This window comes from Arthrobacter sp. UYP6 (assembly GCF_040547315.1).
GTDB lineage: Bacteria > Actinomycetota > Actinomycetes > Actinomycetales > Micrococcaceae > Arthrobacter_B.
Genome location: NZ_JBEPPM010000006.1, coordinates 113,700 through 169,994, shown reverse-complemented (window position 1 = coordinate 169,994; position 56,295 = coordinate 113,700). Strand labels below are relative to the sequence as shown.

Sequence of the window (56,295 nt, the reverse complement as noted above, 5' to 3'; positions counted from 1 at the left end):
GAGACCGGATGGGCAGCGAGGAGCGCCTGTGGGCTGTCGCGTTCGGTGGTGCCGGACCGAAAGCGCCTCTGCTCTGATGACGTTTTCCCCCGACATAGTGTGATGTCTGTTACATCTAACTTACTGGTCGGTAACAAAGCAAGGATTTGCTGAAAAAAAGTTACCGGCCGGTAGGTTGCGGGTCGAAACTCTTACGGAGAACTATTTGCGGCGTGTCCCTGCAGCCGTCGCGCCGCTCATGGTGAATGCTGACTGCCACAGCAGTTACGCACGTGCTTCACCATCACGAGGAGTTATGGATGAGCTGGCTAGACCGTGAAAACATCATTGCGCCGCCGGGCTTCAACCGGTGGCTCATCCCTCCGGCGGCACTGGCCGTCCACCTGTGCATCGGCCAGGTTTATGCCACAAGTGTTTATAAGAACGCCTTGGTGGAGCACTTCAACGCCAGCCTGACGCAGATCGGGATCATCTTTTCGGTGGCGATCGTGATGCTGGGACTGTCCGCAGCGGTCATGGGCACCTGGGTGGACAGGAACGGGCCGCGCAAGGCGATGTTTGTCTCCGCGGTCTTCTGGTCCGGAGGGTTCCTCGTGGGCGCGGTGGGCATCTTTACCCACCAGCTGTGGCTGCTCTACATCGGCTACGGAGTCATTGGCGGCATCGGCCTGGGCATCGGCTACATCTCACCGGTCTCCACCCTCATCAAATGGTTCCCGGACCGCCCGGGGCTTGCTACCGGTATGGCCATCATGGGGTTCGGGGGCGGGGCGCTGATCGCCAGCCCGCTGTCCTCTGCCCTGCTGACCTTCTACGACCCCAACTTTGGCACCCCCGGCGCTGACGCGGGCGACGCCGTCGGCAAGCTCTTCCTCACTCTCGCCGCGGTGTATCTGGTGTATATGCTCTATGGCGCATGGACCATTCGGGTCCCCGCGGAAGGATGGCGGCCAGAAGGCTTCGACCCGGCAACGGTAACCTCCAAGGCTCTGGTCACCACGGCGCACGTGTCCGCTGCAAACGCCATCAAGACCCGGCAATTCTGGCTGGTCTGGATTGTCCTTTTCTGCAACGTCACGGCCGGGATCGGCATCCTGGAGCAGGCTTCGCCCATGATCCAGGACTTCTTCCGCCAGCCCGACGGCGTTTCCCTGGTGAGCGCCGCCGTTGCCGGCGGCTTCGTGGGGCTGCTCTCGATCGGCAACATGGGCGGGCGCTTTGTCTGGTCGGCTACTTCGGACATCATCGGCCGAAAACGCATCTATATGGTGTATCTGGGTGCGGGTGCGGTGCTCTATCTGATGCTCGCGTTATTCGGAAACACCTCCACCATCCTGTATGTCCTGCTGGCCTTTGTGATCCTGTCCTTCTATGGCGGCGGCTTTGCCACGGTTCCGGCCTATCTGCGGGACCTGTTCGGAACCTTCCAGGTGGGCGCCATCCACGGCCGGCTGCTGACGGCCTGGTCGGCTGCCGGCATTGCCGGTCCGCTGATTGTTAATTCGTTCCTGGACGCCCAGGGAACGCCCGGAGAGCTGGATGCCGGGGCGTACCAGCCCGCCTTGCTGACGATGGTTGGGCTGCTGGTCATCGGGTTCATCGCCAATCTGATGATCCGTCCGGTTGATACCAAACACCATGAACCGCGGGGTGCCGGCAGCGCCGGTGCCGCGAAAGATGCTGAGCTGGAGGAGGACTACACATGAGTGAATCCCTGGACCGTTCCGGATCAGGCGGCGCCGCTGCCCGGTCGGACAGCGCGCGCATCCGTATTATCGTGAGCTGGCTACTGGTGGGTGTGCCTTTGGCGTATGGGGTCTTCCAAACGCTCTCCAAGGCCTCGGCCCTGTTCGGCTGATGTGTCCTACCGCGTCTTTGCCGGCGATAGGTCGGCAAAGACACGGGCCTGCGCCAGCAGTTGCGGCACTCCTGCCTCCAGCGATGGCGCAAACCGGGTGTCGTGGGGCCGTTCGCCCTTCAGCCATCTGCTGTAGATCGCTTCGCAGAAGATGGAGGCCTTCCACAGCGCCAGAGTCTGGTACCAGGGCAGGGCGTCCAGGGAGAGGCTGGTCTGCTCCCGGTAACGGGCAATAAGCTGTGCGCGGCTCAGGTATCCCGGGTTGCGGGTGACGGCGGTCAGCTCCAGCGGGCTCGGTGGGCTGTCCGGCTCCGCATACGTTGCCGTGAGGTAGCCGAGGTCAGCCAGCGGATCGCCAACGGCCGCCATCTCCCAGTCCAGGACCGCAGTGACACGTGCCGGCGCGGCGGCTTGGAACATCAGGTTGCCGGGGCGGTAGTCGCCGTGGAGCACCGACGCCTGCTGGCTTTCGGGGCAATTATCGGCCAGCCAGGTGCCCAGCACGGCAACATCGGGCAGCGAGCGGGTGGTGTTGATATCCCAGAGCACGGAAAAGCGCTCCACCTGGCGGCGCAGATATCCGTCGGCATGCCCGAAGGACGCGAGTTCGCCGGCGGTCACGTCCACCTGATGCAGCTGCACCAGGGTGTCAACCACGGCATTGCCGGTTGCCAGCCGCTGTTCAGGCGCATCCAGAACCGCGGGAATGGTGTTGGTGATAACCAGCCCTTCGAGGAAGGTCATCACGTAGAAGGGCACACCCAGGACAGACTCGTCCTCGCACACGGCAAGGATGGTGGGGACCGGAATGCCGCGGCCCTGCAGGAGCTGTTGAATTCGCGCCTCGCGGACCATGTCGTGTGTCGAGCGGGGCAGCGGCGGCCGCGGGCCACGGCGGAGCACAAACACCTCGCTGCCGCGTTCAATACGGTAGGTGATATTGGACTGCCCGTCACCGATCTGGGCCCAGGATAAAGGGCCGGATCCAAGGTTGTGCTCATCCAGGAAGGCGGTGACGGCATCCAGGATCAGCAGCGGCGGGGAGGCGAGCGCGGCGGCGTCGGCTGCGGTTGCCACCACCTCGGATCCGTCGGGGACTGACTGCAGGGAAGGCTCGCCGGCTTTCATTCCTTACGCCTGCGCAGAGCTGTAGGAAGGAGCATTGTCAACCGACGCCTGGAACGGCGCACCCGCTTCCACCTCGCGCCGTCGGGCAGAGGAAGCCCGCCGCGCAATGGCCCACTTGTGCGTTTCGTTGGAGCCGTCGTAGATGCGGAAGGCCCGCACCTCATTGAGGTAGGACGCCAGCGGCAGGCGGTCGGAGACGCCGTCCCCGCCGCACAGCTGCAGCGAGCGGTCAATCACCCGGTACACGGCCTCGGAGGTGTGCGCCTTGGCCACCGAGGACAGTGCGGACCCTGCCTTGGCATCGGTGTGAAGCAGCGCGGCGGTCTTGGAAATGATCGCATCGGACGTTTCCAGATCCATCACGTTCAGCGCCAGCATGTCCTGGGCGATGCCGAGCTCGTGCATGGCGGAGCCAAAGATTTCCCGGGTATTGGTCCGGTCCAGGGCAATGTCCATGGCACGCCGCGCCAGTCCGAGCCACCGCATGCAGTGGGTCAGGCGGGCCGGGCCCAGACGGACCTGTGCATACCGGAATCCCTGTCCGGGGGAGCCCAGGACGGCAGAGTCGGGAACAAAGACGTTCTTAAAGTGCAGGTGGGGGTGTCCGCCGCCGATGGCGCGGTCCATGGTGGAAATCTGCTCACCTATCCGCACTCCCGGCGTGTCCATGTCCACCAGCAGCATGGTAGCGCCGGCTGGGGAGGTGGCGGGGGAGGTAGCGCCGGGGGCCGCATCCAGGGCCGGCGTGCGCACCATTGCAATGCAGAACGCTGCGTTGTTGGCACCGCTGCTGAAGCGCTTGTGCCCGTTGATCACCCAGCCGCCGTCCACCTTTGATGCCGATGATTGCAAGGCGGCGGGATCCGATCCGGCACCCGGGTGCGGCTCTGTCATCCCGAAGCAGGAGCGCGCAGCACCGGAGACGAGCGGACGCAGGTATTGGTCCTTCTGTGCCTGCGTGCCGATGAGCTCCAGCATGTGCATGTTGCCCTCATCCGGTGCCTGGCAGTTGAGCACAGTGGGCCCGATCAGAGAGTACCCCGCCTCCTGGAAGATGGGGGACCAGAACTGCAGCGGCACACCCTGCCCCCCGTATTCCACTGACACATGCGGCGCGAAGACCCCGGCGCTCTTGGCTGCGGCCTGCAGCCGGGTCCGTTCAGCCTCCGACAGCCGTTGGCCGGGGGAGGGCTCGGCCGGGATGACGACGGAACGGATAAAGTCCCGGGTGCGCAGGCGCAGGTCTTCGATCTCAGGGGGAAGGGTGTTCATGGGACTGTGTCCTTTGGGTACTTAAGCGTTGCCGCCGGCAGCCAGCAGGCCACCGTCGAGATTCAGGATCTGGCCGGTAATCCAGGCCGCGTCATCGGAGGCCAGGAAAGCGGCTGCAGCCGCCACATCTTCAGGGGTTCCCAGCCGGCCCAGGGGGTAGGCGGCAGCTACCTGCTCCTCCCGTCCCTCGTAGAGCGCCCGGGCAAACTGCGTCTTGACGACGGCGGGGGCCAGCGCGTTGACGCGGATGGCAGGGCCAAGCTCCACAGCCAGGGAACGGGTGAGCTGTTCGATCGCGGCCTTGCTGATCCCGTAAAAGCTGATGCCCGGGGATGGCGTTTGGGCGCTGACCGAAGACAGATTGATGACGGATCCGCCGCGGCCGGCGAAATCCAGCTTCTGGTGGTGGTACGCCGCCTGCACCCAGCCAAGAGTGCCGTAGAGATTGACCTCCATGATCTTGCGGGCCGCATCCGGCTCCAGATCCATCAGTGGGCCGTACACCGGATTGATGCCGGCGTTGTTCACCAGAATGTCCAGCCGGCCAAATTCCGCTGCCACCGTGTCCAAAACCTCGGCGCGGTGCTCGGCATCGTCCGACTTGCCCGCGATGCCCAGGACGGAGCCTTCCGGAAATGATGCCGCAGCCTCTGCCAGGGGTTCAGGTTTACGCGCCGTGATGCAGACGCGGGCACCTTCAGCCACCAGACGCTGGGCCACCGCCAGTCCAATGCCTCGGCTGGCACCGGTGACAATGGCCGTCTTTCCTTCCAGCCGGCGGGCATGGACGCTGTTCTGGGGCATGGAGCTCCTCGGGTAAAAAGTGGTCCGGATTGGCGTAAACCGAGCAACCGCTCGGTATGGTGCCCGGGTATGCTAAGTCTGATGTAGAGGTAAAAGTGTGTCAAGGGTCACTTTGGCCCGACCACGACTGGCGGGGATTGGGTTGGATGGGAGCGCAATGGCTGGGGAAAGAACCGTGCGGATAACCGAAGCGGCCACGGATTGGCGGATTTTCTCCGACCAAGAGCTGCCGCCGGTGCTGGCTGCCGCGCTGGAGTGCTTCGTGGAACAGGGTTTTCACGGCACCACCATCCGGGAAGTGGCGGGGCGCGCAGGGCTCTCCGTGCCCGGGGTCTATCACCACTACCCTTCCAAGTCCGCCCTGCTTGTGGACATTGCACAGCGTGCCATGGCAGACCTGTTCCGGCGCAGCCAGGCTGCCCTCGCCGAGGCCGGCCCATCGGCCGAGGACCGTTTCCGGCTGCTCATTGAATGCCTGGTTCTCTTCCACGCCCACCGCAGCGACCACGCCTTCATCGCTGCGTCTGAAATCCGCAGCCTGGCCGGCGAGGCCCGCACTGCCCACCTTGCGGCCCGCGACAGGCAGCAGCGGCTGCTGACGGAGGTAGTGGACGACGGCGTGGCCGCCGGCGTCTTCACCACACCCTTTCCGGTCGACTCGGCGCGGGCCGTGATCACCATGTGCACCGGCGTCGCACAGTGGTACCGCGCCGCCGGTGAGCTGTCCCCCGAAGACCTGGCCGCCCGTTACATAGTGATTGCGCGCGCAGCAGTAGGTCACTGACAGCGCGCAGGGAGCGCGGTCAGCGATACCTGCGGTGCAGGTTCTCGCCGGCCTCCGGGCCGTTGGCCGACGCGGAAATCCAGGGGCCGGTGCCCTCGGACTGGTCCAGCACCCCCTCCTCCAGCCAGGTGTAGCGGCCGGCCAGTACTCCCTTGGCGAGCTGGCGGTCCTCGGAGTCGGAGTTGCGCCAGAGATCGTCAAAGAGTGTGTCGGTCCGCACCCGTGACTGTGCGCAGAAAGCCGCGGCCAGCTCATAGGCCTGGGCGCCCTCCCGCGGATCCTTGAGGCGTATGTTCTCCGCGCGCATGCACACCGCGGACATGGCAAAGAGTTCCGCTCCGATGTCCACAATCCGGCCCAGGAACACCTGGTGGTGTTCCAGCCGCGCCTGCCACCGCGCTATCCCGTAGAACGTGGAACGGGCCAGCCGGCGCGAGGACCGGTCCGCGTAGCGCAGGTAACCGGAGAGCGGCCCGAATTCCGCATAGGCGGTGGGTACGGACCCTTTTCCGGCAGCGAGGGTAGGAAGCCAGCGGCCGTAGAACCCGCTGGCCTTCACGGCTGCCCGGGCTTTGTTTCCCAGCGGTGCATCGGCAACCGCCAAATCGCCGGCCGCCTTCAGATGGGCATCAACCGCTTCGCGGGCAATCAGCAGATGCATGATTTCGGTGCTGCCCTCAAAGACCCGATTGATCCTCAGGTCACGCAGCTGCTGTTCGGCGGCGACTGCACGTTCACCGCGGGCAGCCAGCGAAGCTGCTGTTTCAAACCCGCGCCCGCCGCGGATCTGCACCAGCTCATCACCGATCCGGTAGGCCATCTCCGAAGCCCACAGCTTAGCCAGCGCCGCTTCGATCCGGATGTCCTTGGTGCCGGCGTCGGCCATGGAGGCAGACAGTTCAAACACGCTCTCCAGGGCAAATGCGGTGCCGGCGATGAAAGCCACCTTCTTCGCCACGGCCTCATGGCGGCCAATGGGCTGGCCCCACTGCTCCCGCGTTCCCGTCCATCCACGGGCAATCTTCAGGGACCATTTTCCTGCCCCGGCGCACAGGGCGGGAATGGACAGGCGGCCGGTGTTCAACGTAGTCAGGGCGATCTTCAGGCCCTGGCCCTCCCGGCCCAGCCGGTTGGCAGCCGGCACGCGCACGCCGCGCAACCGGGTCACCCCATTCTCGATACCGCGCAGACCCATGAAGTTGTTTCGGTTCTCTACGGTGATCCCCGGGGTGTCCATTTCCACCACGAAGGCGCTGATTCCACCCTTTTCCGTGCCATGGGGCGGAACGGCGGCCATGACCACCACCAGCTCTGCGATTACCCCGTTGGTTGTCCACAGTTTCACTCCGTCGAGGACATATTCGCTGCCGTCGTGGGAGGGGACGGCTGTAGCCCGCATCCTGGCCGGGTCGGAGCCGACGTCGGGCTCCGTAAGCAGGAAAGCGGAGATAGCACCGGCCGCACACCGCGGCAGGTACTCCTCCTTCTGTGCTTCGGTACCAAACACTTTGACCGGCTCCGGAACTCCGATGGACAGATGTGCCGAGACCAGCGCGCCCAGGCTCGGGTGCACGGAGCCGAGCAGCATCAGGGCGCGGCCGTAGGCAAGCAGGGATAGCCCCAGACCGGAATACCGGCGGGGAATCTTCATTCCAAAGACCCCCAATTCCGTCAGTCCCCGCAAGTAGTCATCGGGAATCACGCCGCTGGTTTCGATCACCTGACCATCCAGTGTGGTGCAGAAGGCTGCCAGCCGGTCCAGGAAATCGCGTTCGCGGATGGCCTCTTCGGGGTCCGCCGGCTGGGGGCGGATGAGGTCCAGGTTGTAGCTGCCCATGTAAATGCCCTTGGCAAAGCTGGGGCGCCGGTCCTCCGCAATCCGGGACTCCTCGGCCAGAGCGCGGGCATCCTTGGCGGTGACCACCCGTTCCTTGACCTTCCGAGCGCCGTCGTCCCCGGTACTGCGGGCATCCTGCAGGTCCTTGGTGCTCATGGCACTTCCCCTCGCTCCGGGCTGCTCCAGGCAGCCTCCGTTGGCTGTGCGGCTCAGCCTACGCGCGGTCCGCACAGCCACAAAGGGTGCCTGGAAGATGACCCCGCCCAATCGCCCTGACATCTGAATTCTTGACAAGACCCCCCTTCTTAACGTTGGAATGGTAAGCACACTGATTATTTTGATGCTCACTGGAGACATGCACAGGGAAGCAGGCAAATGCAGAACGAGGGGGATTGGGAAGCGGTTCGGCTGCTTTCCACCGCAGCGCGGCTGGTGCGGAGGGAAGTGGACAACCGGCTACGGGACGTGGGCCTGACGCAGGAGCGGGTCACGGTGCTGCGGGTGCTGGCGGCGGAAGGGCCGATGAAGCGAGCGCAGCTGGCCCGCCGGCTGAGGGTCACGGCGCAGACGCTGGGAGCGTCCCTGGTCACCATGGCCCGCCAGGACCTGGTGGGTGAACTTCCCCCTGCAGTAGACGGGTCCGCCCGCAGGGTGGTGGATATTTCAGACTTTGGCCGGCAGATGCTGGAGCGGGCCGATCATATTGAGCGGGCGGGATTCAGTGCCGACATCCGCCCCGAGCTCCGCAACGAGCTCATTGAGCTGATCCGGGAACTTGAAGTTCACCGCGCCGGCGCCTCGGCTCGGCTCTAGTTTCCGTGCAGCAGGCGGCCAGTGCCGGGTAACGTGATTGATGAACAAAGAGGAACGTCGTCACGGCCGGGGGCCGGAAGAGGGTAAATGATGAGTGAAGGCATTCGAGTTGCTGCCGCTGATGAGATTGACGAAGGAACTGCGGTGAAGGTCGATGCCGAGGTGGCCGGCACTGCGGATGATATTGCCGTGTTCCACAGTGACAATGGAAGCTTCTATGCGTTGAACGACACCTGTACGCATGAGGAAGCGTCCTTGTCGGAAGGATGGATCGAAGACGCCGAGGTGGAGTGCCCCCTACACTCGGCACGTTTCTGCCTGCGCACCGGAGAGGCACTGTGCCTGCCCGCGCTGATTAACGCCAAGACCCACCGGGTGGAAGTGCGCGACGGCGAGGTGTACCTGTATCCCGGGGAGTCCCCTGTGTAAGGGCCTAATGAACGCCGGTGGCGTCCCGGGACTTCATGTCTGACTCTTGATTACGCAAGACTCACGTTGCGTAATTATGCTAAGGATAGGTTAGCCTTACTTTGTCCGGTTTTTCCGGGCGCTGGATTGCCTCAAGAATTCCGAACCCTTAGTCAAGGAGCCCCCATGGCCCTGTCCCGGATGCGCCGCGCTGCGGCCGTTGCCGCTGTTGCCGTTCTGTCCCTCTCTGCCTGCTCTACCGGCGCCACCGACGAAGCGGGCGACGCCGGTGCCTCGGCTGCGGCGACTGATACGTTTCCGGTCACCATTGAACATGTCTACGGTGAAACCACCATTGAGTCCGCCCCCGAGCGCGTAGCCACCGTCGCCTGGGCCAATGCAGAAACCGCGCTGGCCCTGGGTGTTGTTCCGGTGGGTATGCCGACCATCGTCTACGGCGGCAATGAGCAGGGCACTACGCCCTGGATCGATGACGCGCTGGAAGAACACGATGCCACAATCGGGTCCGAAAACGCTCCGGTGCAGTACTCCGAAGCTGACGGCATTGCCTTTGACGATGTTGCGGCCACCAACCCCGATGTGATCCTCGCGGCCTACTCCGGGCTGACGCAGGAGGACTATGACAAGCTCTCCAAAATAGCTCCCGTAGTCGCTTACCCCGATGCACCTTGGGGAACCTCATGGCAGGACACCGCCACCATGATCGGCAAGGCGCTGGGAATGAGCGACAAGGCTGACCAGCTGGTCGCCGACACCGAGCAGTCCATCAAGGACGCCGCGGCCCAGTATCCGGAGCTTGATGGTACGTCCTTTATTTACGGCAACCTCGCCAAGGGCGCTTCCTCCGTCTACACCTCCCTGGACAACCGTCCCAAGTTCCTGACTGAGCTGGGCATGGTCCAGGCTCCGGTGGTGGATGAAAACGCACCCGCAGACGCCTTCTACTTCCCGTGGGCGGATGAAGACGCCAATCAGCTGGACTCCGACATCTTTGTGACCTGGGTTGCGGATGACGCCGCTGCCGCGTCCCTTGCCTCCGATCCGCTGCTGGGACAGATCCCGGCGGTTAAGAACGGTGCTCTGGTTGCGGATTCCGACGCCGAGCGCGTCTTCTCCGTCTCTGCCATCAACGTCCTGAGCGTCCCGTACGCACTGGAGAACGTGGTGCCGATGATCGCAGAGGCAGCCGCTACGGCCGCCGCCAAGTAGGTCCCGCAGCCAAGCAAGCCCCGCAGCACTTAGGCTTTGCAGAAAAGAGCATCCCGGTTCATTCCGCCGGGATGCTTTTTTGCATGGCGGGCAGTTACAGATCTCACCACAAGTGTTCGGCTGCCGATTGGACAGGACCCCCGGGGGAGCTGACACGATCAAAGGTATGCAAGATGTGCTCTCTGCTCTCTCCAGTCTCAAGCCACTATTCGCGGTTCTTATTGCAGTGGGAGCGGCCCTGCTGCTGGCGCGGGTAGTACGTGAATCCACCGCCAAAATCTTCCGCCGCGTGCCGCGGATCCGTGAAGTGACGGCTTTGGGTCGCAATCCGCTCCGTCTGGTCCTGTCCTTGATTGGCATCCGGATTGCCATGGGTGCCACTGTGGCCGGCGCCGAGTGGTTCCCTGCGGCTAACTACGTCCTGACGCTGGGCCTCATCGCTTCGCTGGGCTGGCTGGCCGTGGTCACGCTGCTCATTATTGAGGCGATGCTCCTGTCCAAGTACAAGACGGACACCAGGGACAACCGCCGCATGCGGCGGCTCAAAACGCAGGTCATGCTGGGCCGGCGCGTAGGTGTGGCCGTCATCATCACGATTGCCGTGGCCTGCGTCCTGCTCACCATTCCCGAGGTGCGGGCGCTTGGTGCCGGTATCCTTGCCTCCGCAGGGCTGATCTCCATTGTTGCGGGTCTTGCTGTGCAGAGCACCCTGACCAACGTCTTCGCCGGGATGCAGCTGGCCTTCACTGACGCCATCCGGGTGGATGACGTGGTGGTGGTGGAATCCCAATGGGGGACCATCGAGGAAATCACCATGACCTATGTGGTGGTGCACCTGTGGGATGACCGGCGCCTGATCCTGCCCTCCGCTTACTTCACCAGCACACCGTTCGAGAACTGGACACGGAAGCAGTCCGCCATCCTGGGCACCGTGGAGCTGGACCTGGACTGGCGGGCGCCGGTGGGTGATCTGCGCACCCGCCTCAAGGAAACCCTCGCAGGCACCGAGCTGTGGGACGGCCGCACCGGCGTACTGCAGATTACTGATGCCGTCAACGGCCTGGTGCGGGTGCGCATCCTGGTCAGTGCCGCTGACAGCGGCGCCCTCTTTGACCTGCGCTGCTTGGTGCGCGAAGCCATGGTGACCTACCTGCAGGAATGGCATCCGGGCGCTCTTCCACGCCAGCGCTGGGAGGAAGTTCAGCCCGCGGCTCCGGAGGTGCACCGGGACCGGCGTTCGCGCCGCGGCGGGGACCCGTCGGACACCAGCACGTCCCAGTTCTTCACCGGTTCCCTTGAGGCCGTGGACCGCCGGCACTCCTTCGCGGGGCCGGGCAAAGAGGTCTTTGAAGAGCGTGAGGAAACCTCCGCTGAGGACTAGGCGCGCCCGTAGGATTCCCTCTGTTCCGGGTCCCATCGGTTGACAAGCCGGATGCCGTCTGGCTGGCTGGGCTTCTGTACAACTGTGTGACTGAACAACTGTGCGGCCGGTTCGATCCGCGTGCAGACCCAAGCCACGAACCCGCGCTGAGCGCGGCGCGGAAAGAGGAACTGTTATGGCAGATGAATTTGTGGTCCATGAGCTCCAGGGCTCCAACGTGTGGGCCAAGGATGGTGAGCGTCTGGGGCTGGTAGGTCAGGTGCACCTGGATCGGTCCACCGGAGCGCCGGAATGGATTACCGTTGCACTCGGGCTTTTCGAAACCCGCCAGCACTTTGTTCCGCTGGCCGGCGCCCGCCGGGATGAGGATGACATCTACGTGAACTACAGCCGGCAGGCCGTGGATGACTCGCCCCAGGTTGATCCCGACGGCGCACTCAGTCCCGAAGAAGAAACGCTGCTGACGGACTATTACAAGAAATTCTGACGATCTGAGGCAGGATAACACTGCGGCCCTGCCGGTTATCCTTTGGTAGTAAGCCCCCTTACCAATAGGATGAAAACCTGTAATTCTACGCACCAGGAGGCCGTGATGGCGGAGCAGAACAGTGGGGGAAGGGCTCAAACGGCTCCCAGCCCGGAGGACGCGAGCAAGCCGGACACCCCGGCGGAGGTGACAAAACCCAGCTGGAAGTACATCCTGCGGAAAACACTCCGGGAGTTCGGCAAGGATCAATGTACCGACCTTGCCGCCGCGCTGACGTACTACACCGTCCTGGCCCTCTTCCCGGCACTGCTGGCGCTCGTATCGATCCTGGGCCTGGTGGGTCAGGCCGAAAGCACCACCAAGGCCATGCTGGACCTCCTCGGGGAATTTGCCCCGGAGAGCGCCATGAATGTGCTGAAAGACCCCATCGAACAGCTGACGTCCTCGGGCAGCGCCGGTTTCGCCCTGATCGTCGGTATTGCCGGTGCCCTCTGGTCCGCCTCCGGCTATGTCAAAGCCTTCGGCCGGTCCATGAACCGCATCTACGAAGTGGATGAAGGCCGGCCGGCCTGGAAGCTGCTCCCGACGCAGCTCCTGGTCACACTGGTGCTCATCCTTCTTGTCGCCGCATTGCTGATGATGCTGGTGCTCAGCGGACCCATTGCCGAGACCATAGGCAACTTTATTGGACTTGGTGCGGAGGCGGTCCTGGTCTGGAACATCGCCAAATGGCCGGTGATGCTGATCTTCGCCGTCCTGCTCGTCGCGATCCTGTACTACGCCACCCCCAACGTGAAACAGCCAAAATTCCGCTGGATGAGCATGGGCGCTTTCATTGCGCTGATTATGCTGGGTGCTGCCACCTTTGGCTTTAGCTTCTACGTGTCCAAATTCGGCAGCTACAACGCTACCTACGGTGCTATTGGTGGCGTGATCGTGCTGCTGCTGTGGCTGTGGCTGGCTAACCTCTCACTGCTGTTCGGTGCCGAGTTCGACGCCGAGGTGGAACGCGGCCGCGAGCTGCAGGCCGGCATCCAGGCCGAGGAAACCGTCCAGCTGCCTCCGCGCGATACCCGCCAGAGTGAGAAGCGTCAGGAGCAGATCGAAGAAGACATTGAGCAGGGCCGCAAACTGCGCCAGCAGCACGCGGGCAAGGACTACGACGATGACCTGCACTAGCTGACAGCATCACAGCGACCTGACCGCACCACACCGACAGAAGAGGCCGGCACCCGCAAGGGGCCGGCCTCTTCTGTCCCAAATATCTTCGTGGTGCCGCAGAAGGCTGACCGCGGGGCTGCTTAGCGCCTGGGAGCCAGCAGCGGTGAGCCTTTGACGCCGTCGCCCTCCGTGAGGCCGTCCAGCACGAACTTCAGCGATTCCACGGAGGTGCGGCGCGGATTCCAGCCCAACAGCTCCCGCGCCCTGGTGGTGTCCATAAGCGGTGCTCCGGCCGCCATGTCGATCCATCCCGGATCGGTGCGCTGCAGGCGCGCGGCCCAGGTCAGGCCGACGACGGCGCGCACCAGTTTCAGGGGGATGTTCAGCAGGCGCCGGGCACCGAGCACTCCGGCCAGCAGCTCGGGTGTGATCACCGGGTCGGCGGCGATGTTGAAGGCGCCCTCGGCGCGCTGGTCCACAACCCGCCAGTACGCGTCCGCCATATCATCGGCGTGGACAATCTGGAAGGAGAACTCCTTGGGCAGCGGGATCAACGGCAGCCTCAGTTTGTTCAGGATGAACTTGGGCACCAGCGGGCCCAGGAAGTAGCTGCCGATTTCGGTCCCGGCGTCGGAGGAGAAGATCAGCCCGGGCCGCAGCCGGGCCACGGGAATTTCCGGATATTCGCGCTCAAACGCATCAAGCAGGGCTTCCTGCTCGCCCTTATGCCGGCTGTAGTGTGAGCTGGCGATCCCGCGCGCTGGCCAGGACTCATCGGTGAGCCGGTCCTTTGGTGCGGGGGAGTAGGCGCCCACCGAGGATGCGCAGACAAATTGGCGCACGCCCGCCGCGGCGGCGGCGGCCAGAGCGTTTTCAGTGCCGTGCACATTGATGCGGTGCAGCTCCGCCTCATCATGGTTGGGCTGGATGGCCCAGGCCAGATGGACGACGGCGTCGGCTCCGCGGAGCGCCTCCGTCAGCTTCTGCCGACCCTCACCGGTGGCAATGTCGATGCTGTGCCATTGAACGCCGTTGTACGGGTGGGCGCTGGTGTCAGGCAGCCGCCGGGCGATGCCCACAATTTCCAGGCCCTCCGGACGTTCGCTGCGGGCCTGGGCCAGCCGGCGCAACAAGGCTGTGCCAACATTTCCGGTTGCTCCGATAACAGCTACTCGCATCTGGCTGGGTCCTTCCCTGACGGAGGTTCCGGGCCGCGGATCCTCCTGCTGATGATGATCGTGGATAAGCAGGCGTTGTCCTTTGACTCTACCGGTGCCGGTGGGCAAGAGAGCAGAGCGGGCAGGGCCCGTTGGAAAGGAGATCCACGTTGTGAAGCGGATAGTGTGGAGAGCGAAGTTTTAAGTAAGACTCAAACGCACCAGAACGGGGAGCGCCATGGCTGAGGGTACTGCGACAGACCAGGACAACGGCTCGGATTTCAGCACACGCGGAGCGTATGTCACCGGCGGATCTGAATACACCCGGGACACCAACTACATTGAAACCCGCATCACGCGAGATGCCCGCGACGGCTATCCGGTGGAAGCCGGGCGGTACCGGCTCATCGCGGCCAGGGCGTGCCCCTGGGCCAATCGGACCATCATCGTGCGCCGGCTGCTGGGGTTGGAGGACGCCATTTCGCTGGGCATGCCCGGCCCCACCCATGACGCCCGCAGCTGGACCTTCGACCTGGACCCCGATGGGAAGGATCCGGTGCTGGGGATTGAGCGACTGCAGGAGGCCTTCTTTCGGCGCACGCCCGGCTACAGCCGCGGCATTACGGTTCCGGCCATCGTGGACGTCCCCAGCGGTGCCGTGGTGACAAACAATTTTCCACAGATCACCGAGGACTTCTCCACGGAGTGGAAGGACTTCCACCGTGACGGAGCTCCGGACCTGCTGCCGGCCGAGCACATGGACGAGATGCGCGCCGTGAACAAGCGCATCTTCACGGAGATCAACAACGGCGTCTACCGCTGCGGTTTCGCCGGCTCGCAGGAAGCCTACAACGCCGCGTACGACCGGCTGTGGGCGGCGATGGACTGGCTCGAGGACCGGCTGTCCCGCCAGCGCTATCTGATCGGCGACACCATCACCGAGGCTGATGTCCGGTTGTTCACCACCCTGGTGCGCTTTGACGCGGTCTATCACGGCCACTTCAAATGCAACCGGAACAAACTGACGGAGATGCCCAACCTCTGGGGCTACGCCCGGGATCTCTTCCAGACCCCCGGCTTCGGCGACACCGTTGATTTTGAGCAGATCAAGGCCCACTACTACATCGTTCACGAGGACATCAACCCCACCGGGATTGTGCCGAAGGGCCCGGATCTGTCGGGCTGGCTCACGGAGCACCATCGCGAGCAGCTCGGCGGCCGGCCCTTCGGCGACGGCACTGCGCCGGGCCCGGTCCGCGCCGGTGAAGAGGTGGCTGAAGGGCACGGAGCACGCTGATTTGTTCGGTGCGCCGGCGCACATCCGGTAAATAAGTCGGCGCACTGCTAATAGGGCACAGAAGTGTTTCTTAACCACCGGGACTGTAGGTTAGCCTTACTTAAGATCAGTCCGTCTTAAGGAGGTGCCGCCGTGGGCGTGAACATCAGCTCCCCCGCACCGGCACCGCGAAATATCCGTTTCGACGTGCCGGCGCGGCAGGCAGCGTCCGCGGCAGCGCCGTCCCGGAATGGGCGCCGCGCGGTCCTGCTGGCTGCCTCGCTGGCCGTGCTGGTCCTTGCCTGCCTGGCATCAGTCGCCTTCGGCGCCCGCGCGCTGTCCTTCGGAACCGTCTTTGAGGCCCTGACAGCCTACGATCCGGCCAACGGCGACCACGCGGTGGTCCTGTCGCGGATTCCCCGCACCGTGCTGGGCCTGCTGGCCGGCGGTGCACTGGGGCTGGCCGGCGCCGCCATGCAGGGTGTGGCACGCAATCCGCTGGCAGATCCCGGAATCCTCGGTATTAATGCCGGTGCCGCGTTCTTTGTGGTGCTTGGCATCTACGGCTTCGGTATTTCCACTTTCCTTGGCTACATCTGGTTTGCGCTGGCAGGCGCCGCACTGGCCGCCGTGCTGGTCTACACCGTGGCAAGCCTGGGCCGCGAAGGCGCCACCCCGGTCAAACTGGCCCTGGCCGGTGCCGCACTGTCCGCCGGGCTTGGCTCCCTCATGAGCGCAGTGCTGGTTTACAGCCAGCAAACCCTGGACATCTTCCGGTTCTGGCAGGCAGGCAGCCTCTCCGGGCGTGGCTGGGATGTGATTACCGCCGTCGTTCCCTTCCTGGTGGTGGGAGCCGCCATCACTCTGTGTGCCGGCCGGGCCCTGAACGGGCTGTCCCTCGGCGATGACCTGGCCCGCGGATTGGGGCAGCGGGTGGGCCTCAGCCGGGGCATCACCGCGCTGGGCGTGGTGCTGCTATGCGGCGCCGCCACGGCCGCCGTCGGCCCCATTGGATTTGTTGGCCTGGTCATCCCGCACATGGTCCGTTCGCTCACAGGCCCGGATTACCGGTGGATCCTCCCCTTTTCGCTGGTCCTGGCGCCGGTGCTGCTTATCGTGGCGGACATCATTGGGCGCCTGGTCCTGCCTCCGGGTGAAATTCCTGTGGGCGTCATGACCGCAATCATTGGTGCTCCCGTCTTCATCTGGCTGGTCCGGCGCCGGAAGCAGGCCCAGCTGTGAGGGCACTGCTGGACCGCGCAGCGGAGGCCTCGGGGGCGCGCACTCCCGCATCGCAGCGGAAGGACAACGGAGCCGGAGCTGCCCTGGTCCGGACCGCCCGCCGCCGGTCCGCCCGGCGCAGCCGTACTGTGGCCGCGGTGCTGGCCGCCGCCGTCGTCGTCCTCTTTGCCGTCAATATCCTGCTGGGCACATATACGGTGACCATTCCGGACTTCTTCCGGATCCTGGGCGGGGAACAGATCCCCGGGGCCACATTTATTGTGATGGAAAGCAAACTGCCCCGGGCCGTCATCGGCCTGATGGTGGGTGCCGCCTTCGGGATCTCCGGCAGCATCTTCCAGACCATGCTGCGAAACCCGCTGGCGAGCCCGGACATCATTGGCATCAGCTACGGCGCCAGCGCCAGCGCGGTAACGGCCATTGTGGTCTTCGGCGCCGCGGGATCAACCGTTTCGCTGGCTGCCCTGTGCGGAGCGCTGGTGGTGGCGCTGGCCATCTACCTTCTCTCCCGGGGCGGCGCCGCGGCAGGTTACCGGCTGATCCTGGTGGGCATTGGGTTTGCCGCCGTCATGCAGTCAGTGGTCACCTTCCTGATGACACGCAGCGATGTGCGGACGGCTTCCCAGGCCCTGGTTTGGCTGAACGGCTCCCTCAATTCCAGCAGCTGGGACCGCGCTATCCCGCTGGCTTTCTCACTGCTCGTTCTGCTCCCGGCTGCTGCGGTGCTCGCGCGGCACCTGCGCGGACTTGAACTCGGTGATGACACAGCCGCAGGCCTGGGCCTGCGGGTTGAGGCGTCCCGGCTGGGTCTGCTCGCAACCGGTGTGGCCCTGGCCGCCGTGGCCACGGCCGCCGCCGGCCCCGTATCCTTCATCGCGTTCCTCTCCGGCCCCATTGCCCGGCGCCTGCTGGGCGGGCGCAACTCATTGGCCGTGTCAGCCCTGGTAGGCGCTGTCATCGTCCTGGCCGCCGATTTTGCCGGAGCCAATCTGGTGCCGGGAATATCGCTGCCCGTGGGCGTAGTGACCGGCGTCCTTGGCGCTCCGTTCCTGCTGTGGCTGCTGGTCACTTCCAACCGTGTAGGCCGAGGAGGCTGAAATGGGCAAGACCCCCGATGCAAACACCCTGAGCGCGCAGGACCTGGTGCTTTCCTACGGCGAGCGGGTGGTGGTGGACGGACTCTCCGTCACACTGCCCGCCGGCCGGATCACGATCATTGTGGGCGCCAACGCCTGCGGCAAGTCCACGCTGCTGCGCGGGCTCTCGCGCCTGCTCAAGCCAGCCGGCGGAGTGGTGCTGCTGGGCGGGCAGGACATCCATTCCAGGCCGGCCCGCGAGGTTGCCCGTACCCTGGGGCTGTTGCCCCAGACACCCACTGCACCGGACGGCATCACCGTCGCGGACCTGGTGGGCCGCGGCCGTTACCCGCACCAGGGATGGTTCCGCCAGTGGACGCCCGACGACGACGACGCCGTTGCCGCCGCGCTGGAAGCAACCGGCACCCTGGACCTGGCGGAGCGGAACGTCGATGAGCTCTCCGGCGGCCAGCGCCAGCGGGTGTGGATTGCCATGGCCCTGGCCCAGGAGACGGATATCCTGCTGCTGGATGAGCCCACCACCTTCCTGGACGTCACCCACCAGATCGAGGTGCTGGACCTGGTTACTGACCTGAACCGGCGGGCCGGCACCACCGTGGCGATCGTGCTGCATGATCTGAACCTTGCCGCCCGCTACGCGGACCATCTGATTGCCATGAAGTCCGGTGCCATCTCCGCTCAGGGGCCACCGTCCGACGTCGTCACCGAGGACCTGGTTCGGAACGTTTTTGGTCTGGAATCCCGGGTTATTCCCGACCCGGTCTCCGGAACTCCTATGGTGGTGCCCCTGGGTCGCCATCATGCCCGGCCGCCGGCCAATGAGGACCCGGCCAAACCGGCGGGCTACCTGCCCAATCCGCACGACGTCCACACCGCACGCCAACCGAAAACCCGCCTGGAGGCCGCATCATGACGCAGGTCAGTACCCGCACCGGAGCAACAGCGGTACCACGCAAGGCACGCCGTGCCTCCAGTGCAGGGGCCGTCATGTGCTTCGATGTACAGGTACGCAGGGTCCAGCTCTTAAGCGGGAACTTCCAGCGCATCACGTTTGCCGGCTCCTGCCTGGCGGAGTTCGGCGTGCAGGGGCAGACCCACGACCTGCGGATCAAGGTGGTGGTGCCCTCGGTCAGCGACGACGGGCAGCAGATCCCGCTGCCCGAGTTCGACTGCAGCGACACCTCCTGGTACCGGAACTGGCTGCAGCTGGACGCGGCAGTGCGCGGTTCCATGCGGACCTACACCGTCAGGGCAGCCCGCTGCTCCGGCGCGGAACCTGAAATCGACGTCGATTTTGTTCTGCACTTCGACGAGGAGGGCAAGGGCGGTCCCGCCTCCAGCTGGGCCGCCGCAGCGCAGCCGGGCGACCGGGTCAGCATCATTGGCCCGAACGCCGCACACTGCGTCACGGCCGAGTCCTACGGCGGCATTGAATGGCGTCCGGGAATGGCCCGCCACATTCTGCTGGCCGGCGATGAAACCGCGGTTCCGGCCATCACCGCCATCCTGGAAAGCCTGCCCGCGGATATCACCGGCCACGCGCTCCTTGAGGTGCCCGCTGCAGCCGACGAGCTGCCGGTATCCACCGAATCCTCAGTGAAAGTGACCTGGCTGCCCCGCGGAGGCCGCCCCCACGGCGAACTGCTGGACGCTGCCGTCCGGAGCGCCGTCGTGCTTCCCGGCTGGGCCTCGGTGGAAGGCGCACCAGTGCCGCCCCGTCCCCAGATTGATGACGTCAACGTGGACGAGACCATTCTTTGGGACACACCTCAGCGGCTGACCGCTGCAGCTGTGCAGGCAACGCCCAACCCGCACACCCCTGCCGGCGCCCTCCCGTTCTACGCCTGGATAGCAGGCGAAGCCGCTGTGGTCCGCGGACTGCGCCGGTACCTGGTGACCGAGGCGGGAATTGACCGCAAACAGGTTGCCTTCATGGGGTACTGGCGCAGCGGCCGCGCCGAAGCCTAGGGCTCCGCGCCGGCTCCGCAAGGGTGCCAGCGGCAGTGTTATGCAGCGGCAGCGTTATCCAGCGGCAGTGTGATCCGGAGCCGAGAGGTGCCTGTCATTGGTCACATTTTGTTTCGGCGCCGGGTGCTTCGCCGGTAACGTTAAATCCCGGTGGGAGCAGGGCTCCCGCACCATGAGAGATCTTTGTGTTCACTACCCCTTTGCCGACAACTGCACAGAGGTGATGGATGAAAAAGCACTCAGCTCAGACTCTGCCCTATGTCTCCGGACTCCAGAAGCGGGCGAAGAACCTGTCCAAAAATCTGCCTCAGGCCGTGAAAGCCGGCCAGCTGAACCTGCGCCACTGGGCGCGGCAGCTGGACCCGCACCGGTTGTCCTCTCCGGCCCGCCGCACCTGCGCCGTGAGCGCAGGCGCAGTGCTGGTGCTGGGCTCGGCAGTAATGGGCACCGCCACCGCGTCGCAGGACTCGGTGTCCCTGGAACGCACCGCAGCAGTGGCCGAACTGGCTCCGGCGGAAGAGGGAGCCACCCCCGGCGAAGATGCCTCAGGGGAAAACGGGCAGGGCTCGACGGCGCCGGTGGAAGCTCCCGCGGAACCGGCCCCGGAACCGGCCGCTGAAGGCCCGGCTATGCCGCTGGATGAGCTGCGCGTGACGTCCCCGTTCGGATGGCGCGAGAATCCGCTGCTCGGCAACGGCGCACTGGAATGGCACACCGGAATCGACTTCGGTGCTCCTTTGGGCACCCCGGTGAAGTCCAGCGCTCCGGGCACCGTGGTTTACGCGGAGTATCACCAGTACGGCGGCCTGCGCATCGTGGTGGACCACGGAGACGGGGTCCAGACCACCTACAACCACCTGAATGACATCTTTGTGGAGGTGGGACAGGAAGTAGGCGCCAACGAGGTTATCGGCGCCATCGGAAGCACCGGGAACTCCACCGGACCGCACCTGCACTTTGAGGTGCTCCTGAACGGGGAGTACCAGGATCCAGCAGTCTGGCTGGGGCTCTAGAGTCCGGTTTCCCAGGCCCGGTTTCCCGGACCAGGCTTCCTGGACCAGGCTATCTAGACCCGGGGGTCGGTGAGGACGGCCGCGTCCTTGCGCCCGTGCGGCATCCGGACCCGCAGCGCGCTGGGATCCACACGGAAGGCCACATGGGAGACTTTGCCCAGGTGGTCGCCGTCAACCTCAAAGTCCTGCGGGGTTTCCGTAAAGATTTCAGCCTCCTTGCACTGGAAATACTCCACCGAGGTGCCTTTTCCCTTCCCGCGGCGCAGCAGGCCGGCCACAACGCCCAGCCAGCCCAGCCGTCCCCTGGGTGCCATGGTCATGATGTCCAGCAGCCCGTCGTCGATGCGGGCGCCGGGGAAAATCTCCAGTCCACCCATGATTTTTCCGCAGTTTCCGCCCATGACGCTGCGTGGGTGGCCCGGGATTTCCTTGCCGCCGTCGAGCCGGATGGTGCTCCTGACCGGTTTGCCGGGCAGGTTGCGGACGCCGGCATCAACATAGGCCAGCCAGCCCACACGGTCCTTGAGGGCGTCATTCGTGTCGCCCATGAGGGCCGCGTCGTACCCCAGACCGGCCATGACCAGGAACACGTCGCCTTTCAAGGCCCGGTCCAGCGTGACATGCACCACGTCGATCCTGCGGTCCGTGCCGGTGAGGGCGGCAACGACGGCGGCAGCCGGGTCATCGATGGCAATGTCCAGGTTGCGGGCCAGCAGGTTTCCGGTTCCCAGCGGCAGCAGCCCCAGCGGAGTGTCGGTGCCCGTCAGCTCGGCGGCGACGCAGCGCACCGTCCCGTCGCCGCCGGCGGCGATCACCAGGTCCACCCCGGCGTCCAGTGCCTGGCGGGCCATGCCGCGGCCCGGATCCTCCTTGGTGGTCTCCAGCCACAGGGGTTCCGCCCAGCCTTCATCGCGGCAAATCCCCTCAATCAGCACGCGGATATCCACGCCCGTTTTTTTGATGGGGTTCACAATGACGGCGACGCGCTGGCGCGTTCCGGCGGCTGAGCTGACCATGGGTTCCTTTGTTTGCGGCGTGAGAGCTTGTTCAGAGTCTAATCCGCCCAACCGCCCCGCAAAGTCGGCGGCGGAGGCCGATGCGGCAGGTGCGGAATGGGCTTGTACCCTGTGGGAGTGACTTTTACTTCTCGCTATGTGGCATTGGGTGATTCTTTCACTGAGGGCGTGGGCGACTGGGATGCTTCCCGGCCCAACGGTGTGCGGGGCTGGGCGGACCGCGTAGCGGAGCAGCTGGCCCTGGCTGACGAGTCCTGGGGGTACGCCAATCTGGCGATCCGCGGCAAAAAGCTCCACCAGGTCCTCGCGGAGCAGGTGGACGCCGCGCTGGCGCTGAAGCCAACCCTGATCACTCTTTACGCAGGCGGCAATGACATCCTGCGTCCCAAAGTGGATATCGATGCGCTGGTGGACAAGTACGACGCCGGTATCGCCGCCCTGCGTTCCTCCGGTGCTGCGGTACTCGTGTTTACCGGCTTTGACTCCGGCCGCTCCTCGGTGTTCGGAGCCACCCGGGGGCGGACGGCCCTGTACAACGAACTGGTGCGCGAAGCCGCCGACCGGCGCGGCGCGGTCCTGGTGGACTACTGGCGGATGAAGGAACTGCAGGACGAAAGGTACTGGGACGTCGACCGGCTGCACATGTCTGCTGCCGGGCATATGCTCACCGCCAAGAAAGTTCTGGAGGTCCTGCGCCGCACTGACGCCATCGATGTTCCGGAGCTGGATGAGCGGCCTGCCCGCACCCGGGCCGAACAGCTGCGCCGTGATGCGCAGTGGGCCAGGGAGCATCTGGGGCCCTGGGTTGGACGCCGGCTGCGGGGAGTTTCTTCGGGGGACAATCTCACGCCTAAGTACCCCGTTCCGGTCCGCCTCCAGACATCGGCCCGGCCCTGAAAGGGCTCTGGAACGGCCTCAAACGGCCATGGTGAGGTGTTTCACAGATTTTCCCCTGAGCCCAGTGATTACATAGCCGTTGTTGCGGCAACAGGGCGCGTGGAGGCTCCTCAGTGCACTGATAATTCGGTAACACCCGCTGTTTTTCCTAAACTTGATGGTCTGCCTGACGCCTAATGTGGCGTCCGGCCGGTTGCTTCCGATACACGCAGCTGACTTCTAGGAAAGAAAGCCAACATGCCTAAAGATGCACCGACTCTCCGCCGCCCGGTCCTCAGGCGCCGGCGCCTGAGGGTTGACGACGTGAATGTCGTCGATAAATCGATGATGAAAAAGGCCGTCGGCGGAACCGTCGTCGGCAACACCATGGAATGGTTCGACATCGGTGTCTACGGCTACCTTGCCGTCACCATGGGCGCCGTGTTCCTCTCCGAGGCTGATGCCTCCGCCCAGCTGATCTTCAGTCTGGGTGTCTTCGCCGCCACCTTCCTGGCCCGCCCGCTGGGTGGCATCGTCTTCGGCCGTCTCGGTGACCGTCTGGGCCGCCAGAAGACGCTCGCCACCACTCTGATGCTGATGGCAGGTTCAACCTTCGTGATCGGGCTCCTGCCCGGATACAACCAGATCGGCATGTGGGCTCCGGTTCTTCTGATCCTGATGAAGCTGCTGCAGGGCTTCTCCACCGGCGGCGAGTACGCCGGCGCCACCACCTTCGTGACGGAGTACGCCTCCGACAAGCGCCGCGGCTTCCTCTCCAGCATCCTGGATCTGGGCAGTTACATGGGCTTCGCCCTCGGTGCCGGCGTCGTGTCCATCATGCAGCTCACCCTCAGCGCCGAAACGATGCTCGACTGGGGCTGGCGCATTCCGTTCCTGATCGCCGGCCCGCTGGGGCTGATCGCCATCTACTTCCGGCTCAAAATCGAGGAATCCCCGGCTTTCCAGGCAACCCTGGATGCCCAGGAGGAAAATGCGGCCTCCGGGAACCCTGACGCCGAAACAGCACCTCCCGGCACTCTGGCCATGATCGGCCTCTACTGGCGTCCGATCATTGTTGCCATGGTGCTGGTGGCTGCGGCCAATACGGTCGGTTATACCCTGACGTCCTACATGCCTTCCTACCTCACGGATTCAATGGGCTATGACGCCCTCCACGGGACGCTGCTGACCATCCCCGTCCTGGTGCTGATGGCGCTGTGCATTCCGCTGTGCGGCAAGCTCTCGGACCGCATCGGCCGCCGTCCGGTGCTGCTAATGGGTGCCGGGTCCACCATTGTGCTGGCCGTTCCGGCGTTCCTGCTGATCGCCCACGGCCCCATCTGGTCAACCCTGCTGGGTCTGATCCTGCTGGCTGTACCCGTGACGCTCTACGTGTCCAATCTGGCCTCCGCGCTCCCGGCGCTGTTCACCACTGCCAGCCGGTACGGCGCCATGGGCATCTCCTATAACTTCGCCGTGGCGATCTTCGGCGGCACCGCTCCGCTGATCATGCAGGGTCTGATCAACCTGACCGACAATGACCTGATGCCGGCGTTCTGGCTGATGGCTACCTCCGTGGTTGGCGCCGTCGCGGTGTTCATCATGAAGGAGTCCGCCAACCGACCCATGCCCGGGTCGATGCCGAGCGTGGACACGCAGGCCGAAGCCCGGGAACTGGTGGCGACCCAGGATGAGAATCCCCGGCTGGACGTCGATTCCCTGCCGTTTGGCACTGAAGCATCAGAACCGGCCAAGTAATCCACCTGTAAGGGCCAACCCCGCCCGGTGTTCGTTGAAGGCTCAAGCAATCATGGGAGGATAGGGAAATGAGCGATACCGAGTTCTCTACCGTCCCGTGGCTGAGCTCCGATGAACGGCGGGCGTGGCTGGCGCTTTACGCTGTTGCCACCCGGCTGAACCCCACTCTGGACGCGGAGCTGTTCAAACAGGCACGGATCACCCTCTTCGATTACCACGTCCTGGCGATGACGTCCGAAGCGCCGGAGCGTGCGCTGCCGATGAGCGAACTGGCGGCGCGCTCCAACGCTTCGCTCTCCCGACTCTCGCATGTGGTGAAAAAGCTGGAGGCCCGCGGCTGGATGGTACGAACGCCGTCGCCCGATGATGCACGGGTGACCACCGCCGCGCTCACCGATGAAGGCATGGCCGCCCTGGAGGGCTTGGCTCCCGACCACGTCCGCTCTGTGCGGGATCTGGTCTTTGATGGACTCGACGCCCGGGACGTGAGCGACCTCGAACGCATCGGCCGCCGCATTCTGGGTCGGATCGAGCCCGGCAACAGCATCGTTGAGGACAACAGTCCGTAGTACGGCCTTTGTTAGCCTTGGGCAAAAGGTGAGCCGATACAACGCCCCCATCGAGAGGTAATCCCCATGCATGCCCCCCGGATCCTGACCCTCATTCTTGCCGGCGGCACCGGAGGTCGCCTCGGTGCCCTCACCGACCACCGTGCCAAGCCCGCCATGCCCGTGGCCGGGTCCTATCGGCTCATTGATATTCCGCTGTCCAATCTCCACAACAGTGGCCTGACCGATGTCTGGATTGTGGAGCAGTACAAGCCAAAATCCCTCAACGACCATCTCGTCAGCGGCCGCCCCTGGGACCTGGACAGAACCAACGGCGGGCTGCGGGTGCTGCCCCCCTATCAGGGCGGCGAGGGGGAGGGGTTTGCCCGGGGCAACGCCGACGCCCTCTACCGGCAGGCCGATTACATCAGGGACTACGATCCGGACCTGGTGCTGGTCCTGAGTGCCGATCACCTCTACCGGCTCGATTACCGGGATGTCCTCGCTACGCATGAGCGGACCGGGGCGGCGCTGACGGTGGTCACCACCAAGATCAGCAACAATCCTTCCGACCACGGAGTGGTGGAGGCTGAGGGCGGCATGGTCACCGGCTTCGAGTACAAGCCCGAGACCCCGAAGACTGACCTGGTGGCCGCTGAAATCTTCCTTTACGACGCCGCTGCGCTTCTGGATGCCATGGATGAGCTGATGGAGCGCGACGGTCAGCTGGAAGATTACGGTGACCAGCTCATTCCGCACTTCGTCACGACGCAAAAGGTGGCCGAGCATCGGCTGGACGGGTATTGGCGGGATATGGGCACCCCGCGCAGCTACCACCAGGGCCACCTGGACCTCATTGACGGCCGCGGCCTGGACTTCGATGACCCGAGCTGGCCGATCCTCAGTGCAGCTCCGCGGCGTCTGCCCGGTTTTGTGGGGGAAACGGCGCGGGTGTCCAGCACTCTGCTCGCACCGGGTTCGCGAGTGGAGGGCAGCGTCCGCCGCAGCGTGCTGGGCCCAGGGACACTGGTTGAAGCCGGGGCGGAAGTTGAGGGCTGCGTTCTTCTGGGAGATGTGCGGATCTGTTCCGGCGCCAAGCTCCGCAACGCCATTGTGGATGCCGGTGCAGTGATCGGTGGCGGGACCGAACTGGACGGCGCTGAACTGGAACCGGACGCTTCCGTGGTGGTTATCGGGGCGGACGGCGCAGTGGAAAAGCCGTCGTCGTCGTCCTAGCCGTGAGCTCAGGCACTTTTTCCGGGTACAGTATCCCTCCGGTTTGAATGAAAGCCGGGTTGCCCCTAGGATAGAGAGGCGTTAAGTTGCGCCTATGCCCAGAGGGCCCGCTTCCACAGAGGGACAATGGACATTTGCGCGGCCACCCGTATAAACCTAGAATTGAAGGCTGTCCCGGTAGATACTGCTTGGCATCCTGAACTTCACCGTCTTCCCCGCGGCGAGGCACTTCGGCTGGATCTCACCCCGCCAGGTTCACCTCCGGAAAGTCGCAGTAATAACGGTGTCAAAACTGGTGGCGGGACGCTCTTTATGGCAGGTGCTTAGGCAAACGCCCTGTGTCTGTTTTTTGAGGACCGTCATATTTACTACAACTGGAGGAGAGATCATGGCAGCTTATTGCCAGGTAACCGGAGCCATCCCCGGCTTTGGTCACAGCATTTCGCACTCGCACCGCCGCAACAAGCGCCGGTTCGACCCGAATATTCAGAAGAAGCGCTACTGGGTTCCGTCCCTGCGCCGCAACGTGACGCTGCAGGTTTCGGCCCGCGGCATCAAGACGATCGACGTGCGCGGAATCGACGCCGTCATCACTGACCTTATCGCGAAGGGTGTGAAGCTCTAGTGGCTAAGGACAAGGACGTACGTCCGATCATCAAGCTGAAGTCGACCGCCGGCACCGGGTACACCTACGTGACCCGCAAGAACCGTCGTAACGACCCGGACCGTATGGTCCTGAAGAAGTACGACCCGAAGATCCGCCAGCACGTCGAATTCCGTGAGGAGCGCTAAACATGGCAAAGAAGTCAAAGATTGCCCGCAATGAGCAGCGCAAGGTCATTGTTGAGCGCTACGCTGCAAAGCGCCTCGAGCTGAAGAAGGCTCTGGTGGACCCGAACTCCACCGACGAAGCCCGCGAAGCTGCACGCCTCGGCCTGCAGAAGCTTCCGCGCAACGCTTCCCCGGTTCGCCTTCGCAACCGCGACCAGATTGACGGCCGCCCCCGCGGTACCCTGCAGAAGTTCGGTATCTCGCGTGTGCGTTTCCGCAACATGGCCCACGCAGGCGAACTGCCGGGCGTCAAGAAGTCCAGCTGGTAAGCACTGCTTAACTAAGCTGTAAAAGGGCGGCAACCTTCGGGTTGCCGCCCTTTTTCGTGTCCGGACCCACCGGGGTGGCGATGGACGGCAAAATCCGCGCCGTTGCTGGGAAGCACCGTAAACGGCGGGCAGGGGCAAATGGCACTGTTTTCTGGGCTTAGAGCGGAAAAATCCGCGAAAAACAGCGGATTTCGCCGGATTTTGGGTGCCGGACTGGTAAGTTTTCCAACAGTGGCGGTTTCGCATCCGTGATCCGCTCGAGCTAACCCCTAGTCCAGGAGGACATAAATTGGCTATGAACCGCAGTGAACTCGTTGCAGCAGTGGCAGAGAAGTCCGGCAACAGCCAGACCGCAGTGAACGGCGTTCTTGACGCTGTCTTCGAAATCTTCGCAACCTCTGTTGCCAACGGCGAGAAGATCACCATCCCCGGATGGCTCGCAGTCGAGCGCACTGACCGCGCTGCCCGCACCGGCCGCAACCCGCAGACCGGCGAAACCATTCAGATCCCCGCCGGCCACAGCGTTAAGCTGACCGCCGGCTCCAAGCTGAAGGCTGCCGTCTCCACCAAGAAGTAACCTCCTTCGCAGGACTCCTTCGCAGGACAAGGGCCGGCGCCTCAGGGCGCCGGCCTTTTTGCGCAATTAGCCCAATTTTCTACCGTGGGTAGAGAATAGGTAACGTGCCTACAACTGCCAACACTGACACCTCCGGCGCCGACCGGGCGTCAGACGCCCGTACTCGTCCCCGCGCACCTCAGGCTGCTCCGGCAGTCCGCAGCGGCTGGTTGATCTCCGCCGCCGCGGTCATGATGCTGGCGCTGGTAGGGGCCCTGCTCTTCTCCGGTGCCGCCGCGGCGCAGCAGCTCTCCGATCCCGGCGCGCTGACCCGCTGGGCCCTGCCGGTTGCCAAAGCCGTGCAAAACGGCGCCATGGCGGCCGTCATCGGCGCACTGGTCTTCTCGGTGGTGATCCTGCCCAAATCCCTGAAGCTCTCACGTGCCCGCAAGGTTCAGGCGGGTGAACCGGAACATCCGGCCTTCAGCAGGGCGTTGTCGCTGGCCGGCGTCGCCTCGGCGGTGTGGACACTCGCCGCGGTTGCCGTGCTGCTCTTCACCTATTCGGACGTCTCCGGGCTCCCGCTGAGTGCCGACGCCGCCTACACGCAGGGCCTGGGGTCTTTCGTCACTGACTTTTCCACCGGCCGCGCCTGGCTGGCCGTGAGCATCATCGCGGCGGTGGTGACCACCCTGGCCTTCGGCGTCCGGTCCCTCAACGCGCTGGCTGCCACCACGGTGCTGGCCGCCGGGGCCATCGTCCCGATTGCCCTGGTGGGGCACTCGGCCGGTGGAGACGACCACAGCGCCGCCGTGAATTCCATCGGCCTGCACCTGGCCGGGGTGTGCCTGTGGATCGGCGGGATCATTGTGCTGGCCGTGATCTCCCGTCAGCTGGGCCCCATCACCGGGGTGGTGCTCCGACGCTATTCCGCCCTGGCCGGCTTCGCCTTTGCGCTGGTCTTTCTTTCCGGCGTCGTCAACGCCTCGCTGCGCATCACCTCGCTGTCCCAGCTGAACTCCGAGTGGGGGACCCTGGTGATCTTCAAGGCTGCGGCAACCCTGCTGCTGGGCGTGATCGGGTTCCTGCACCGCCGGTGGATCATCCCCCAGCTCCCGGCCAAGGTTCCCGGTTCCGCTGCCGGCGCCAGCGAACAGGGCGGCCCCCGGGCTAAAGGCGCCAACCGCATCCTCTGGCAGCTGATCGGCGTGGAACTGCTGATTATGGCTGCCGTCTCCGGGGTTGCTGTGGCCTTGGGCCGCACCGCCACGCCGCGGCCGGAGGAACTGCCGCCGAACGCCTCGCCGGCGCGCATCCTCACCGGCTATGACCTGCCGCCGGAGCTGACGAACGAACGCTATCTCACCGAATGGCGCTTCGACTGGCTGTGGGTCGCGATTGTCCTTGTCCTGGCCGTCTCCTACATTGCCGGCATGATCAAGGTCCGCCGGCGCGGCGACCAGTGGTCAGTGGTCCGTGCCATGTGCTGGCTGGTTGGCCTGGCCGGGCTCACCTACGTCACCTCGGGTGCTCCGGCGGTGTACGGCATGGTCCTGTTCAGCACCCACATGCTGGGCCACATGTCCCTGACCATGGTGATTCCCCTGTTCCTGGTCCTCGGAGCCCCGGTGACCCTGGCACTGAAGGCCCTGACACCGCGCGGGGACGGCACCCGCGGCATCCGGGAATGGATCCTCATCGGAGTGCATTCGCGCTTCTCCAAACTGGTCACCAACCCGGTCTTCGCCGCCGTGAACTTTGCCGGCTCCATTGTGATCTTCTACTACTCGGAGCTCTTCGGCTTCGCCCTGCGCCAGCACGTGGGCCACGAACTGATGGTGGTGCACTTTCTGCTGACCGGATACATCTTTGTCCTGACCATGATCGGCATCGATCCGCTGCCCTACCGGGCGCCCTATCCGCTGCGGCTGGTGATCCTGCTGGCCACGATGGCCTTCCACGCCTTCTTCGGTGTGGCGGTGATGGGCGGCACCTCGCTGATCCAGGCCTCCTACTTCGGAAACATGGGCAGGGACTGGGGGCTGTCCGCCCTCGCGGACCAGCAGCTGGGCGGCTCCATCATGTGGGGACTGGGTGAAATTCCCACCGTGATGGTGGCCATCGGTGTGGCGCTGCAGTGGTCGAAGACCGACGCACGTGAAACACGGCGTAAAGACCGGGCAGCCGAGAGGAATAATGAGGCTGAGCTGGCTGCTTATAACAACATGTTCGCCAACCTGGCCAAGCGGGATGCCAGCAGCTCTGAAGGAGACCGTTAATGACTGAAACCGTGCGCGCCGGATACCGGGTGCGAGCCTCCGCCTTGGAAGGCCGCAACTGGCTGAACACCGGCGGCCGCCAGCTGGGGCTGGAAGACCTGCGCGGGAAGATCGTGCTCCTGGACTTCTGGACGTTCTGCTGCATCAACTGCCTTCACGTCCTGGATGAGCTCCGCCCGTTGGAGGAGAAGTACTCCGACGTCCTGGTGACAGTAGGGGTCCATTCGCCCAAATTTGAGCATGAGGCTGATCCGGTGGCCCTCGCCGCGGCAGTGGAACGCTATGAAATCCACCACCCGGTCCTGGACGATCCGGAACTGCTGACCTGGCAGGCCTACGCTGCCCGCGCCTGGCCCACCCTGGTGGTCTTGGACCCGGAGGGCTACATCGTGGCCAACCTCTCCGGCGAGGGCCACGCCGCCGGCTTGGAATCACTGATCGGTGAGTTGATTGCCGAGCATGAGGCCAAGGGCACGCTGCATCGCGGCGACGGTCCGTATGTTCCGGCCGAACCCACCGCCGGCAACCTGCGTTTTCCGGGCAAGGCGGTTCCGCTGCCCGAGGGGACCTTCCTGGTCGCTGACACCGGCCACCACCGCCTGGTGGAGCTGGAAGCGGACCTGGCCACTGTGCGCACCGTGATCGGTGACGGCACCAAGGGCTTCCGTGACGGCACCCCGGACACCGCACGTTTCAACGAGCCCCAGGGTGTAGCCGTCCTGCCAGCCGCCGTGGCTGAGCAGATAGGGTACGACGTCGTCGTGGCGGACACCGTTAACCACCGCCTGCGCGCGGTGTCCCTGGCCTCCGGAACGGTGAGGACTGTGGCCGGAAACGGCGTTCAGCGGCTCCTGGACGCCGGAAACCAGACAAAGCGGACCCCGGGGGAGGTCCACCCCTCCGAAGCCCGTGCAGCCGCAGCCAGCCCCGGGGCCGACAGCCCGGCTGCTTCCGCTGCCAGTCTCCAGGGATCCGGGCACGTGCCCGCCCTGCTCGGCACCGACGCCCTGGAGATCTCCCTGTCCTCCCCATGGGACCTCACCTGGTCCACGGCGCTTGGACAACTGGTGGTGGCCATGGCCGGGACGCACCAGATTTTCACCTTTGATCCGCTGACCGGAGCGGTGGGCATCCTGGCCGGCACCGGGCTGGAAGGGCTGCTGGACGGCGACGGAGCCGAGGCCTGGTTTGCCCAGTCCTCCGGCCTGGCCGAAGACACCGCCGGCAACATTTGGGTTGCCGACTCGGAAACCTCCGCGGTGCGGCGGCTGAGCTTCACGGAAGCAGATGGCGGGACCCGGGTGTCCGTGGGCACCGCCGTCGGCGCCGGGCTCTTCGACTTTGGCTTCCGGGACGGCGACGCCGGCGACGCGCGGCTGCAGCACCCGCTCGGTGTTGCCGTGCTGCCGGACGGTTCGGTGGCGATCGCTGACACCTACAACGGAGCGGTCCGCCGGTATGACCCCGTGACGGAGACCGTGTCCACCCTGGCCCGCGGACTCTCCGAGCCCTCCGATGTCCTGGTGGATACCACCGGCGCAGAGCCGCTGCTGATTGTGGTCGAGGCCAATAAGCATGAGCTCGTGCGCCTGCCGATCCCGAAGGAAGCGCAATCAGTGGATGAGGGTGCCCGGCAGACGCAACGGCCCACCAGCCCTATGGCAGCGGGACCCGTGGCTCTGTCTGTACGGTTCGGTGCGCCGAAGGGACAGAAGCTTGATGACCGCTGGGGAGATCCCACGCAGCTGAAGATCTCCTCCTCCCCGGAGGGGCTGCTGGTCTCCGGCGGCGGCACTTCCACGGGACTGACCCGTGAGCTGGTGCTTTCGGACTCCGTTTCGGGCGGTGTCCTGCACATTACCGCCCGCGCGGCGGCCTGTGACGGCGAGCCCGGCGGCGAAATACCGGACCACGCGGCGTGCCACCTGTATCAGCAGGACTGGGGCATCCCGGTGACCGTGGACGCCGCCGGTGAGTCCGTGCTGACCCTGGACCTGCGCGGCCTGGATTAACCTCCGGCCACTCACCACCGAGATAGCAGAAGAGGGGCTTCCCAGCGCTGGGAAGCCCCCTTTCTGCTATCTCGCGGTGGTGGGTGGGGCTAGTCGATGAGGGGAGTGACGGATACTTCTGAAGAGCCCACTGACAACTGCGCCGCGAAGCTGAAGTCCTTTTCGACTTCCAGCGGACTCTTCACACCACTGAAGAGATCAGTTTGCGTGGCGGTGACGCGAGCCTTCCCGCTGAGCGGGGAGAGCACCCAGTTCCCCGACACCGGCCGGATATTGACCTCCGGGTACTCAGTGATTTCCCACACGATGGGTACCTGAACCCGGTTGTCGGTGAAGTGGAAGAACGGGCAGCCCGGGGGAGCGAGGCGGTCCTGGGCGCTGGTGCAGCCGGCCAGGAAATCGCGGACCTTCGCATCGACCGCGGTCCTTAGCGCCTCCGTGGCCTCGGTGGCCAGCACCAGATCCACAGTATCCTGCGGCGAGCTCAGGATTCCTGACTCGGCGGGCGCCGCAAAGAACTCCGAGGTGTAGGAGACCTCAACACGAGCTGGATAGAACGCGGCAAACGTTGTGGTTTCTTCGGGTAGGGCAACTCGGACCCCGTTGACCGTTGCTTCCTGCTGGTTTGCGGCGGTGACCCGCACTGTGGGCAGGGTGGACGGGACAAAAGACCACTGGTCGAAGAACAGCCACTGCTTCTCCGTGCGCTGCAGCCGGAAAGTACTCTGCGATTCTTCGCCGCCAAGGGTGTACCTGACCTGGATATCAACCCTGTCATCTCCGGCGCTGCGGGGCTCCCCGATCTCCAGGATTTCAAGGTCCGAGGCGGAGGATTTCAGGGCTTCGTCATCCAGAAGGGCGGCATTGGCTGCGGGCACTTTGGCAGCCAGCAAACCCAAAGCACGTTCCCCGTCACCGTCCTGCAGGGCATGGAAATAGCTGGTGACCTGATGCTCTGGTCCGTAGACCTTGGCGTTGACGAAGTAGACCACCACCACCGCTGCGGCGATGGTGAGCATGAGCGCGAGCAGCCACGTGGCCACTGCCTTAATTACTGAAGTTGTTCCCTGCACCGCTCAAACGATACCGGGTAGAACAGCGGAAGCCCGGACCGGCGGGGGATCTGCGGTCCGGGCTTCGGCCTGCTCTGCAAAGGGTGCTGTGGTCTAGGACCCGGATCCCGTGTTGACCTTGTCGTTCTCGCGGGCCATGGCGATTTCTTCGGCCCGTGCCGCGTTGGCTTCCTCGGTCAGCTCAGCGCCGGCCTCCGCATCACGGGTAAGGTTCTCGCCGGTCTCCGGATCGAACAGGTGCACCTTGCGGGTATCCAGCCAGAGGTCGGCGTCGCGTCCGCCACGGATTCGGGAAGCGGCATCGATCGTGACCACGATCTGCGGACGCAACTCGTCGGCATCCATGTCCCGTGCCAGATTGTCCAGAAGCTCCTTCACCTCGGGATCCGGATGGAAGGGAATGTAGCCGTACTGCTCGTTGCCCAGCCATTCGGTGTGGCTGATCGGCGCCGTGAACAGGGAGCCGTGCGGGCGTTTGGCATCATCCACAAATTTGGCGTCCTCGAAGAACTCCGGCCGCAGGCCCACCAGGACAATGTCCTTGCCCGCGGCCTTGTCCGCCTTTTCCTGCGGAATCGTGAGATCGCCCACCGCTGTCCGGAGCACGGTGCCGTCCAGAGTTGCCGGCAGGAAGTTCATCGACGGTGAACCGATAAAGCCCGCCACAAAGAGGTTGATGGGCTGCTCATACAACTCACGGGGGGAGGCCACCTGCTGAAGGATGCCCTTCTTGAGCACGGCCACGCGGTCACCGAGGGTCATGGCCTCGGTCTGGTCGTGCGTCACATAGACACTGGTAACGCCGAGCCGGCGCTGCATCTGCGAGATTTCAGAGCGCATCTGTCCGCGCAGCTTCGCGTCCAGGTTGGAGAGCGGCTCATCAAAGAGGAAGGCGTCCGCCTGGCGGACGATCGCCCGCCCCATGGCAACCCGCTGGCGCTGGCCACCGGAGAGATTGGCCGGTTTGCGGTCCAGATGCTCGGTCAGCTCCAACGTGGCGGCAGCATCATTGACCAGCTTGTTCACCTGCTCGTCGGTGTATTTGCCCTTGGCCAGGCGCAGCGGGAACGCAATGTTCTCGAAAACCGTCAGATGGGGGTAGAGGGCGTAGTTCTGGAACACCATCGCGAGATTGCGGTCGCGGGGTGCCTTGTCATTGACGCGTTCCCCGTTGATCAGCAGGTCCCCGGACGTGATGTCCTCCAGACCCACGATCATCCGCAGCAGGGTGGATTTTCCGCAGCCTGAAGGTCCAACCAGGATGATGAACTCGCCGTCCGCGATGTCCAGACTGACATCATTGACGGCGGGAAAACCGTCTCCATACTTCTTGACCAGGTGGTTGAGGGTGATCGATGCCATGAGAGTAAATCCTTTTCTTCGACCGGACGCAAGGGACTAGCCCTTGACGGCGCCCTGGGTTAGACCCGAGACGATCTGGCGCTGGAACGCCAGCACCAGGATGACAACGGGAATGGTGACTATGATTGCGGCCGCCGAGATGGCGCCCGTTGGCTCTTCGAACTGTGAGGCGCCGGTAAAGAAGGCCAAGGCTGCGGGCACGGGTCGGGCCGCATCGGTGGAAGTCAGCGAAATTCCGTACACGAAGTCGTTCCAGGCAATGAAGAACGCAATGATCGCCGTGGTGAACACTCCGGGTGCGGCAAGCGGAACGATGGCCTTGCGGAAGGCCTGCCACGTTGTGGCGCCGTCCACCTGCGCCGCCTGTTCCAGTTCCCAGGGGATCTGCCGGAAGAAGGCGGACAGGGTCCAGATGGAAATCGGCAGCGTCAGCGACAGATACGGAATGATCAACCCGAGCCAGGTGTCATACAGTCCAATGTTCCGCCACAGGTTGAACAGCGGGGTCACGATGGAGATCACCGGGAAGATTGAGACGCCGAGCGCAGTGGTGAGAATCAGCTTCTTACCGGGGAAGTCCAGCCGTGCAATCGCGTAGGCACAAAGTGTTGCCAGCACCACCGCAACAAAGGTGGCAATCAGTGAGATGCCGATGGAGTTGCGCAGAGCCGAAAGGAAGAGCTCCTGGGCATCTCCCACCAGGATCTCTTCATAGTTTGTGGTGGACCATGTACTGGGAAGGAAAGTTCCCGAGGTGAGGTCGCTGGGGATCTTGAAGGAGGTGGCGAAAATGGAAGCCACCGGGAACAGCGCGTAGACAACTACAACTATGGAAATGACAGTCCAGACGAGCCTTCGACGGACGGGTGAGGATTTCATTAGTTACCCCCTCGTGCACCGGTGAGGTCCACCTTGAACAGTTTGATGGCGATGAAACAGATAATGATGACGCAGAGGAACAATAGGACTGAAATAGCGGAGCCCATGCCTATCTCCAGCCGCGAAATAGAGGTGCGGTAGGCCAGCAGGGAAAGGACTTCCGTCCCGTAGGCGCCGTTGGTCATGATGTAGACGTTGTCGAAGATCCGGAAGGCGTCCAGTGCCCTGAACAGGACGGCAACCATGATGGCGGCCTTCATATTCGGCAGGATCACGCGTGACATCCGCTGCCACCAGGTGGCTCCGTCCACTTCCGCGGCCTCCGTCAGTTCTCCAGGGACCTGGGCCAGGCCGGCGAGCAGCAGCAGCGAAATGAAGGGCGTGGTCTTCCAGATTTCGGAGGCAATGATCACGAACAATGCGGTCCACGTGTCGGCGAACCAGTTCAGGTCCGGGCTGATGCCCGGCACCCAATCGAACCAGTGGTTGATATAGCCGGAGTTGATGTCGAAGGCGTAGAACCAGGCGAAGGCGGACACCACGGTGATGATGCCGTAGGGAACGAGGATGGCCGTTCGCAGCCAGCCGCGCACTGCCTTCAACGCGCTGTTCATGACCAGGGCCAGAGCGAAGCCCAGGACCAGTTCCACTGCAACCGTGATCACTGTGATCAGCAGGGTCACGCCGAGGTCGCGCCAGAACACGCTGTCGGTGAGAATGACACTGTAATTTCCCAGACCAATGAATTCCCTGTCCGCGGGTGCGGTCAGGCGGTACTTGAACAGCGAGTCCCACAGGGCCAGGAGAATGGGATAGGCGGTGACGGCCAGCATGATGACAAAGGCCGGGCCCGCCAGCCACAACCCGAGCCGCCGTTCGGACCGGGCCCGGTCACTCAGCCGGGGTTTGGCGGGCTTGGGCGCGGGCGGTGCTCCCCGCTGAGCTTCTACGGAAGTACTCACAACAGCTTCTCCCCTTTCAGGACCGCAAGAATGAACTCGGAGCTAGTTGCCGGAGTGGTTTCCGGATTGACGTCACTGGGCGGAGTCCAGGTCTGCTGGATACCGGTGGATACCTCGTTGTAGTACGGGGTTTGCGGCCGGGGCTTGGAGAGCTCCAGCGATTCACGGATCGTTTCGGCCATCGGGAAGGTTTCGGATACATCCGGTGCGTCATACGCCTCGGTGTTAGAGGGCGGATTGCCGTTGGTTGTGAAGTACAGGGACTGGTTCTCAGGGCTGACGATGCATTCGATGGCCTGATAGGCCAGATCATGATGCTTGCTCTCAGCGCCCACTCCGAGATCGATGCCGCCCAGCGGCGGAGCGGTGTCCTCGCCCTCGTTGACCTGCGGATACAGCGTCCAGCCAATGTCATCAATCAGGTCCGCCGGCAGCGTTCCTGCTTCCACGGCCGCGTTGGTGGCCGGCCAGACGAAGGGGTAGTTCACCATGAACGATCCCTTGTCGCCCTGGAACTGGATCATGGAAGTGTTCTCGGTTTGGGTCGGCAGGCCTGGCCCGCCGAGCCCTTCCTTGCCGATCGTGGACACGATTTCCGCGGCCTGGGTTCCGGCTTCGGAATCAATGCCCAGCCGAATCTCATCCGCCGGTGCATCGGGGTTCTCCACAATGGAACCGCCCGCCGATTCGATCAGTGCGTTGACCCACACCGTCATGGATTCGGCGCGGGCACCCTGTACGCCCAGGAATTTGTCTTGGCTCTTGGCCGCGTCGATGAGCTGCTGCCAGGTGACCGGCTGTGTCATGTCCAGGCCCGCTGCCTCGGCCACCGACTTTCGGTACCAGAGGATCTGAGTGTTGGCCCAGAACGGAACGGCCACCACTTTGTCCTTCCACGTTGCTCCGGTCAGCGCGCCTTCGACCACATTCTGAGTGGTGCGCTCGACGACGTCGTCCGGCACCGGCGCGAGATATCCGGGTTCGGCAAGCTCGGGAACGAACGGCGGGTCCAGGCTCATGATGTCCATGGTGTCGTCACCGGCCGCGAGACGGCGGGCGAGCTGTTCACGCTGAGACGCCGCATCGCTGGGAAGCAGCGAGGTTTCAATGGTGTATGCCCCGTTGGCTTGGTCGGTGCAGATCTGGGCGATGGTTGCCTGCCCGCCGTCATCGGGGTTGATATACCAGATAAGGGCGGGGGTGCCATCGTCCGCGGCGCAGCCGCTTAGCATCGTGGCTCCGACGGCGAGGGCTAGCCCCGCGGCTGCACGTGCCCTCTTGCGGGGCCGGCTGTAGTGTGTTGCGTCCATTGGCATCGGTGTTATGCCTCCACCTCGTCGTAGGCGCGGAATTCAGAGACCAAAAAATTGGGAAACGGAGGCTCTTTACTTCCACGGGACTGCCACCCTAAGCAGCCTTTCAAAAGACACTATGCCCTAGGTGTGAATTGCGCCACTGTCACAGCCGCTGCCAAAAACGAGTGGCGGCAGAGAAAGGTCAGGTCAGGAGCGCAGCTATGACCACGAGGACGGGCAGGGAGAGGATCGTGGTGAGCAGGACGGTGTCCTTGGCCACGAGTACGCCCTCCCCGTAGCGGCTGGCCGCGACAAAGACATTCTGGGCGGTGGGCAGCGCGGCTGTGACGACGACGGCGAACAGCAGGTGCCCGTCCAGACCCAGGACGAAGTGAGCCAGCCCAAATGCGAGGAGAGGCTGCAGGATCAATTTGAAGGCGGTAGCCAGGACGACGTCGGTGCGGCGCCCGCCGATGCGGGTCAGCGGCCGGGAGCCCACCAGCGAAATCCCGAAGGCCAGCAGCATGGCCGGCACCGCGGCTCCGCCGATGAGAGTGACCGGTTCCAGGATGATGACTGGCAGCGTGGTCCCGGTGGCGGCCAGGATCAGTCCGATCAGGGTGCCGATAATGATGGGATTGCGCACGATCTGAGCCAGGAACCGCAGCAGGGAGGTGCGCCGTCCGCTCGTCGTCGTGTCCATCACCATGAGGAAGAGCGGGGTGAAGATGGCCATCTGGAAGATCAGGACCGGGGCAATGTAGGCGGCGTCCCCCAAGACATATACGGCAATGGGAAGGCCAAGATTGGCGCCGTTGACCAGAGACGAGGACATCGTAGAGATGACTGCCTCCGGCAAGGGTCTGCGCAACCACCAGCGCGTGCACAAGAGGAAGGCTCCGGCGGTGAGGAACGCGCTGACGGCGGCGATGAGCAGCGGCAGCGAAAAAACGGTGTGCAGGTCCGCGTCGCTCAGCGTTACCAGCAGTAGGGCGGGAGAGGCCACAAAGAACGCCAGCCGGCTCAGCACAGGCTGGGCATTGTCGCCCAGGACGCCAAGCCGTCCGATCAGGTATCCGACCAAAATGATAATCCAGACAACGGCGAATCCGGTGAGGACCCCCAACACCTGGGTCTACAGACCGTCTGCGGTGCGCCGGGAGGGCATCCGCACGGTGGGCGGGAAGACCGGGGACCCGGGCGGACTGAGCTGTTTGGACACAGTGGAAGTGCATACTTCGGAAAGTGTCATTGTGCGGTTCATCGCGGCCCAGTATAGCGGCCGCCACATCTTCCCCGGACACAAGAAGACCCCGGAACCACAAGGAGTCCAGGGTCTTCTGCAGAGCGGGCGACGGGAATCGAACCCGCGTATCAAGCTTGGGAAGCTAGCGCTCTACCATTGAGCTACGCCCGCAGCGCCGGAGCAATCCGGCACAAAAAACCACTTTACATGGAACCGGGGCCGCACCAGAATTCGGCGTCACTGACTGCCTTCCCCGTGTTGCCCGTGCCCCTCCCCGATGTCCTCCACGCCGCCCTGCCGGGCACGTTCCACCAGGTCCCGCCATCTGCCCTGCACACAGTGTTCGGGCAGGGTAACGGCAGCCGGACCAACGGTGATCTCGTAGCTGAACCGGTCGGGTCCGCCGGGCGCCTCCGGCAAGGGCTCGTGCAGCAGCGGCAGCCACTCCTTCTCCGCCTCCTCGGTGCTGACCTGGGTACTCCACACCCGGGTGACTCCGGCGAAGCCTCCGGTGCGGACCACCACGATCCTCACGGCGAAATGCCCACTGCGTTCCAGGCATCGGACACAGCGCCGTACTCAGCGCCCGACGTTCCGTACCGCTTCTCGGCCGCGGAAAGGGTTCCGGCCGCGAACCGTGTGAAGGTGCAGTCCACCGGGAGGTTCTGTTCCGTGAGCGCGTCGTACCAGATTTGCCCGGCCCGTTCCCAGGCGTAATTTCCCATGGTGGTGGCCGCCAGATAGAACGCGTGATTGGGAATGCCTGAGTTGATATGGACGCCGCCGTTGTCCGCCGTGGTCTCCACGTAGCCAGCCATGGTGGCCGGCTGTGGATCCTGGCCCAGCACGTCGTCGTCGTAGGCCGTGCCGGGGGCCTTCAGGGAACGCAGTGCCGTCCCCGATACCTGCTCCGTAAACAATCCGGCCCCCACCAGCCATGTAGCCCGCGCCGCTTCCTGGTGCAGCAGCTTTTGCTCCACCAGGACCCCAAAAACGTCAGAGACCGATTCGTTGAGCGCTCCGGCCTGCCCCTGGTACTCGAACCGGGCGGTGTACTGCACGACCCCGTGGGTCAGTTCATGGCCGATCACGGTCAGGGACTTGGTGAACCGTTGAAAAATCTCGCCGTCGCCGTCGCCACAAACCATCCGTTCGCCGTTCCAGAACGCGTTGTCATAGTCGCGGCCGTAATGGACGGTGGCGGCCAGTGCACCGCCGACGCCATCCACGGACGCCCTGCCGTAAGCGTCACGGAAGAGCGCGTGGGCGGCGCCGAGCCCGTCGTAGGCCTCGTCCACCGCTTCGTCGCGGGTGGGACTGTCGCCCTCCGAACGCACCAGGGTGCCCGGGAGGATTTCGCGCGCCCCGGCGTCGCAGACTTCACGCCGGAGGGAGGGGGCCAACGCAGTGTCCCGGTGCGGAGAAGGAGAATTCCGGGCCTGGGCACGGGCCTGCTGAACGGGAGGGATTTCGGCCAGCGCACGACGGGCGGCTTCGGCCGCCCGTCCGAAGCCGTCCTGCTGCTGCTCCGCAATACGTGCCAGAAGATAAGGGGGAACGATCGAACAGGTCATGCTGCCCTCCGAGGGTCCGGATGCCACGGCGCGAGGTTCGGGGAACTGGTTCCCCGGTGCGCCTGTGGCCCCAGCCTAAAGCCCTCCTCCCACAGTGCAAGGGGAGGAGGGGTAAAAGGGTCGCTACTGGGGCTCGCCGCTGCCTGTTTCCCCGCTGCCTGTTTCCCCGCTGCCGGCCTGCTGAGCCGCAGCCTGGTCATAGGCGGCAACAATGGCTGCGACGCCCTCCGGGCCGAGCTCCAGGCCCAGGTTGCTGCCGGGGTTGATGGCCAGACCGTAACCGGCTCCGATGCTGCGCAGTGTGGCCTCGCCGCCGGCTTTGACCATGACCGGCGCTTTTTCGCGGATCTGTTCCGGTACGCGCTGCGCGCTGGTGAACGTTGCCGCGACGGCGGTGTCCCCCTCCGGAGACTTCAGCACCAGGGCCTGGAAAGAGGCAGGATCCTGCTCATCCAGGAGCCGGCCAACGCTCAGCAGTTCCGACTCGCAGATGCGTGCCACCAGTTCCTGGCTGCTGATCCGGCCTTCCTGACCGGCAACGATGGCCTCTTCAAGTGCCGCGGCACCTTCGGGATCCTGGTATTGCGCCTGTCCCGGCAAGGCATCCGCTCCCGAAGCGCCGCTGTCTGTACTGTCCGTGTTCTCCGCCATGGGGTGTCTCCTCAACTAGTGGTTATCTGCCAAAGGCCCAGCGGCAAGTTTGGCACAGCGGCAGGGGGGTGAATCAAGCTACCGTAGGAGCTGGCCAGCCACCCGAGCAGTACGGAGCACCCCGATGAGCGTCAGCAGGAACACCCGCAACCTGGAGCCAGGCATCGAGCGGGACTTCACCGACAAGATGAGCTACGGCTCGTATCTGGCGCTGGATCAGCTGCTGTCTGCCCAGCATCCGGTGAGCAGCCCGGAGCACCACGATGAAATGCTCTTCATCATCCAGCACCAGACCTCCGAGCTGTGGCTGAAGCTGGTGCTGCACGAGCTGCGGGCGGTGCGCTCCAAACTGGCGGCGGATGACCTGCGCGGTGCCATGAAAGGCATTGCCCGGATCAAGCACATCCAGCGCTCGCTGACGGAGCAATGGTCGGTGCTGGCCACCCTGACGCCGTCGGAGTACGCGGAGTTCCGCGGAGATTTGGGGGCTTCCAGCGGCTTCCAGTCCTACCAGTACCGGGCTGTGGAATTCCTGCTGGGCAATAAAAACGCGGCCATGATCAAGGTTTTTGCAGCGGACCCCGACGCGCAGGCGCTGCTCACCGAGCTGCTGGAACAGACCAGCATTTATGACGAGTTCATTTTCTTCCTGCACCGCCGCGGATACGCCGTGCCCGAGGAGCTGCTGAACCGCGATGTTCGGCAGGCCCACGTGGCCAACGATGCCCTGATGGGTGTTTACAAACACGTTTATGAGAACGCCGCGGACAACTGGGACGTCTACGAGGCGTGCGAAGAGCTGGTGGACCTGGAGGACAACTTCCAGCTGTGGCGTTTCCGGCACCTCAAGACCGTGGAGCGCACCATTGGATTCAAGCGGGGAACCGGTGGATCCTCAGGGGCGGCATTCCTCCAGCGGGCCCTGGAGCTGACCTTCTTCCCGGAGCTGTATGCGGTTCGGACGGAGATCGGCCGCTGACCGCCCCGGCGAAGAGCTACGTCGTCATGCGCTATTTTTAGAAGGTGCTGATTTCTGACCGCGACATCCGAACCGAAATTGCCGACCAGCGGATCGTCCTTGATCCCTACGATCCCTCGATGGTTCAGCCGTCCAGTGTGGACGTGCGCATTGACCGGTTCTTCCGGCTCTTCGACAACCACAAGTACGCGCACATCGACCCCTCGCTGGATCAGCCGGACCTGACCCGCCTGGTGGAGGTGGACGCGGACGAGCCCTTCATCCTGCATCCGGGTGAGTTTGTGCTTGGCTCCACGTACGAAACAGTCACCCTGCCTGATGACATTGCGGCCCGCCTTGAAGGCAAGTCCTCGCTGGGCAGACTGGGCCTGCTGACGCACTCCACCGCCGGTTTCATTGACCCGGGCTTCTCCGGGCATGTCACCCTGGAGCTTTCGAACATGGCCACGCTGCCGATCAAGCTCTGGCCCGGTTCCAAAATTGGCCAGCTGTGCTTCTTCCGTCTCACCTCCCCGGCGGAGTACGCCTACGGCTCCGGCCAGTACGGCAACCGCTACCAGGGTCAGCGCGGCCCGACGGCGTCGCGCAGCCACCTGAACTTCCACCGCTCGGCAGTCTAGAACTCCGGCACGACGGCGCGCTGCACCTTCCCGGGGGCCTTGACCGGCAGCAGGGCCAGGAGCCCAAGCAGCAGGACCAGCAGGATTCCGAGGATGCCGTACCGCTGGGCACCAAAAATGGTGATGAACGCCGCGAACAGGGTGGGCGCCAGGAAGCTCACAGCCCGGCCGGTTGTGGCGTAGAGGCCAAACAGTTCCGCCTCCTCGCCCTCCGGCGCAAGCCGGGCCAGGAAGGCGCGGGATGCAGACTGCGCGGGCCCCACGAATAGGCACAGCAGCAGCCCGAAGATCCAGAACGTGGTGTCGCCGCTCCACTGCATCCCCAGGAAGCTCTGCGGTTCGGCGCCCAGCACGGCAATCACGCCGCCGGAGATCAGCAGGCCGATCAGTGAGAAGACAATGACGTTCTTCGGTCCTGCCCGGTCATCGAGGAAGCCGCCGGCAACGGCGCCCACGGCCGCCACCACGTTGCCGAAGATCGCAAAGATGATGACCTCGGAAAGGGACCAGCCGAAGGTGCCGGCGGCAATGATCCCGCCGAAGGTAAAGACGGCTGCCAGGCCGTCGCGGAACACGGCGCTGGCCAGCAGGAACCAGATTGTATGCGGGCTGGTCTTGTAGATGGCCTTAATGCGGCGAAAGAGCAACCCGTAGGAGGCCAGGAAGCCGATGCCGGCGGCCCGTTCCTGACGGGGCATCTCGGGCACGGCAAACATCACCGGCAGTGCGAAGACCGCCAGCCAGACGGCGGAAAAGAGAGCGACGGCACGGATATTCAGGCCGTCCGCCGAGGTCACGCCGAACCAGCCCACATCCGGGTTGATAAAGCCCACCAGGACCATGGCCAGGGCAGCGATGCCGCCGACATAGCCCATGCCCCAGCCGAAGCCGCTTACCCGGCCCACCGTTGCCGGCGTCGAAATCTGGGACAGCATGGCGTTGTAATTCACGCCCGCAAATTCGCTGAAGACGTTGCCCAGGGCGATCAGCGCCACGCCCAGCAGCAGGAATTCCGGCCGGGGAAAAACAAAGAAACACAGAGCGGTGGCCAGACACACCAATGCCGTGTTGATGCCCAGCCACTTCCGGCGTCCGCCGCCGGCGTCCGCGCGCTGCCCAAGGACGGGCGCCAGCACCGCCACTGCCACTCCGGCCAATGCGATGCCGTAGCCCAGGACGGTGGAAGCATGGGCCTCGCCGCCGAAGCTCTCGGAGGTTAGATAGACCGTAAAGACAAAGGTAGTCATGACGGCGTTGAAGGCGGCGGTTCCCCAATCCCAGGACGCCCACGCAAGGACCTGCCGCTTTCGGGTGCGAGGGGACGGGGTGCCGGGGGATGCGCTGGACAAACTTGTGTACGAGACCATAGCCAGATGCTATAGCAGGTCACCGAATGCGGCTCCGGTGTATGCCATGGGTAGAATAGATATACGCCCTCTGACCACCACCTTGATAACTACAGCTGTGCTTGCGGCTGGCAGACTGTCAAAAAAGCTCGGGAGATCTAGTGCTAGTTGTGCTCACCGTTTTGTTTACGGTGGCATTGGTGGCGCCCTTATTGTTCCGCAGGATCGGCCGGTCGGCGTTCTACGTCCTGGCAGCCGTTCCCGCCGCAGCCTTCATCTGGCTGCTGGTCACGTTCCCCCGGTACACAGGTGCCGACCAGACGTTGGCCTCGGGCGCTCCCAACGCCCCGCCGTCCATTGTGATCCCCTGGATTCCCGACCTCCGCGTTGAGCTCGCGTTCCGGATGGATACCCTTGCAGCGGTCCTGTCCATCCTTATTCTCGGTGTCGGTTCCCTGGTGCTGTTCTATTGCGCCCGATACTTCCGGCCGGGCGACGCCCAGATGGGCGCCTTCGGTTCCCAGCTGCTGGCCTTCGCCGCAGCCATGTTTGGCCTTGTCACGGCGGATGATCTGATTCTGCTGTTCATTTTCTGGGAAATCACCACCGTCTTGTCCTATCTGCTGATCGGTTATTCGGCGCATCGGCTGTCGGCCCGCCGGGCGGCGCTGCAGGCCTTGATCGTCACGACCTTCGGCGGGCTGACCATGCTCGTGGGAATGGTGCTGATCGGTGACGCCGCTGGAACCCTGCGGATTTCCGAAATCCTGGCCATGGGCCCGCAGCTGCTGGAACGCGGCGCCGTCGTGGACATAGCCATTGTCCTGCTGCTCGTTGGCGCGGTTTCCAAATCCGCGCTGGTGCCCTTCCACTTCTGGCTGCCGGCCGCCATGGCTGCGCCAACTCCGGTCAGCGCGTACCTGCACGCTGCCGCCATGGTCAAGGCCGGCATCTACCTTGTTGCGCGGCTGGCCCCCGGTTTCTCGGAGTCCACCTACTGGCACGCCGTCGTGCTCGTTTTGGGGCTGTTCACCATGCTGCTGGGCGGCTGGCGGGCACTGCGCCAGCATGACCTGAAACTGATCCTGGCCTACGGAACGGTCAGCCAGCTGGGCTTCCTGACTCTGGTGGTGGGACTGGGCAACCGGGAAGCCGCCGTGGCCGGGCTGGGCCTGCTGCTGGCCCACGGCTTTTTCAAGGCAACGCTGTTTCTGGTGGTTGGAATTGTTGACCACCAGGCGGGTACCCGTGACATCCGGAAGCTTTCGGGCATTTACCGTTCCTCCCCGCAGCTCTTTGCGGTGGCGCTGATCGGTGCCGCTTCCATGGCCGGAGTTCCGCCCCTGTTGGGGTTTGTGGCCAAGGAATCTGTCTATGAGACCTTTGTCCACTTTGCGCAGACGCAGGGCACCATTGGTGCGGCGGTGCTGCTGGCCGGCGTTGTGGTTGGCTCCATCCTGACGTTTGCTTACTCCGCACGCTTTGTGTGGGGCGGGTTTGCCGCCAAACCGGGCTGCCAGAGTACTCCGTTCAAGCGGGTGCCGTGGGCGTTCCTGGCATCCCCCGCCATCCTGGCCGCCGTCACGGTGGTCTTTGGACTCTGGCCGGCGCCGCTGGACGCAGCGATCGCGTCCTACGCGGACCTGTTCCCGGCCGACGGCGACCCCACGCACCTGGCGCTGTGGCACGGCTTCACCCTCGCGCTGCTGCTGACGGCCATCACCATCGGCGCAGGGCTGCTGCTGTTCTGGCAGCGGCTGCGGGTCGAAAAGGTCCAGGCCCGGTTCGTCGCCCCGCTGGACGCCGAACGTTCCTACCGCGGCATTATTGGTGTGCTCGACGATGTTGCGGTCTGGGTCACCGGCCGCACGCAGCGCGGGTCGCTGATGTTCTATCTCTTCGTGATCCTGACAGTGGCCGTGGTGACCCCGCTGTCCGCCCTGGTATGGCGGGGTGCACCCCTTCCGGACCAGTTCCACTGGTGGGACTCTCCGCTGCAGGCGGTCATTGGCGTCGGCATCATCCTGGGAGCCGTTGCCGCTGCCCGCGCCAACAAGCGTTTCCTGGCTGTGCTCATGGTGAGCGTGACCGGTTATGGCATCGCCCTGATTTTTGCCCTGCAGGGCGCTCCGGACCTGGCCCTGACCCAGATGCTGGTGGAAACCATTGTCCTGGTCGCCTTTGTGCTGGCCCTGCGGTCGCTACCCGCCCGCCTCTGGAAGCGGGAGCCCGCCGGGCACCGCATGCTGCGGGCGCTGCTTGGCATCGCCTTCGGCGCCACCATGGTGTTCATCGCCATGACCGCGATGAACTCCCGTGTGGCCGAGCCGATTTCCCTGCTCTTCCCCGAACTCGCCTACCAGGTGGGCGGCGGCGCGAACATCGTCAACGTGACGCTCGTGGATATCCGTGCCTGGGACACCTTCGGTGAGATTTCCGTGCTGGCGATGGCTGCCACGGGTGTGGCCTCGCTGATCTTCGTCCGCGGACGGGGCGACAAGCGTCGTCGGGCCGAAGGTGTTGCCACCGGTTCCGTGGACCGGGGCCGTGAAAACTTTGCGTCGTCGGGCCGCCAGGAAGCCACTCTTGCCCTGGCCCGGAAGTTCTCCAGTGTGAGCCGGGATGCCTGGCTGGTTGCCGGACGGACCCTGGCCCCGGAACGGCGCTCCATTATCTTCGAAGTGATCACGCGCCTGCTGTTCCACTCGGTGATTCTGTTCTCGATCTACCTTCTGCTGGCCGGGCACAACATGCCCGGGGGCGGCTTCGCCGGCGGACTCATGGCAGGGCTTGCCCTGACCATCCGTTACCTGGCCGGCGGCCGGTTTGAACTGGCAGAGGCAAGCCCCGTGAGTGCGGGCCTGCTGCTGGGAGGCGGGCTGGGCATTGCCGGCCTGTCAGCCGCGGTGCCGCTGTTCTTCGGCGGGCAAATCCTGCAAAGCGCCATTATCAAGTTCACTTGGCCGATCTTTGGTGAGATCAAGTTTGTCACTTCCACCATTTTCGACATCGGCGTGTACCTGGTGGTCGTGGGCCTGGTGCTTGATGTGCTGCGCAGCCTGGGCTCGGAAATCGATGAACGCAGCGAAGGCGGTTCCTCCGACGACGAGGACCTGATTGAGTCCGAACCCGAAATAACCAGCCGAGAAGAGGAGGTGGCCCGATGAGCGTCAACATCACCTTCATGATCATCATGGGAGCGCTGTACGCCTGCGGCATCTACCTGCTCCTGGAACGCAGCCTGACCCGTGTGGTGCTGGGGCTGACCATGCTCACCAATGCCACGAACATCCTGCTGCTCTCCACCGGCGGATTCCAGGGCCTCGCCCCGCTGTTCAATGCGGAGATCGCAGCGGAGGATTACAACGATCCGCTGCCCCAGGCCTTCATCCTGACGTCCATCGTGATCTCCTTTTCCGTGACAGCGTTCATGCTGGGCATTATCTACCGCTCCTGGGTGCTGAGCCGCCAGGACGAGGTCCAGGACGACATCGAAGACCGCCGCGTGGCCAGCCAGAGCAGCTTCGACGCTGAAGACGACGCCGATGTCCCCGAGGACACCACCGAATTTACCCCGCCCGAAGAGGCTGAAGAGGCGCCGGGCTCCCTGCGCGCCACCGGTCAGAGCACCAGCCCGGAGGCCAAGGAATGAACACTATAAGCCTGGCCCCCCTGGCCGTGGTCCTGCCGTTCTTCGGCGCCGCCCTGGCCTTTATCCTGATCCGTCATGCGCGCGCCCAGCGCGTCATCAGCATCACCATCCTGTCGGTAACGCTGATCCTGGAAGTGGTCCTGCTGTTTTCGGTCTGGGAGACCGGCGCGCAGGCGGTGAACCTGGGCGGCTGGCTGCCGCCGGTGGGCATCACCATGGTGGTGGACCAGTTCTCCGCGCTGATGCTGGTGGTCTCCTCGGCTGTTAGCCTGGCGGTGCTCATTTACGCTGCCGGACAGGGCATGGCCGGTGGTGAGGAGGATGGTCCGATCTCGATCTTCCATCCGACCTATCTCATCCTGATGGCCGGGGTATCCAATGCCTTCCTGGCCGGGGACCTCTTCAACCTGTATGTGGGCTTCGAGATCCTCCTGACGGCCAGCTACGTGCTGATGACGCTGGGTGGAACCACGGCGCGCATCCGCGCCGGCGTCACATACGTGGTGGTCAGCGTGGTCTCCTCGCTGCTGTTCCTGATCACCATTGCCATGATTTATGCAGCCACCGGCACCGTGAACATGGCAGACCTGGCTGTGAAGCTCGGAGACTTGGATTCCGGCTCACAACTGATGCTGCACCTGATGCTTTTGGTGGCGTTCGGCATTAAAGCAGCTGTGTTCCCGCTCTCCTTCTGGCTCCCCGACTCCTATCCCACCGCCCCGGCGCCGGTGACTGCCGTGTTTGCCGGTCTGCTGACCAAGGTGGGCGTCTACGCCATGGTCCGCACCGAGACGCTGCTCTTCCCCGGCGACCGGATCAACACACTGCTGATGGTGGTTGCCGGGCTGACTATGGTGGTGGGCATCCTCGGCGCCCTGGCGCAGACCGACATCAAACGAATGCTCTCCTTCACCCTGGTCAGCCACATCGGCTACATGGTCTTCGGGCTGGCCGTGGGCTCCGTGATCGGCATCGGCTCCGCAGTGTTCTACGTGGTCCACCACATTACGATCCAGACCTCCCTGTTCCTGGTGACCGGCCTGATCGAGCGCCGCGGCGGCACGGCCAACATGGACCGACTCGGCGGGCTTGCGAAGCTGTCGCCTCTTTTGGCGGTGCTGTACTTCATTCCCGCTATCAACCTGGGCGGGATCCCGCCGTTCTCCGGATTCCTGGGCAAGCTGGGCCTCCTGGAAGCAGGCGCTGAGCTGGGCACGCCGCTGGCCTACGTCCTGGTGGGGGCCAGCGTGCTCACCAGCCTCCTGACCCTGCTGGTGATGGCCCGGGTCTGGAACCGTGCATTCTGGCGCACACCGGAAGACGCCGTGCATCCGGATCCGATCCTCCTGGCCACCGGTGCCGACGGATCGTCGCCGCGGACCTCCGGAGACGTCACCGAAAAGTCCACCGGCAAGTTCTCCGGACGCGGCGCCGTCGACCTGCTGCCGCGCACCATGGTGTACCCCACGGTTGGACTGGTGGCGCTGGGCGTCTCCCTTTCCGTCCTGGCCGGTCCGCTGTTCTCGCTCAGCGACGACGCGGCACAGGATTTGCTGGACCGCACACCCTACATTGAAGCCGTTCTGGGAGAGGGGGCCGGAAAATGACCCGCAGAGCCCAAATGCGCAACCGCCCGCGCGTACCGCTGCTCAAGGAAATTCCGCTGCTGATCTGGCTGGTGTTCCTGTGGGGCGCACTCTGGCAGGACTTCAGTGCCGGCAACCTGATCTTTGGCGCCGCAATCGCCTTTGTGGTGGCCAACATTTTCTATCTGCCTCCCGTGGAACTGAGCGGACGTTTCAACCCGCTCTACGCCGCCGGTTTCCTGGTCCGGTTCTTCTACAAACTGGTGCATGCCAGCTTCGAAGTGCTGTGGCTGGCCATTTCCAAGGGTCCGCACATCAAGAACGCCGTGGTGGGCGTGAAACTGCGCAGCCACTCGGACCTGCTGGTCACGGCCACCGGGCACGCGCTGTCGTTGATTCCAGGCTCGCTCGTGGTGGAAGTGGACCGTTCCACGTCCACGCTGTACCTGCACTGCCTGAACGTCTCCACTCCGGAGGAAGCGGACAAGGTCCGCAGGGATGTGCGGGACACCGAGTCGTGGCTGATTCGCAGCATCGGGACCCGCGAGGACCTTGAGGTGCTGAAGGCGGAGAAGGCCCTCCCCGCAGACCCGGCCACATCCAGCAAGGGAGCTCCCTCATGATGAGCGTTTTTGTGTACCTGGTGGCCATCATGCTCTCCGTAGCTGCCGCCGGCGCCATTTTCCGGATCGCCCGCGGGCCTTCCATCCTGGACCGCGTCCTGGCCGCCGACGTCCTGCTGACCATTGTCGGGGCGGCCCTGGCCACGGACATGATCGTGAACCGGAACTTGAACTATTTGGCGCTGCTGGTCTCGATCTCGCTGATCGGGTTCATTGGCTCCGTGACCGTTGCCCGCTTTGTTACGGACAGGAGGTAGCCCGTGAGTCAGGAGCTGAATGACCTGATTGTTGGAATCCTGATGCTGGGCGGGGCGCTGATGTCACTGGCCGCGGCCATTGGGCTAACCCGGTTCCCGGACCTGATGAGCCGCATGCACGCCGCGTCCAAGCCGCAGGTGCTGGGCCTGCTGCTGTTCCTGCTGGCGATGGCAGTCCAGTTTGAAAGCTGGGCACTGCTGCCGGTGCTGGCCGTGTGTTGGCTGTTCATGATCCTCACCGCGCCGGTTTCCGCCCACATGGTGGGGCGCGCCGGCTACCGCACCAAGCACCTGCGGCCGGAGCTGCTCACCATCGATGAGCTGGACGACGTGGTGGGCCGGGCCCAGGAACTACTGATCCAGGTCAAAGCCCGGGACACCGACGACGACGGCGAGGACGAAGACCGGCGGGTGGACGATGACCCCGGAGCCCACAACCGGGAGGGGTCCCTTGATGACGATGCGCCCTCGGGGGGAGGATCCTCCGAAGCGCATCCCGGCGCGAAGACAGCGCAGGGCGCCCGCCGCCCGGAACATAATCCCGAGGGCTGAGCGCCCTGTGGCGAAGCCGGAAGCCGCTTAGACGACGTCCGGAGTCTTCTGGTAACGCTGGATGGCGCGCTGGGTTCCGCGGTTGGTCAGTACCCGGATGCCTTGGCTGACGGCGCCGGAGACGACGGCGAAGATCACTGCAGTGCGCAGGCTGACGTCCAGCACCCCGTCCTTGTCCCGGGGCGGTTCGTTCCCGGTAACCCGTGTCCAGACGAAGTCCAGGACTTTGGCGGACAGAATGCCCGCGCCGACGCTCGCACCGGTTGCGAGCAGCTTAAGGATCAGGTTCATGGGTGCTCCTAGTTTGTGGGGGCCGTTTCCCTAACCCTACCCGCCGATCCGCCCAAAAGGGTTTGTCCGTGTGTAGAGTGGGGAACGCAAAACATACGACAGGGGAGCGCCCTTTCCGTCACGCGGCTTCGGCATGCGGCGGGGAGAACAGGCGCTGAGAGTGCGGACATCCGCAGACCCTCGAACCTGATCCGGTTAGTACCGGCGCTAGGGAGTCGAGATCTCATGGGGCACCATGGCAGTCCGCCGTGGAGAGTCCTTCCCCTCCTGCAACCCAGGAGGAATTTATCATGCAGCAGAACATTACCCAGCAGTTCATAGCGTCCCTGCGCCGCCCCTGGCGGGTGGTGGATATTGTGGTCGCTTCCGTGCTGGCCGTGGCAGTGGGCGTCATTTTTTGGGCCTGGTCGCTGGCCTACAGCGGTGTGGAGGTACTGTTCCTCGCGTTCCCGCCGCTGAGCGGGCTGTACTCGGGCGGCTGGCTGATCGCCGGAGTTCTGGGCGCGCTGATCATCCGCAAACCGGGGGCAGCCATTTACTGCGAAGTCCTCGCCTCAGCCGTCTCCGGCGTGCTCGGAACACAGTTTGGCCTGTCGGTGCTGCTGTCAGGGTTCATCCAAGGCTTGGGAGCGGAACTGGTGTTTCTGGCCTTTCTGTACCTCCGGTACACGCTGCCGGTGGCAATGCTCGCCGGGCTGGTGTCAGGTATTTTTCTGGGAGTCAGCGAGAATATCCTCTACCGGCCCGAATGGGCCTTCCAATGGCAGGCCCTTTACACCCTCTTTGCGGCCGTGTCCGGTGCCGTCCTGGCGGGATTGCTGTCCTGGCTTGCCGGCCGTGCGCTGGCGCGGACCGGGGTCCTGGCACCATTCGCTTCGGGCCGGGCAGCGGATGTGCGCCCAAATGTCCGGTCTTAACACGTCCGCGGCGGCAGCTCCGGTTGCCGTCCGCGCCCGGGACTACTCCTGGCGGCATGCGGGCCGGAGCACCCCCGCGCTCAGCTCCCTGACCCTGGATATCGAACCAGGCGAGAAGGTGCTGCTGTTGGGTTCCTCCGGCGCCGGCAAGTCCACGCTGCTGCATGCCCTCGCAGGGGTTCTCGGCGAGGGCACCGGGCCGGACGCCGCTGGAGAGGAACACGGCAGCTTGACCCTGGACGGGGTTGCTCCGCTGCAGGCCCGCGGCAGGGCCGGGCTTGTACTGCAGGACCCGGAATCCCAGCTGGTTCTCTCCCGGGTGGGCGACGAGGTGGCCTTTGGCGCCGAAAATCTCCGCATACCGCCGCAGGAGATCTGGCAGCGGGTACGGAAATGCCTGGACGACGTCGGTCTGCAGGTGCCGCTGCATCATTCCACCGCCGCGCTGTCCGGAGGCCAGAAACAGCGGCTGGCCCTGGCCGGGGTTTTGGCCATGGAGCCGGGACTCCTGCTGCTGGACGAGCCCACCGCGAACCTGGATCCGCGCGGTGTCATGGAAGTCCGCGCCGCCGTCGAGCGCGTCCTGGAACGCACCGGCGCCACGCTGATCGTGGTGGAGCACCGGGTAGCCGTCTGGGCGGACGTGGTGGACCGCGTGGTGGTCCTGGCGGCCGACGGCGGAATCCTTGCCGACGGCCCGCCCGCACAGGTACTGACCGACCCCGCGAACCGTGCCCGGCTCGCTGCTGCGGGCGTCTGGCTGCCGGGTGCCAGGCCGGCCGTCGCCGATCCGGTGCCGCAGGACCCCGGAGCGCACCTGCTTGCCGCCCTCGGGCTGGGGGTGGGGCGGGGAAAACGGGCACCGGCCATTGTCAGCGGGGTGGATCTGACGCTGCGGTCCGGAACATCGCTGGGGATTACCGGCCCCAACGGTGCCGGGAAATCGACGCTCGCCCTCACCCTGGGCGGGCTCCTGAAACCAGTGGCAGGGACACTGCGGGCCGCACCCGCGCTGGCTGGCTCCGCCGGCGCCGACCCCGCGCGCTGGAAATCCACGGAACTGGTGACACGGATCGGCACCGTCTTCCAGGAACCTGAGCATCAGTTCCTGACCGGCACCGTGCGCGGGGAACTGGCTTTTGGCCCCCGCCGGGCCGGACGGCTGGTCGACGCCGAAATTACCGATCTCGTAGAAGGACTGGCCGAGCGGCTGCGGCTAACGGCCCTGCTGGATGCCAACCCGTTCACCCTGTCCGGAGGGGAAAAACGCCGGCTCTCGGTGGCCACCATGATTGCCACGGAACCGGACGTTCTGCTCCTGGACGAACCCACCTTTGGGCAGGACGCCAACACCTGGGCAGAGCTCGTAAACCTGCTCAGGACCCTGCTGGCTGAGGGGCGCTCAGTGGTGTCGGTAACCCACGACGGCGATTTCCTGGAGGCGCTGGGTGGAAACGTCCTGCGGGTGGAGCACGGAACCGCCGCATCGGGCGTGGAAATGAAGCGAAAGTGAGAGCGGACCTGAGCACGGACCTGCGCAACCCGTCCCAACGGCCCGCCGGAACCATGCTGGAGCGGGCCAACCCGCTGTCAAAACTCGCCGCCGCCACGGCCTTGACCCTGGCGGTGCTGATCAGTGTGGACTGGATCAGTTCAACCATTGTCCTGGCCGGGGAGCTGCTCCTGCTGCCGCTGCTGCGGACTCCGCCGCTGACCCTGCTCAAACGCACCTGGCCCCTGATCGTCGCCGCGCTGATCGGCGCCTGGGGAACGGCGCTGCTGGCGGAAAAGACCGGGTCGATCCTGCTGGACGCGGGGCCGGTCCTGCTGACATCGGACTCGGTGGCCGCCGGCATTGCCATCGGGCTGCGCGGTCTGGCGATAGCCCTGCCCGGAATCTATCTGCTGGCCTCCACGGATCCCACGGACCTGGCGGACGCCCTGGCACAGAAACTGCGGCTCCCGCACCGGTTTGTCCTTGGAGCACTGGCCGCAATGCGACTGGTGGGCCTGCTGGTGTCTGAATGGCAGAGCCTGGGTATGGCACGGCATGCGAGGGGCGTGGGCGCGGATTCCGGTCTGCTGACCCGTATTCGTTCCTTCCTTGGCCAGTCGGTTGCCCTGCTGGTCCAAGCCGTGCGCCGGGCCACCCGCCTTGCGGCGGCGATGGAGGCCCGAGGCTTCGGCAACGGCACGAGGACCTGGGCGCGGACCTCGGTGTTCACTGGCCTGGACGCCTGGGTGGTTCTCTACGGGGTGGTGCTGGGCGCAGGAGCCCTGGCCGCCGCGGTCGCAGCCGGAACGTTTAACTTCATCCTGACCTGACCTGACCTGACCTGAGGCGGTCCGGCTACAGCGCCGCGCGCAGCAGTTCGGTGAGCTCCTCCGTCAGGGCGGGCGAGGAACTGATCGGGGTGCCGTCGATGGAGGTTACCGGAGCCAGCAGCCGGATGCTGGAAACCAGCCATACGGCGTCGGCTTCCATCAGATGAGCCGGTTCCAGCGGCCCGTAACCCCGTGCCCAGCCGGCCGCCTCGGCAGCATCGAAGAGGGCGCGCTGGGTGGTACCGGGAAGAATTCCGCTCTCCAGCTCGGGCGTCAGCAGCATTTTTTGTCCGTCTTCCTGGACCGCCAGGATGACGCTGGACGTGGGGCCCTCCAGGACCTTGCCGTCGGAGGAAGTGAAGATGACGTCATCCGCGCCGTTGGCTTTGGCATAGCGCAGCGCGGCCATGTTCACGGCGTAGGACAGCGTTTTGGCGCCCAGCAGAAGCCAGGGTGCCCGCTCAGCCACGGTGCTGTCATACCCCCGGTCCAGCAGCAGCACGTCCAGACCCCGGGCCGTCCGCTCCCGGGCGCCGGCCGGAGCGGGGGAGGCGGCCACCCAGGCTGTGGGAGCGTCCGCTCCCTCAACTCCGCGGGTCAGCAGCAGCTTCACCACCGCCTCGCCTGTTCCCTCCCGGATGGTCAGCTCGGCCAGCGCAGTGGCAACCGCCCGCTCCCAGGTTTCCCGCGCCGGCAACTCAAGGTCCAGTGCCAGTGCCGAGGACTCCATTCGGTCCAGATGGGCGGTCATTTTGCGGGGGGCTCCGTCCACCGCCAGCATCGATTCAAAGATGCCGTCACCGCGGGTTGCGCCAAGATCTGTTGCCCTTAACTGCGGAACAGCTGCGTCCGCAATGCGGCCTTCGGGGAACATTGGATCCAAAAACACCAGAACAGTCATGCTCCCAGCCTAGTTTGCCGCCGGGACAGACTAGGCTATTGAAGGACAGATCAGCTGATAGGAGCGTCGTGTGTGGGTGGCATTAACGGGAACGGCGCTCCCCGTCTGGATCGCCACGGTGCTGACCGTCATCGACTACGCAATCCGGATTGTTGCGCTGGGCGTAGTTCCGGGCAACCGGCGGCCCACCACAGCCATGGCCTGGCTGCTGTGTATTTTTTTCCTGCCGCTTCCGGGAATCATTCTTTTCCTGCTCTTCGGTAATTTCCGTTTGTCCGAACACCGGGTAAAGCGCCAGGCACAAATCAACCGGGCGGTGCGCGAAAATACCCGCGAGCTTGAGGCTGAAGGCAGCACGTATTCCGGCCCGGAATGGGTGGTTTCTGCCACCGAGCTGAACCGTCGGCTGGGATCCTTTCCAAGTCTTGACGGCAACAAAGTGGATTTGCAGCGGGACTACAACGAGTCCATCCGCGAGATGACCGAAGTGGTGCGCGGCGCCCAGAAGTACGTGCACGTTGAGTTCTACATTATGAGTTACGACGACGTGACCCGGGACTTCTTCGCTGCCCTCAAGGAAACCGCAGCCAGGGGGGTGCGGGTCCGCCTGCTGTTTGACCACATCGGCACGCTCCGGGTCAAGGGCTACCGGGACCTGCTGAAGGAACTGCGCAGCACGGAGATCCAGTGGCGGCGTATGCTGCCCATCCTCCCGGCCCGCGGCCAGTGGCGCCGGCCGGATCTGCGCAACCACCGCAAGATCCTGGTGGTAGACGGGAAGATCGCCTACACCGGATCCCAAAATCTGGTGGAACCCTCGTACCGGAAGCCCCATAACCTAAAAATGGGCCGGAAATGGGTGGAGCTGATGGCCCGCATGGAAGGGCCCGTCGTTGATGAAATTAAC

General features: G+C 64.4%; 55 protein-coding genes, 1 tRNA gene and 1 riboswitch (1 of these 57 cut by a window edge). Of the genes, 37 read left to right on the top strand and 19 right to left on the bottom strand.

The window, feature by feature from the left end:
• Positions 1-299 precede the first annotated feature (299 nt).
• Both ABIB35_RS07310 and ABIB35_RS07305 read left to right on the top strand, forming a co-directional pair.
• Positions 300-1,706 (top strand): OFA family MFS transporter, encoded by a 1,407-nt coding sequence (locus tag ABIB35_RS07310; RefSeq protein ID WP_354180125.1) that lies wholly within the window; start codon positions 300-302, stop codon positions 1,704-1,706.
• Positions 1,703-1,858: an MFS transporter small subunit gene (locus ABIB35_RS07305; protein WP_354180123.1), complete on the top strand. Its 156-nt coding sequence runs from the start codon at positions 1,703-1,705 to the stop codon at positions 1,856-1,858. Before ABIB35_RS07310 ends, ABIB35_RS07305 begins: the two co-directional genes overlap by 4 nt.
• Before the next feature lie 6 nt (positions 1,859-1,864).
• Here ABIB35_RS07305 and ABIB35_RS07300 read toward each other — a convergent pair whose 3' ends face one another.
• The 3 genes from ABIB35_RS07300 to ABIB35_RS07290 are packed head-to-tail and all read right to left on the bottom strand — an operon-like array spanning position 1,865 to position 5,062.
• Positions 1,865-2,986, bottom strand: a complete 1,122-nt coding sequence (locus ABIB35_RS07300) for a phosphotransferase family protein (RefSeq protein ID WP_354180122.1) — start codon at positions 2,984-2,986, stop codon at positions 1,865-1,867.
• A gap of 3 nt (positions 2,987-2,989) precedes the next feature.
• A complete protein-coding gene (locus ABIB35_RS07295) occupies positions 2,990-4,258 on the bottom strand; it encodes an acyl-CoA dehydrogenase family protein (protein ID WP_354180120.1) in 1,269 nt (422 codons plus the stop codon).
• A gap of 21 nt (positions 4,259-4,279) precedes the next feature.
• Entirely contained in the window at positions 4,280-5,062 is a 783-nt protein-coding gene (locus ABIB35_RS07290; RefSeq protein ID WP_354180119.1) for an SDR family oxidoreductase, read from the bottom strand.
• A gap of 175 nt (positions 5,063-5,237) precedes the next feature.
• Here ABIB35_RS07290 and ABIB35_RS07285 point away from each other — a divergent pair, with 175 nt between their 5' ends.
• A complete protein-coding gene (locus ABIB35_RS07285; protein WP_354180118.1) occupies positions 5,238-5,846 on the top strand; it encodes a TetR/AcrR family transcriptional regulator in 609 nt (202 codons plus the stop codon).
• Between the two features lie 19 nt (positions 5,847-5,865).
• Here the strand turns inward: ABIB35_RS07285 and ABIB35_RS07280 are convergent, their stop codons facing one another.
• Positions 5,866-7,839, bottom strand: a complete 1,974-nt coding sequence (locus ABIB35_RS07280) for an acyl-CoA dehydrogenase family protein (protein ID WP_354180116.1) — start codon at positions 7,837-7,839, stop codon at positions 5,866-5,868.
• A 219-nt stretch (positions 7,840-8,058) separates the two neighbouring features.
• Here ABIB35_RS07280 and ABIB35_RS07275 point away from each other — a divergent pair, with 219 nt between their 5' ends.
• From ABIB35_RS07275 to ABIB35_RS07250, 6 genes are all read left to right on the top strand, one after another.
• Complete coding sequence (locus ABIB35_RS07275) at positions 8,059-8,496, top strand: MarR family winged helix-turn-helix transcriptional regulator (RefSeq protein ID WP_354180114.1); 438 nt, start codon at positions 8,059-8,061, stop codon at positions 8,494-8,496.
• Between the two features lie 90 nt (positions 8,497-8,586).
• Positions 8,587-8,925, top strand: a complete 339-nt coding sequence (locus ABIB35_RS07270; protein ID WP_354180112.1) for a bifunctional 3-phenylpropionate/cinnamic acid dioxygenase ferredoxin subunit — start codon at positions 8,587-8,589, stop codon at positions 8,923-8,925.
• A gap of 165 nt (positions 8,926-9,090) precedes the next feature.
• A complete protein-coding gene (locus ABIB35_RS07265; protein ID WP_354180110.1) occupies positions 9,091-10,134 on the top strand; it encodes an ABC transporter substrate-binding protein in 1,044 nt (347 codons plus the stop codon).
• A 175-nt stretch (positions 10,135-10,309) separates the two neighbouring features.
• Entirely contained in the window at positions 10,310-11,515 is a 1,206-nt protein-coding gene (locus ABIB35_RS07260; RefSeq protein ID WP_502915746.1) for a mechanosensitive ion channel family protein, read from the top strand.
• Between the two features lie 175 nt (positions 11,516-11,690).
• Complete coding sequence (locus tag ABIB35_RS07255) at positions 11,691-12,002, top strand: PRC-barrel domain-containing protein (protein WP_354180106.1); 312 nt, start codon at positions 11,691-11,693, stop codon at positions 12,000-12,002.
• Positions 12,003-12,107: 105 nt separating this feature from the next.
• Positions 12,108-13,181 (top strand): YihY/virulence factor BrkB family protein, encoded by a 1,074-nt coding sequence (locus tag ABIB35_RS07250; protein ID WP_354180104.1) that lies wholly within the window; start codon positions 12,108-12,110, stop codon positions 13,179-13,181.
• A 122-nt stretch (positions 13,182-13,303) separates the two neighbouring features.
• Here ABIB35_RS07250 and ABIB35_RS07245 read toward each other — a convergent pair whose 3' ends face one another.
• Positions 13,304-14,341: an NAD-dependent epimerase/dehydratase family protein gene (locus ABIB35_RS07245; RefSeq protein ID WP_354180103.1), complete on the bottom strand. Its 1,038-nt coding sequence runs from the start codon at positions 14,339-14,341 to the stop codon at positions 13,304-13,306.
• 217 nt (positions 14,342-14,558) lie between these two features.
• Here ABIB35_RS07245 and ABIB35_RS07240 point away from each other — a divergent pair, with 217 nt between their 5' ends.
• The 6 genes from ABIB35_RS07240 to ABIB35_RS07215 all read left to right on the top strand — a co-directional run bounded on the left by ABIB35_RS07240 (position 14,559) and on the right by ABIB35_RS07215 (position 20,916).
• Positions 14,559-15,617: a glutathione S-transferase family protein gene (locus ABIB35_RS07240; RefSeq protein ID WP_354180101.1), complete on the top strand. Its 1,059-nt coding sequence runs from the start codon at positions 14,559-14,561 to the stop codon at positions 15,615-15,617.
• Positions 15,618-15,803: 186 nt separating this feature from the next.
• Positions 15,804-16,838 (top strand): FecCD family ABC transporter permease, encoded by a 1,035-nt coding sequence (locus tag ABIB35_RS07235; RefSeq protein ID WP_354180163.1) that lies wholly within the window; start codon positions 15,804-15,806, stop codon positions 16,836-16,838.
• 83 nt (positions 16,839-16,921) lie between these two features.
• Positions 16,922-17,935, top strand: a complete 1,014-nt coding sequence (locus ABIB35_RS07230; protein ID WP_502915747.1) for a FecCD family ABC transporter permease — start codon at positions 16,922-16,924, stop codon at positions 17,933-17,935.
• Between the two features lies 1 nt (position 17,936).
• A complete protein-coding gene (locus tag ABIB35_RS07225; protein ID WP_354180099.1) occupies positions 17,937-18,848 on the top strand; it encodes an ABC transporter ATP-binding protein in 912 nt (303 codons plus the stop codon).
• Entirely contained in the window at positions 18,845-19,903 is a 1,059-nt protein-coding gene (locus ABIB35_RS07220; RefSeq protein WP_502915745.1) for a siderophore-interacting protein, read from the top strand. Before ABIB35_RS07225 ends, ABIB35_RS07220 begins: the two co-directional genes overlap by 4 nt.
• 227 nt (positions 19,904-20,130) lie before the next feature.
• The gene (locus tag ABIB35_RS07215; RefSeq protein ID WP_354180098.1) at positions 20,131-20,916 is read left to right on the top strand and encodes a M23 family metallopeptidase; all 786 of its coding nucleotides are present in this window, start codon (positions 20,131-20,133) and stop codon (positions 20,914-20,916) included.
• Positions 20,917-20,969: 53 nt separating this feature from the next.
• Here the strand turns inward: ABIB35_RS07215 and ABIB35_RS07210 are convergent, their stop codons facing one another.
• Complete coding sequence (locus ABIB35_RS07210; RefSeq protein ID WP_354180096.1) at positions 20,970-21,932, bottom strand: diacylglycerol/lipid kinase family protein; 963 nt, start codon at positions 21,930-21,932, stop codon at positions 20,970-20,972.
• A gap of 117 nt (positions 21,933-22,049) precedes the next feature.
• Here ABIB35_RS07210 and ABIB35_RS07205 point away from each other — a divergent pair, with 117 nt between their 5' ends.
• The 10 genes from ABIB35_RS07205 to ABIB35_RS07160 all read left to right on the top strand — a co-directional run bounded on the left by ABIB35_RS07205 (position 22,050) and on the right by ABIB35_RS07160 (position 32,297).
• Entirely contained in the window at positions 22,050-22,829 is a 780-nt protein-coding gene (locus tag ABIB35_RS07205; protein WP_354180095.1) for an SGNH/GDSL hydrolase family protein, read from the top strand.
• 237 nt (positions 22,830-23,066) lie between these two features.
• Positions 23,067-24,566, top strand: coding sequence for an MFS transporter (locus ABIB35_RS07200; RefSeq protein ID WP_354180094.1), 1,500 nt, complete (start codon positions 23,067-23,069; stop codon positions 24,564-24,566).
• A gap of 68 nt (positions 24,567-24,634) precedes the next feature.
• Positions 24,635-25,135 carry a MarR family winged helix-turn-helix transcriptional regulator gene (locus ABIB35_RS07195; protein WP_354180092.1) on the top strand — a complete coding sequence of 167 codons (501 nt, stop codon included), beginning with the start codon at positions 24,635-24,637 and terminating at the stop codon, positions 25,133-25,135.
• 66 nt (positions 25,136-25,201) lie between these two features.
• The gene (locus ABIB35_RS07190) at positions 25,202-26,350 is read left to right on the top strand and encodes a glucose-1-phosphate adenylyltransferase family protein (protein WP_354180090.1); all 1,149 of its coding nucleotides are present in this window, start codon (positions 25,202-25,204) and stop codon (positions 26,348-26,350) included.
• Between the two features lie 388 nt (positions 26,351-26,738).
• On the top strand, positions 26,739-26,975 hold the full coding sequence (gene rpmB / locus ABIB35_RS07185; RefSeq protein ID WP_104053173.1) for a 50S ribosomal protein L28: 237 nt from the start codon (positions 26,739-26,741) through the stop codon (positions 26,973-26,975).
• Positions 26,975-27,142, top strand: a complete 168-nt coding sequence (rpmG, locus tag ABIB35_RS07180) for a 50S ribosomal protein L33 (RefSeq protein WP_013602737.1) — start codon at positions 26,975-26,977, stop codon at positions 27,140-27,142. The genes rpmB and rpmG overlap by 1 nt, the downstream gene beginning before the upstream one ends.
• A gap of 2 nt (positions 27,143-27,144) precedes the next feature.
• On the top strand, positions 27,145-27,450 hold the full coding sequence (gene rpsN, locus ABIB35_RS07175) for a 30S ribosomal protein S14 (protein ID WP_227890585.1): 306 nt from the start codon (positions 27,145-27,147) through the stop codon (positions 27,448-27,450).
• 289 nt (positions 27,451-27,739) lie between these two features.
• The gene (locus ABIB35_RS07170; protein WP_354180087.1) at positions 27,740-28,027 is read left to right on the top strand and encodes an HU family DNA-binding protein; all 288 of its coding nucleotides are present in this window, start codon (positions 27,740-27,742) and stop codon (positions 28,025-28,027) included.
• 230 nt (positions 28,028-28,257) lie between these two features.
• Positions 28,258-30,285: a bifunctional copper resistance protein CopD/cytochrome c oxidase assembly protein gene (locus ABIB35_RS07165; RefSeq protein ID WP_354180157.1), complete on the top strand. Its 2,028-nt coding sequence runs from the start codon at positions 28,258-28,260 to the stop codon at positions 30,283-30,285.
• Positions 30,285-32,297: an NHL domain-containing thioredoxin family protein gene (locus ABIB35_RS07160; protein ID WP_354180086.1), complete on the top strand. Its 2,013-nt coding sequence runs from the start codon at positions 30,285-30,287 to the stop codon at positions 32,295-32,297. Before ABIB35_RS07165 ends, ABIB35_RS07160 begins: the two co-directional genes overlap by 1 nt.
• An 89-nt stretch (positions 32,298-32,386) precedes the next feature.
• Here ABIB35_RS07160 and ABIB35_RS07155 read toward each other — a convergent pair whose 3' ends face one another.
• The 10 genes from ABIB35_RS07155 to ABIB35_RS07110 all read right to left on the bottom strand — a co-directional run bounded on the left by ABIB35_RS07155 (position 32,387) and on the right by ABIB35_RS07110 (position 41,339).
• Positions 32,387-33,370, bottom strand: coding sequence for a hypothetical protein (locus ABIB35_RS07155; RefSeq protein WP_354180085.1), 984 nt, complete (start codon positions 33,368-33,370; stop codon positions 32,387-32,389).
• 93 nt (positions 33,371-33,463) lie between these two features.
• The gene (locus ABIB35_RS07150) at positions 33,464-34,732 is read right to left on the bottom strand and encodes an ABC transporter ATP-binding protein (RefSeq protein ID WP_354180084.1); all 1,269 of its coding nucleotides are present in this window, start codon (positions 34,730-34,732) and stop codon (positions 33,464-33,466) included.
• A gap of 36 nt (positions 34,733-34,768) precedes the next feature.
• Positions 34,769-35,611, bottom strand: coding sequence for a carbohydrate ABC transporter permease (locus ABIB35_RS07145; RefSeq protein WP_354180083.1), 843 nt, complete (start codon positions 35,609-35,611; stop codon positions 34,769-34,771).
• Positions 35,611-36,573 carry a carbohydrate ABC transporter permease gene (locus tag ABIB35_RS07140; RefSeq protein ID WP_354180082.1) on the bottom strand — a complete coding sequence of 321 codons (963 nt, stop codon included), beginning with the start codon at positions 36,571-36,573 and terminating at the stop codon, positions 35,611-35,613. Before ABIB35_RS07140 ends, ABIB35_RS07145 begins: the two co-directional genes overlap by 1 nt.
• Complete coding sequence (locus ABIB35_RS07135) at positions 36,570-37,883, bottom strand: extracellular solute-binding protein (protein WP_354180081.1); 1,314 nt, start codon at positions 37,881-37,883, stop codon at positions 36,570-36,572. Before ABIB35_RS07135 ends, ABIB35_RS07140 begins: the two co-directional genes overlap by 4 nt.
• Before the next feature lie 187 nt (positions 37,884-38,070).
• Complete coding sequence (locus ABIB35_RS07130; protein WP_354180080.1) at positions 38,071-38,997, bottom strand: AEC family transporter; 927 nt, start codon at positions 38,995-38,997, stop codon at positions 38,071-38,073.
• A gap of 217 nt (positions 38,998-39,214) precedes the next feature.
• Positions 39,215-39,285, bottom strand: a tRNA-Gly gene (locus tag ABIB35_RS07125).
• Between the two features lie 66 nt (positions 39,286-39,351).
• A complete protein-coding gene (locus ABIB35_RS07120) occupies positions 39,352-39,636 on the bottom strand; it encodes a protealysin inhibitor emfourin (RefSeq protein ID WP_354180078.1) in 285 nt (94 codons plus the stop codon).
• Positions 39,637-39,644: 8 nt separating this feature from the next.
• Entirely contained in the window at positions 39,645-40,688 is a 1,044-nt protein-coding gene (locus ABIB35_RS07115) for a M4 family metallopeptidase (RefSeq protein ID WP_354180077.1), read from the bottom strand.
• 123 nt (positions 40,689-40,811) lie between these two features.
• The gene (locus tag ABIB35_RS07110; RefSeq protein ID WP_354180076.1) at positions 40,812-41,339 is read right to left on the bottom strand and encodes an SseB family protein; all 528 of its coding nucleotides are present in this window, start codon (positions 41,337-41,339) and stop codon (positions 40,812-40,814) included.
• 124 nt (positions 41,340-41,463) lie between these two features.
• Here ABIB35_RS07110 and kynA point away from each other — a divergent pair, with 124 nt between their 5' ends.
• Positions 41,464-42,318 (top strand): tryptophan 2,3-dioxygenase, encoded by an 855-nt coding sequence (gene kynA, locus ABIB35_RS07105; RefSeq protein WP_354180074.1) that lies wholly within the window; start codon positions 41,464-41,466, stop codon positions 42,316-42,318.
• A 44-nt stretch (positions 42,319-42,362) separates the two neighbouring features.
• Positions 42,363-42,938, top strand: a complete 576-nt coding sequence (gene dcd / locus ABIB35_RS07100; protein ID WP_354180073.1) for a dCTP deaminase — start codon at positions 42,363-42,365, stop codon at positions 42,936-42,938.
• On the opposite strand, the gene ABIB35_RS07095 is transcribed toward dcd, so the two are convergent.
• Positions 42,935-44,305 (bottom strand): MFS transporter, encoded by a 1,371-nt coding sequence (locus tag ABIB35_RS07095; RefSeq protein WP_354180071.1) that lies wholly within the window; start codon positions 44,303-44,305, stop codon positions 42,935-42,937. The genes dcd and ABIB35_RS07095 overlap by 4 nt on opposite strands.
• Before the next feature lie 140 nt (positions 44,306-44,445).
• On the opposite strand from ABIB35_RS07095, the gene ABIB35_RS07090 reads away from it, so the two are divergent.
• From ABIB35_RS07090 to mnhG, 6 genes are read left to right on the top strand one after another with little or no spacing between them, the layout of a single operon-like run.
• Positions 44,446-47,451 (top strand): Na+/H+ antiporter subunit A, encoded by a 3,006-nt coding sequence (locus tag ABIB35_RS07090; protein WP_354180070.1) that lies wholly within the window; start codon positions 44,446-44,448, stop codon positions 47,449-47,451.
• Complete coding sequence (locus ABIB35_RS07085; RefSeq protein WP_104053155.1) at positions 47,448-47,936, top strand: Na(+)/H(+) antiporter subunit C; 489 nt, start codon at positions 47,448-47,450, stop codon at positions 47,934-47,936. Before ABIB35_RS07090 ends, ABIB35_RS07085 begins: the two co-directional genes overlap by 4 nt.
• Entirely contained in the window at positions 47,933-49,543 is a 1,611-nt protein-coding gene (locus ABIB35_RS07080; protein WP_354180068.1) for a Na+/H+ antiporter subunit D, read from the top strand. Before ABIB35_RS07085 ends, ABIB35_RS07080 begins: the two co-directional genes overlap by 4 nt.
• On the top strand, positions 49,540-50,145 hold the full coding sequence (locus tag ABIB35_RS07075; protein ID WP_354180067.1) for a Na+/H+ antiporter subunit E: 606 nt from the start codon (positions 49,540-49,542) through the stop codon (positions 50,143-50,145). The genes ABIB35_RS07080 and ABIB35_RS07075 overlap by 4 nt, the downstream gene beginning before the upstream one ends.
• The gene (locus ABIB35_RS07070) at positions 50,142-50,402 is read left to right on the top strand and encodes an MrpF/PhaF family protein (RefSeq protein ID WP_354180065.1); all 261 of its coding nucleotides are present in this window, start codon (positions 50,142-50,144) and stop codon (positions 50,400-50,402) included. The genes ABIB35_RS07075 and ABIB35_RS07070 overlap by 4 nt, the downstream gene beginning before the upstream one ends.
• A 3-nt stretch (positions 50,403-50,405) precedes the next feature.
• Complete coding sequence (mnhG, locus tag ABIB35_RS18740) at positions 50,406-50,954, top strand: monovalent cation/H(+) antiporter subunit G (protein WP_502915744.1); 549 nt, start codon at positions 50,406-50,408, stop codon at positions 50,952-50,954.
• 27 nt (positions 50,955-50,981) lie between these two features.
• On the opposite strand, the gene ABIB35_RS07060 is transcribed toward mnhG, so the two are convergent.
• Positions 50,982-51,245 carry a DUF4235 domain-containing protein gene (locus ABIB35_RS07060; RefSeq protein WP_354180064.1) on the bottom strand — a complete coding sequence of 88 codons (264 nt, stop codon included), beginning with the start codon at positions 51,243-51,245 and terminating at the stop codon, positions 50,982-50,984.
• Positions 51,246-51,335: 90 nt separating this feature from the next.
• Positions 51,336-51,476, top strand: a riboswitch (TPP riboswitch).
• A 59-nt stretch (positions 51,477-51,535) separates the two neighbouring features.
• Between ABIB35_RS07060 and ABIB35_RS07055 the strand changes: the two genes are divergently transcribed.
• From ABIB35_RS07055 to ABIB35_RS07045, 3 genes are read left to right on the top strand one after another with little or no spacing between them, the layout of a single operon-like run.
• Positions 51,536-52,162, top strand: coding sequence for an ECF transporter S component (locus ABIB35_RS07055; protein WP_354180062.1), 627 nt, complete (start codon positions 51,536-51,538; stop codon positions 52,160-52,162).
• Complete coding sequence (locus ABIB35_RS07050; RefSeq protein WP_354180060.1) at positions 52,149-53,675, top strand: ABC transporter ATP-binding protein; 1,527 nt, start codon at positions 52,149-52,151, stop codon at positions 53,673-53,675. The genes ABIB35_RS07055 and ABIB35_RS07050 overlap by 14 nt, the downstream gene beginning before the upstream one ends.
• Before the next feature lie 53 nt (positions 53,676-53,728).
• Positions 53,729-54,487: an energy-coupling factor transporter transmembrane component T family protein gene (locus tag ABIB35_RS07045; RefSeq protein ID WP_354180155.1), complete on the top strand. Its 759-nt coding sequence runs from the start codon at positions 53,729-53,731 to the stop codon at positions 54,485-54,487.
• Between the two features lie 25 nt (positions 54,488-54,512).
• Here the strand turns inward: ABIB35_RS07045 and ABIB35_RS07040 are convergent, their stop codons facing one another.
• Positions 54,513-55,388 (bottom strand): aminodeoxychorismate lyase, encoded by an 876-nt coding sequence (locus ABIB35_RS07040; protein ID WP_354180058.1) that lies wholly within the window; start codon positions 55,386-55,388, stop codon positions 54,513-54,515.
• Between the two features lie 70 nt (positions 55,389-55,458).
• On the opposite strand from ABIB35_RS07040, the gene cls reads away from it, so the two are divergent.
• On the top strand, positions 55,459-56,295 hold the 5' portion of the coding sequence (gene cls, locus ABIB35_RS07035) for a cardiolipin synthase (RefSeq protein ID WP_354180056.1). It continues 639 nt past the right edge of the window; 837 of the gene's 1,476 nt are visible here — the first part of the coding sequence; its start codon is at positions 55,459-55,461; its stop codon lies off the right edge, out of view.

Bases quoted from the DNA above. Each gene is read 5' to 3' on its own strand.
- ABIB35_RS07310 (WP_354180125.1), top strand. From the start codon at position 300: ATGAGCTGGCTAGACCGTGAAAACATCATTGCGCCGCCGGGCTTCAAC.
- ABIB35_RS07305 (WP_354180123.1), top strand. From the start codon at position 1,703: ATGAGTGAATCCCTGGACCGTTCCGGATCAGGCGGCGCCGCTGCCCGG.
- ABIB35_RS07300 (WP_354180122.1), bottom strand. From the start codon at position 2,986: ATGAAAGCCGGCGAGCCTTCCCTGCAGTCAGTCCCCGACGGATCCGAG.
- ABIB35_RS07295 (WP_354180120.1), bottom strand. From the start codon at position 4,258: ATGAACACCCTTCCCCCTGAGATCGAAGACCTGCGCCTGCGCACCCGG.
- ABIB35_RS07290 (WP_354180119.1), bottom strand. From the start codon at position 5,062: ATGCCCCAGAACAGCGTCCATGCCCGCCGGCTGGAAGGAAAGACGGCC.
- ABIB35_RS07280 (WP_354180116.1), bottom strand. From the start codon at position 7,839: ATGAGCACCAAGGACCTGCAGGATGCCCGCAGTACCGGGGACGACGGC.
- ABIB35_RS07275 (WP_354180114.1), top strand. From the start codon at position 8,059: ATGCAGAACGAGGGGGATTGGGAAGCGGTTCGGCTGCTTTCCACCGCA.
- ABIB35_RS07270 (WP_354180112.1), top strand. From the start codon at position 8,587: ATGAGTGAAGGCATTCGAGTTGCTGCCGCTGATGAGATTGACGAAGGA.
- ABIB35_RS07265 (WP_354180110.1), top strand. From the start codon at position 9,091: ATGGCCCTGTCCCGGATGCGCCGCGCTGCGGCCGTTGCCGCTGTTGCC.
- ABIB35_RS07255 (WP_354180106.1), top strand. From the start codon at position 11,691: ATGGCAGATGAATTTGTGGTCCATGAGCTCCAGGGCTCCAACGTGTGG.
- ABIB35_RS07250 (WP_354180104.1), top strand. From the start codon at position 12,108: ATGGCGGAGCAGAACAGTGGGGGAAGGGCTCAAACGGCTCCCAGCCCG.
- ABIB35_RS07245 (WP_354180103.1), bottom strand. From the start codon at position 14,341: ATGCGAGTAGCTGTTATCGGAGCAACCGGAAATGTTGGCACAGCCTTG.
- ABIB35_RS07240 (WP_354180101.1), top strand. From the start codon at position 14,559: ATGGCTGAGGGTACTGCGACAGACCAGGACAACGGCTCGGATTTCAGC.
- ABIB35_RS07225 (WP_354180099.1), top strand. From the start codon at position 17,937: ATGGGCAAGACCCCCGATGCAAACACCCTGAGCGCGCAGGACCTGGTG.
- ABIB35_RS07220 (WP_502915745.1), top strand. From the start codon at position 18,845: ATGACGCAGGTCAGTACCCGCACCGGAGCAACAGCGGTACCACGCAAG.
- ABIB35_RS07215 (WP_354180098.1), top strand. From the start codon at position 20,131: ATGAAAAAGCACTCAGCTCAGACTCTGCCCTATGTCTCCGGACTCCAG.
- ABIB35_RS07210 (WP_354180096.1), bottom strand. From the start codon at position 21,932: ATGGTCAGCTCAGCCGCCGGAACGCGCCAGCGCGTCGCCGTCATTGTG.
- ABIB35_RS07200 (WP_354180094.1), top strand. From the start codon at position 23,067: ATGCCTAAAGATGCACCGACTCTCCGCCGCCCGGTCCTCAGGCGCCGG.
- ABIB35_RS07195 (WP_354180092.1), top strand. From the start codon at position 24,635: ATGAGCGATACCGAGTTCTCTACCGTCCCGTGGCTGAGCTCCGATGAA.
- ABIB35_RS07190 (WP_354180090.1), top strand. From the start codon at position 25,202: ATGCATGCCCCCCGGATCCTGACCCTCATTCTTGCCGGCGGCACCGGA.
- rpmB (WP_104053173.1), top strand. From the start codon at position 26,739: ATGGCAGCTTATTGCCAGGTAACCGGAGCCATCCCCGGCTTTGGTCAC.
- rpsN (WP_227890585.1), top strand. From the start codon at position 27,145: ATGGCAAAGAAGTCAAAGATTGCCCGCAATGAGCAGCGCAAGGTCATT.
- ABIB35_RS07165 (WP_354180157.1), top strand. From the start codon at position 28,258: ATGATGCTGGCGCTGGTAGGGGCCCTGCTCTTCTCCGGTGCCGCCGCG.
- ABIB35_RS07160 (WP_354180086.1), top strand. From the start codon at position 30,285: ATGACTGAAACCGTGCGCGCCGGATACCGGGTGCGAGCCTCCGCCTTG.
- ABIB35_RS07150 (WP_354180084.1), bottom strand. From the start codon at position 34,732: ATGGCATCGATCACCCTCAACCACCTGGTCAAGAAGTATGGAGACGGT.
- ABIB35_RS07145 (WP_354180083.1), bottom strand. From the start codon at position 35,611: ATGAAATCCTCACCCGTCCGTCGAAGGCTCGTCTGGACTGTCATTTCC.
- ABIB35_RS07135 (WP_354180081.1), bottom strand. From the start codon at position 37,883: ATGGACGCAACACACTACAGCCGGCCCCGCAAGAGGGCACGTGCAGCC.
- ABIB35_RS07115 (WP_354180077.1), bottom strand. From the start codon at position 40,688: ATGACCTGTTCGATCGTTCCCCCTTATCTTCTGGCACGTATTGCGGAG.
- ABIB35_RS07110 (WP_354180076.1), bottom strand. From the start codon at position 41,339: ATGGCGGAGAACACGGACAGTACAGACAGCGGCGCTTCGGGAGCGGAT.
- kynA (WP_354180074.1), top strand. From the start codon at position 41,464: ATGAGCGTCAGCAGGAACACCCGCAACCTGGAGCCAGGCATCGAGCGG.
- ABIB35_RS07095 (WP_354180071.1), bottom strand. From the start codon at position 44,305: ATGGTCTCGTACACAAGTTTGTCCAGCGCATCCCCCGGCACCCCGTCC.
- ABIB35_RS07085 (WP_104053155.1), top strand. From the start codon at position 47,448: ATGAGCGTCAACATCACCTTCATGATCATCATGGGAGCGCTGTACGCC.
- ABIB35_RS07080 (WP_354180068.1), top strand. From the start codon at position 47,933: ATGAACACTATAAGCCTGGCCCCCCTGGCCGTGGTCCTGCCGTTCTTC.
- ABIB35_RS07075 (WP_354180067.1), top strand. From the start codon at position 49,540: ATGACCCGCAGAGCCCAAATGCGCAACCGCCCGCGCGTACCGCTGCTC.
- ABIB35_RS07070 (WP_354180065.1), top strand. From the start codon at position 50,142: ATGATGAGCGTTTTTGTGTACCTGGTGGCCATCATGCTCTCCGTAGCT.
- ABIB35_RS07060 (WP_354180064.1), bottom strand. From the start codon at position 51,245: ATGAACCTGATCCTTAAGCTGCTCGCAACCGGTGCGAGCGTCGGCGCG.
- ABIB35_RS07055 (WP_354180062.1), top strand. From the start codon at position 51,536: ATGCAGCAGAACATTACCCAGCAGTTCATAGCGTCCCTGCGCCGCCCC.
- ABIB35_RS07050 (WP_354180060.1), top strand. From the start codon at position 52,149: ATGTCCGGTCTTAACACGTCCGCGGCGGCAGCTCCGGTTGCCGTCCGC.
- ABIB35_RS07045 (WP_354180155.1), top strand. From the start codon at position 53,729: ATGCTGGAGCGGGCCAACCCGCTGTCAAAACTCGCCGCCGCCACGGCC.
- ABIB35_RS07040 (WP_354180058.1), bottom strand. From the start codon at position 55,388: ATGACTGTTCTGGTGTTTTTGGATCCAATGTTCCCCGAAGGCCGCATT.